General features: G+C 53.6%; 43 protein-coding genes and 3 pseudogenes (2 of these 46 cut by a window edge). 11 read left to right on the forward strand and 35 right to left on the reverse strand.

Translation table 11 applies throughout. The annotated features are described in order from the left end of the window. The 5 genes from CE168_RS06830 to CE168_RS06855 all read right to left on the reverse strand — a co-directional run. Positions 1 to 677 carry the 5' portion of an ABC transporter permease gene (locus CE168_RS06830; RefSeq protein ID WP_012578329.1) on the reverse strand. 295 nt of this gene lie to the left of the window's left edge, so the window shows 677 of its 972 coding nt (coding positions 1-677); the start codon lies at positions 675 to 677; its stop codon lies off the left edge, out of view. A 106-nt stretch (positions 678 to 783) separates the two neighbouring features. Further along, positions 784 to 2,391 (reverse strand): extracellular solute-binding protein, encoded by a 1,608-nt coding sequence (locus CE168_RS06835; protein ID WP_039199152.1) that lies wholly within the window; start codon positions 2,389 to 2,391, stop codon positions 784 to 786. Between the two features lie 616 nt (positions 2,392 to 3,007). After that, complete coding sequence (galK, locus tag CE168_RS06845) at positions 3,008 to 4,258, reverse strand: galactokinase (protein WP_099571707.1); 1,251 nt, start codon at positions 4,256 to 4,258, stop codon at positions 3,008 to 3,010. 31 nt (positions 4,259 to 4,289) lie between these two features. Then, the gene (galT, locus tag CE168_RS06850; RefSeq protein WP_033501640.1) at positions 4,290 to 5,540 is read right to left on the reverse strand and encodes a galactose-1-phosphate uridylyltransferase; all 1,251 of its coding nucleotides are present in this window, start codon (positions 5,538 to 5,540) and stop codon (positions 4,290 to 4,292) included. A gap of 5 nt (positions 5,541 to 5,545) precedes the next feature. Further along, positions 5,546 to 6,349 carry a DeoR/GlpR family DNA-binding transcription regulator gene (locus CE168_RS06855; RefSeq protein ID WP_039199155.1) on the reverse strand — a complete coding sequence of 268 codons (804 nt, stop codon included), beginning with the start codon at positions 6,347 to 6,349 and terminating at the stop codon, positions 5,546 to 5,548. 190 nt (positions 6,350 to 6,539) lie between these two features. Here CE168_RS06855 and CE168_RS06860 point away from each other — a divergent pair, with 190 nt between their 5' ends. After that, a complete protein-coding gene (locus CE168_RS06860) occupies positions 6,540 to 7,688 on the forward strand; it encodes a quinone-dependent dihydroorotate dehydrogenase (protein ID WP_099571708.1) in 1,149 nt (382 codons plus the stop codon). A gap of 150 nt (positions 7,689 to 7,838) precedes the next feature. Here the strand turns inward: CE168_RS06860 and CE168_RS06865 are convergent, their stop codons facing one another. The 12 genes from CE168_RS06865 to CE168_RS06920 all read right to left on the reverse strand — a co-directional run bounded on the left by CE168_RS06865 (position 7,839) and on the right by CE168_RS06920 (position 22,954). Continuing rightward, a complete protein-coding gene (locus CE168_RS06865; protein ID WP_427187693.1) occupies positions 7,839 to 9,014 on the reverse strand; it encodes an NADH:flavin oxidoreductase/NADH oxidase in 1,176 nt (391 codons plus the stop codon). Positions 9,015 to 9,169: 155 nt separating this feature from the next. After that, complete coding sequence (locus tag CE168_RS06870) at positions 9,170 to 11,494, reverse strand: transglycosylase domain-containing protein (protein WP_099571710.1); 2,325 nt, start codon at positions 11,492 to 11,494, stop codon at positions 9,170 to 9,172. Between the two features lie 100 nt (positions 11,495 to 11,594). After that, entirely contained in the window at positions 11,595 to 12,320 is a 726-nt protein-coding gene (locus CE168_RS06875; RefSeq protein ID WP_099571711.1) for a Crp/Fnr family transcriptional regulator, read from the reverse strand. 173 nt (positions 12,321 to 12,493) lie between these two features. Then, entirely contained in the window at positions 12,494 to 13,636 is a 1,143-nt protein-coding gene (locus CE168_RS06880) for a lipoate--protein ligase family protein (RefSeq protein ID WP_099571712.1), read from the reverse strand. After that, positions 13,636 to 14,370 carry a TM2 domain-containing protein gene (locus CE168_RS06885; protein WP_099571713.1) on the reverse strand — a complete coding sequence of 245 codons (735 nt, stop codon included), beginning with the start codon at positions 14,368 to 14,370 and terminating at the stop codon, positions 13,636 to 13,638. Before CE168_RS06885 ends, CE168_RS06880 begins: the two co-directional genes overlap by 1 nt. Before the next feature lie 173 nt (positions 14,371 to 14,543). Then, a complete protein-coding gene (locus tag CE168_RS06890) occupies positions 14,544 to 15,584 on the reverse strand; it encodes a 3-isopropylmalate dehydrogenase (protein ID WP_003835420.1) in 1,041 nt (346 codons plus the stop codon). A 206-nt stretch (positions 15,585 to 15,790) separates the two neighbouring features. Then, positions 15,791 to 18,241: a S9 family peptidase gene (locus CE168_RS06895; RefSeq protein ID WP_173405882.1), complete on the reverse strand. Its 2,451-nt coding sequence runs from the start codon at positions 18,239 to 18,241 to the stop codon at positions 15,791 to 15,793. Positions 18,242 to 18,403: 162 nt separating this feature from the next. Further along, the gene (locus CE168_RS06900; protein ID WP_099571714.1) at positions 18,404 to 19,639 is read right to left on the reverse strand and encodes an App1 family protein; all 1,236 of its coding nucleotides are present in this window, start codon (positions 19,637 to 19,639) and stop codon (positions 18,404 to 18,406) included. 135 nt (positions 19,640 to 19,774) lie between these two features. Next, on the reverse strand, positions 19,775 to 20,179 hold the full coding sequence (gcvH, locus tag CE168_RS06905; RefSeq protein ID WP_099571715.1) for a glycine cleavage system protein GcvH: 405 nt from the start codon (positions 20,177 to 20,179) through the stop codon (positions 19,775 to 19,777). 56 nt (positions 20,180 to 20,235) lie between these two features. Next, on the reverse strand, positions 20,236 to 21,324 hold the full coding sequence (gene nudC / locus CE168_RS06910; protein ID WP_099571716.1) for an NAD(+) diphosphatase: 1,089 nt from the start codon (positions 21,322 to 21,324) through the stop codon (positions 20,236 to 20,238). Between the two features lie 115 nt (positions 21,325 to 21,439). Next, positions 21,440 to 22,288, reverse strand: coding sequence for an alpha/beta fold hydrolase (locus tag CE168_RS06915; protein WP_099571717.1), 849 nt, complete (start codon positions 22,286 to 22,288; stop codon positions 21,440 to 21,442). A gap of 45 nt (positions 22,289 to 22,333) precedes the next feature. After that, positions 22,334 to 22,954, reverse strand: a complete 621-nt coding sequence (locus tag CE168_RS06920) for an NUDIX hydrolase family protein (protein WP_039199164.1) — start codon at positions 22,952 to 22,954, stop codon at positions 22,334 to 22,336. A gap of 190 nt (positions 22,955 to 23,144) precedes the next feature. Between CE168_RS06920 and trxA the strand changes: the two genes are divergently transcribed. Next, a complete protein-coding gene (gene trxA / locus CE168_RS06925) occupies positions 23,145 to 23,510 on the forward strand; it encodes a thioredoxin (protein ID WP_039199165.1) in 366 nt (121 codons plus the stop codon). Between the two features lie 246 nt (positions 23,511 to 23,756). Continuing rightward, on the forward strand, positions 23,757 to 24,755 hold the full coding sequence (locus tag CE168_RS06930; RefSeq protein ID WP_099571718.1) for a G5 domain-containing protein: 999 nt from the start codon (positions 23,757 to 23,759) through the stop codon (positions 24,753 to 24,755). 172 nt (positions 24,756 to 24,927) lie between these two features. Here the strand turns inward: CE168_RS06930 and CE168_RS06935 are convergent, their stop codons facing one another. The 3 genes and pseudogenes from CE168_RS06935 to CE168_RS06945 all read right to left on the reverse strand — a co-directional run. Further along, positions 24,928 to 25,428, reverse strand: a complete 501-nt coding sequence (locus tag CE168_RS06935; RefSeq protein WP_003835436.1) for a hypothetical protein — start codon at positions 25,426 to 25,428, stop codon at positions 24,928 to 24,930. A gap of 128 nt (positions 25,429 to 25,556) precedes the next feature. Further along, complete coding sequence (locus CE168_RS06940; RefSeq protein WP_180753742.1) at positions 25,557 to 27,212, reverse strand: sugar transferase; 1,656 nt, start codon at positions 27,210 to 27,212, stop codon at positions 25,557 to 25,559. A gap of 205 nt (positions 27,213 to 27,417) precedes the next feature. Then, positions 27,418 to 27,696, reverse strand: a pseudogene (locus CE168_RS06945) (alpha-glucosidase); the annotation flags it as partial. A 263-nt stretch (positions 27,697 to 27,959) separates the two neighbouring features. Between CE168_RS06945 and CE168_RS06950 the strand changes: the two are divergent. Then, positions 27,960 to 28,922 carry a nucleoside hydrolase gene (locus tag CE168_RS06950; protein WP_099571721.1) on the forward strand — a complete coding sequence of 321 codons (963 nt, stop codon included), beginning with the start codon at positions 27,960 to 27,962 and terminating at the stop codon, positions 28,920 to 28,922. Between the two features lie 77 nt (positions 28,923 to 28,999). Continuing rightward, the gene (locus tag CE168_RS06955; protein ID WP_099571722.1) at positions 29,000 to 30,406 is read left to right on the forward strand and encodes an MFS transporter; all 1,407 of its coding nucleotides are present in this window, start codon (positions 29,000 to 29,002) and stop codon (positions 30,404 to 30,406) included. Between the two features lie 419 nt (positions 30,407 to 30,825). Here CE168_RS06955 and CE168_RS06960 read toward each other — a convergent pair whose 3' ends face one another. From CE168_RS06960 to CE168_RS06975, 4 genes are all read right to left on the reverse strand, one after another. After that, positions 30,826 to 33,366: a glycoside hydrolase family 31 protein gene (locus CE168_RS06960; RefSeq protein WP_099571723.1), complete on the reverse strand. Its 2,541-nt coding sequence runs from the start codon at positions 33,364 to 33,366 to the stop codon at positions 30,826 to 30,828. Positions 33,367 to 33,378: 12 nt separating this feature from the next. Further along, complete coding sequence (locus tag CE168_RS06965; protein WP_099571724.1) at positions 33,379 to 34,200, reverse strand: carbohydrate ABC transporter permease; 822 nt, start codon at positions 34,198 to 34,200, stop codon at positions 33,379 to 33,381. After that, complete coding sequence (locus CE168_RS06970) at positions 34,197 to 35,084, reverse strand: carbohydrate ABC transporter permease (protein ID WP_033501658.1); 888 nt, start codon at positions 35,082 to 35,084, stop codon at positions 34,197 to 34,199. The genes CE168_RS06965 and CE168_RS06970 overlap by 4 nt, the downstream gene beginning before the upstream one ends. A 172-nt stretch (positions 35,085 to 35,256) precedes the next feature. Further along, a complete protein-coding gene (locus tag CE168_RS06975; protein ID WP_180753743.1) occupies positions 35,257 to 36,645 on the reverse strand; it encodes an extracellular solute-binding protein in 1,389 nt (462 codons plus the stop codon). Positions 36,646 to 36,916: 271 nt separating this feature from the next. On the opposite strand from CE168_RS06975, the gene CE168_RS06980 reads away from it, so the two are divergent. After that, positions 36,917 to 37,933, forward strand: a complete 1,017-nt coding sequence (locus CE168_RS06980; protein WP_099571726.1) for a LacI family DNA-binding transcriptional regulator — start codon at positions 36,917 to 36,919, stop codon at positions 37,931 to 37,933. 306 nt (positions 37,934 to 38,239) lie between these two features. Here the strand turns inward: CE168_RS06980 and CE168_RS06985 are convergent. Together CE168_RS06985 and CE168_RS06990 are read right to left on the reverse strand one after the other, a co-directional pair. Next, positions 38,240 to 39,157: pseudogene (locus CE168_RS06985) on the reverse strand (Abi family protein); the annotation flags it as partial. A gap of 451 nt (positions 39,158 to 39,608) precedes the next feature. Further along, positions 39,609 to 41,066, reverse strand: a complete 1,458-nt coding sequence (locus CE168_RS06990) for an ATP-binding protein (RefSeq protein WP_099571728.1) — start codon at positions 41,064 to 41,066, stop codon at positions 39,609 to 39,611. Between the two features lie 185 nt (positions 41,067 to 41,251). Between CE168_RS06990 and CE168_RS06995 the strand changes: the two are divergent. The 4 genes and pseudogenes from CE168_RS06995 to CE168_RS07015 all read left to right on the forward strand — a co-directional run bounded on the left by CE168_RS06995 (position 41,252) and on the right by CE168_RS07015 (position 47,372). After that, positions 41,252 to 42,098: pseudogene (locus CE168_RS06995) on the forward strand (DDE-type integrase/transposase/recombinase). A 630-nt stretch (positions 42,099 to 42,728) separates the two neighbouring features. Next, the gene (locus tag CE168_RS07005; RefSeq protein ID WP_099571730.1) at positions 42,729 to 45,125 is read left to right on the forward strand and encodes a hypothetical protein; all 2,397 of its coding nucleotides are present in this window, start codon (positions 42,729 to 42,731) and stop codon (positions 45,123 to 45,125) included. Between the two features lie 369 nt (positions 45,126 to 45,494). Further along, positions 45,495 to 45,983 carry a hypothetical protein gene (locus tag CE168_RS07010; protein ID WP_143433414.1) on the forward strand — a complete coding sequence of 163 codons (489 nt, stop codon included), beginning with the start codon at positions 45,495 to 45,497 and terminating at the stop codon, positions 45,981 to 45,983. Between the two features lie 273 nt (positions 45,984 to 46,256). After that, a complete protein-coding gene (locus CE168_RS07015; protein ID WP_099571732.1) occupies positions 46,257 to 47,372 on the forward strand; it encodes an acyltransferase family protein in 1,116 nt (371 codons plus the stop codon). A 139-nt stretch (positions 47,373 to 47,511) separates the two neighbouring features. Here the strand turns inward: CE168_RS07015 and rfbA are convergent, their stop codons facing one another. The 3 genes from rfbA to rfbB all read right to left on the reverse strand — a co-directional run bounded on the left by rfbA (position 47,512) and on the right by rfbB (position 50,983). Continuing rightward, the gene (gene rfbA / locus CE168_RS07020; RefSeq protein ID WP_099571733.1) at positions 47,512 to 48,417 is read right to left on the reverse strand and encodes a glucose-1-phosphate thymidylyltransferase RfbA; all 906 of its coding nucleotides are present in this window, start codon (positions 48,415 to 48,417) and stop codon (positions 47,512 to 47,514) included. Positions 48,418 to 48,507: 90 nt separating this feature from the next. After that, entirely contained in the window at positions 48,508 to 49,950 is a 1,443-nt protein-coding gene (locus tag CE168_RS07025) for a sugar nucleotide-binding protein (RefSeq protein ID WP_099571734.1), read from the reverse strand. Positions 49,951 to 49,963: 13 nt separating this feature from the next. Next, entirely contained in the window at positions 49,964 to 50,983 is a 1,020-nt protein-coding gene (gene rfbB, locus CE168_RS07030; RefSeq protein WP_099571735.1) for a dTDP-glucose 4,6-dehydratase, read from the reverse strand. 179 nt (positions 50,984 to 51,162) lie between these two features. On the opposite strand from rfbB, the gene CE168_RS07035 reads away from it, so the two are divergent. Next, the gene (locus CE168_RS07035; RefSeq protein WP_201797057.1) at positions 51,163 to 52,314 is read left to right on the forward strand and encodes an NAD-dependent epimerase/dehydratase family protein; all 1,152 of its coding nucleotides are present in this window, start codon (positions 51,163 to 51,165) and stop codon (positions 52,312 to 52,314) included. Positions 52,315 to 52,415: 101 nt separating this feature from the next. Here CE168_RS07035 and CE168_RS07040 read toward each other — a convergent pair whose 3' ends face one another. From CE168_RS07040 to CE168_RS07065, 6 genes are all read right to left on the reverse strand, one after another. After that, positions 52,416 to 52,667 (reverse strand): DapH/DapD/GlmU-related protein, encoded by a 252-nt coding sequence (locus CE168_RS07040; protein WP_081290046.1) that lies wholly within the window; start codon positions 52,665 to 52,667, stop codon positions 52,416 to 52,418. Positions 52,668 to 53,123: 456 nt separating this feature from the next. Further along, positions 53,124 to 54,458, reverse strand: a complete 1,335-nt coding sequence (locus CE168_RS07045; RefSeq protein ID WP_099571737.1) for a glycosyltransferase — start codon at positions 54,456 to 54,458, stop codon at positions 53,124 to 53,126. Positions 54,459 to 54,493: 35 nt separating this feature from the next. Next, the gene (locus tag CE168_RS07050; RefSeq protein ID WP_236824356.1) at positions 54,494 to 55,024 is read right to left on the reverse strand and encodes an acyltransferase; all 531 of its coding nucleotides are present in this window, start codon (positions 55,022 to 55,024) and stop codon (positions 54,494 to 54,496) included. Then, entirely contained in the window at positions 55,012 to 56,493 is a 1,482-nt protein-coding gene (locus CE168_RS07055) for a flippase (protein WP_099571738.1), read from the reverse strand. Before CE168_RS07055 ends, CE168_RS07050 begins: the two co-directional genes overlap by 13 nt. A 12-nt stretch (positions 56,494 to 56,505) precedes the next feature. Further along, positions 56,506 to 57,441: a hypothetical protein gene (locus tag CE168_RS07060; protein ID WP_099571739.1), complete on the reverse strand. Its 936-nt coding sequence runs from the start codon at positions 57,439 to 57,441 to the stop codon at positions 56,506 to 56,508. Next, positions 57,438 to 57,671, reverse strand: partial view of an O-antigen ligase family protein gene (locus CE168_RS07065; RefSeq protein ID WP_099571740.1) — the final stretch only. Its footprint extends 1,092 nt past the window's final position; 234 of the gene's 1,326 nt are visible here — the last part of the coding sequence; its start codon lies off the right edge, out of view — the gene reads right to left on this strand; the stop codon is at positions 57,438 to 57,440. Before CE168_RS07065 ends, CE168_RS07060 begins: the two co-directional genes overlap by 4 nt.

Genomic DNA, 57,671 nt, shown 5'->3' on the forward strand with positions numbered 1-57,671 from the left:
AGACGGCCTGCACCGTCGATCTTCGCCGCCTCGTACAGCGATGTGTTCACACCGGCGAGCGCAGCCAGGTAGATGATGGAGTTCCAACCAACATGCTGCCAGACTTCGGAGATCCAATAGACCGCGGTGATGGCGCTGGTGGAGCCCATCAGTGATTCATCACCGAAGAAGCGACCGAGAATGCCGGTACCAGGAGTCAGGAAGATGTTGAGCATGGAGACGATGACCACCACGGAGATGAAGTGGGGCATGTAGGTGATCGTTTGTACGAAACCCTTGATTTTCTTAGAACCGATCTGATTGATCAGCAGGGCCAGAATAATCGGAAAAATGAAGCCCATGACCAGTGTCCAAAGGGAAATGCGGATGGTGTTGGTCATGATCTCGCCAAACAGCGGGTTGTGGAAGAATTCCAGGAAGTATTTGAAACCGACGAATTTGCCGCCGGTCAGGCCTTTGGTCGGATCGAACTCGCGGAAGGCGAGCTGGATGCCCCACATCGGCACGTAGGAGAACAGTCCCACGAAGAACAATGCCGGAGCGGAAAGAATCCACAACTGCCAGTAGCGACGTAAATGGTCGGCGATGCGATCGAGCAGACCTGGTTTCTTGCGGTCGGGAGCCGCTTCCATCGCCACGGTCCGTGCAGCAACGCCTTGCGATGTTTGTGCACTCATGTTGGTCTCCAATTTAGGATGATTGCTAGGGAACAAAAATGCGGGGTCCGGCGGCAGTCACGGGAGAGAAACGAACCCGTGCGATGGACCCCGCGGTATTACTTGGCTACTTGGTGTACTTGTCGTACCACTTCTGCCAAATCTTGATGTTGGCGTCGAGGCCGAGGGTCGGTTCGGACACCTTTTTCACGTAGGCATCCCATTCCTTGTCGATGCCGCCCTTCTGGACCCACTTCGCGATCTGGTTGTTCGCGTAGTTGGAGATGGCGGTGTTGTTGTTTTGCAGGGTGTTGGAGTCCTCGGTATCCGGGCGCACGTAAATCGGTACGACATCCTTGACGCCGTCGACGCGGTTGCGCGCCTCACGAATGGCCAAATCGGACGCAGTGACCTGGTCGGCGTTGGTGTCGTTGACCATCTTCACGTCGTCGCGAATCCAGCCACCGAAGCGGTCCTGCAGGGCGACGGCGCGGGTATCAGGATATTCGGCGTAGGCTTTAGCCTTGTCGATGGTGTACTGGTGGTCGCCGTCATCGGAGACGATATCTGGAATAGAGCCGAAGAATCCAGCCACGGAAAGCTTCTCGCCATACATGGCGTCGATCACCTTGTAGATGGCGTCCTGGTTGGCTGCGTTCGGGTTGACGGTCAGGCCGGAACCGGAGTAGGCCCAGCGGCAGGCGTCCTGGGAATAATCCCACTTGACCTGGGAGTCGGGCGTGGAGGCGTCCTTCTTCAGCGGCGGCAGGGTGACGTACTGGTCGCCAAGCGCGTTGCCGTATTCGGCGTAGTTGGACCAACCGAAGGAGACGCCGGTCAGCGCGGTCTTGCCGTCACTGACGGTCTGCGAAGTGTATTGCGAGGCGTCGCGGGTGAGCACATCCTTCGGGATAAGGCCCTTGGCCATGAGTCCGTGCAGGTAGGAGACGACGTCCTTGAGCGCGTCGGAGGTGTAATAGCTCTTAACCTTGCCGTTGTCCACATAATAGCCCTGTTCGGAAGCGCCACCGCCCATGAATGAGGTGACCACGCCTTCGGAGTTCATCAGCGCCAGAGGGCTCCACAGGCCGAAGCCGAGGCTGCGGATATTCATCGGCACCTCATCAGCCTTGCCGTTGCCGTTCGGATCCTGGGTCTTGAATGCATCGAGCACGTTCTCGAGCTCGTCCCAAGTGGTCGGCATCTGGAGTCCCAGCTTGTCCAGCCAGGTCTTGTTGATGAACATGTGAGTGCCGGAAACCTCGTAACCCTTACCGCGGTCGGAGGGCAGCATGGCGATCTTGGTGCCATCGGTAACGTACTTCGCGGCGCCCGGCTGGGCCTTGAGGAACTTCTTGACGTTCGGCATCTTGTCCAGATGCGGCTTGAGATCCTCGAAATAGGTGCTGTACTTGGCCGCATCCACCATGCTGAACAAGCTCAAGCCAATGTCCGGGAATTCACCGGCGGCCATCTTGGCGCTCTTCTGCTGACCCCAAGCGTTGTCGGAGACTTCCTGCCACTTGATGGTGCAATCGCAGGCGGCTTCCAGATCCTTGGTGTACTGGGTGTCCTGCATCGGATGGTCGGTCACGTTGCGACGAACCAGAATATTGACGATTGGCTTGCCGTTCTCGTCTGTGGTGGCCTGCTTGTTGCCGCAGGCGGCAAACGTCGTGACCATAGTCGCGACTGCAGCTATTGATGCCAACAGGCGAACACTTCTTCGTGCCATGATTAGGCTCCTTCTTCCTTGATGTTTCCTCCCCGTACCGATGTAAGACGCACCGGTACGACCCCGTCAGCCACTTGCTTTGTGGTTGTTTCCTTGCGGTGGTTAACACTATAAATCGTTAATCGTTTAATGTCAAACGTTAATCGTTTATCTCAATAGTTAACACTCTCATCGACCAGTCCCCCCAGCGTCGCAAACGTAAACTTCGGCTCTATACTGCCGTTCTTGCAGAACACCGGAATCACCCACATCGCGACACGCCGTTAATCGTATAACGTATCGTTTTCATCAAATACACGTACCGCCCATCCACTGCACGCACAAAAACGTAGCCGAACAGGACGGCCACCAAGTCGACACGTCGCTACTTACGAAAGATGCTCCCCTCCTTCAGGAAGAAGGAGGGGAGCACGAATACGATCACAGACGGCACCAGGCCAAACACGTAGCCGCACCGGGAGCCAGGATGAAGCATTCGGCATCGTACCTGCTGGTCATCACCGTGGGATACGCTGTGCGCCATCTGGTCCACAAGTAGATCGTGCAAAAACGCGCGTTGGCGCACGTCCTTTTCATGGGCGTGCGCCAACGCGCGTTTTTGCATCGGCTTCTGCGATCAAGCCTCGCGGCTCGCGGAAGCCGCAGCGAACGCCGGCAAAGCGCGAGGTGCGTTGAAACCTTCCTTTTCGAAGCGGTCAGCAATCTTCTGTGCGATTTCGTGGCCCTGGCCCTTGTCCACCAGCGCGATGATGGAGCCACCAAAGCCGCCGCCGGTCATACGTGCGCCGTACGCGCCGTTGACACGAGCCACATCCACGGCAATATCCAACTCGGGCACAGTCACTTCATAATCCGCTGCGAGCGAATCATGAGACGCGTTGAACAGTCGTCCGGCTTCGTCGATCTTGCCGTTGGCGAAGGCACGTACGAAGGAGTTGACGCGCGCAATCTCAGTGATCACATGACGCACGCGCTTCTTCATCGTGTCGTCTTCCAGCTTGTCGAGCGTTTCCTTGAGCGCCTGGAACGGATCGTCGGACTTGGCGATGCTGTCGGCAACCACACGCAGGTTGGCCACGCCGAGGATTTCGGCGGCCTTCTCGCAGGTGGCGCGGCGCTGGGCATACTGGCCGTCGTTGAGCTGGTGCGGAGCCTGAGTGTCGAGCACCATCAGCTCCAGACCGTACTTGTCGAGATCGAACTCCTGCTGGGAGACATTCTCCAGCGGGCTCAGCTCCGGGCGGCAGTCCAGGCGCAGCGCATGGCCGAACGTGCAGCGCATGGAGGCGTTCTGGTCGAGGCCGCCGGTGGAGGCGCCGGCCATGTCGTTCTCGGACTTGATGGCGGCGTTGATCAGCGTCACACGACCGGCGTCGGAAGCGCCGTAGCCCAAGCCGTACACGTCATCCAGGGCCAGCGCGGTCGAGCAGGTCATGGCGGCGGACGAGCTCAGGCCCGATCCGAGCGGCACGCAGGAAGAGAATGCCGCATCGAAGCCTTGCACGGCGTTGAAGCCGGCTTCGCGCAATGCCCAGGCCACACCCACCGGGTAGGCGGCCCAACCTTCCACACCACCGGCCTGCAGACCGTCGAGGTCGGCTTCGGTAACGTTTTCGGAGTCGACGTCGGAAACCACGCGCACCTTGGTGTCTTCACGCGGCTTGAGCGCGATGAACGTGCGGTGCGGCAATGCGATCGGCAGGCACAGGCCCGCGTTGTAATCGGTGTGCTCGCCAATCAGGTTCACACGGCCCGGTGCGGCCCATACGCCAGCCGGTTCCTCACCGTAGGTGGCCTTGAACAGGTCGACGGCGATCTTCACGCCTTCGTCATGCGAAAGCGGCTCAATGAATTCAACAGCAGTCATTGGTGTTTTGTCCTTTGGGTTTTATTGGTTTTCAGCCTTCGATGTCGATTGGTCCGAGCTCGTGGAAGCGCTTGGCGATGAGTTCCGGCGTGGTGTCGGAAACCCATGCGGCCATGCCGGATTCGGATCCGGCCAGATACTTGATCTTGTTGGCTGCGCGGCGGAACGAGAAGAACTGCAGGTTCAGGCGGTAGTTTTCACGGCGTGCGTCGTGGATCGGAGCCTGGTGCCATGCTGCGATGTATGGCAGGTCCATGCCCTTGCCGTCGCCCTTGTCGAAGAACGCGTTGCCGCGCTTGAGCAGGGTGGAGTACATGACGGCCAGATCCCAACGTTCCTGGTCGTTGAGCTCGTCGAGGGTGAGCACGTCGCGCACCGGGGCCACATGTACCTCGAGGGGCCAGCGGGCTGCGGCTGGCACGTAGGCCACCCAGCTGTGGTTGCGCATGACGATGCGCTCCCCAGCTTCGATTTCGGAGTTCATGAGATCCTTGAGCAGGTTGCCGCCGGTCTTCTCATGGTAGGCTTCGGTCTGCTTGAGTTCAGCTTCCATCTTCGGCGCGATGAACGGGTAGCAGTAGACCTGTCCGTGAGGGTGCGCCAGGGAGACGCCGATTTCCTGTCCGTGGTTTTCGAACGGGAAGATCTGTTCGATGCCTTCCATCTTGGAGATTTCGGCGGTACGGAACGCCCATGCTTCCACAACGGTGCGCAGACGGGAGACCGGCAGATCCGCCGGCAGACCGTTTTCGTCCGGGTCGAAGCAGATCACTTCGCAGCGGCCTGCGGCGAGCTTCTTCTCCCACAGCGGGTTGCCGTTGACGTATTCCACGGCTTCGGAACGGCCCGGCACTCGAACCATCGACGGGAAGCGGTTTTCGAACACGACCACGTTGTAGTCGGTATCCGGCACTTCGCCGTCCTGGTACGGGTCGCCCGGCTTGCGTGCGGCCAGCGGGTTGCCTTTGGCGGTGGCACCCGGTCCTGCGGTGATCGGGCGGTTCATGCGTGCGGTCGCCATCGGAATCCAATCGCCGGTCAGTGGATCGCGACGCATTTCCGGAGCGGCGTACGGCACTTCCTCACCGGCTGCGTTGAGCTGGTTGGAGAAGCGGTATGCCAGCTGACGAGGATCGTTCAGTTCGCGCGTCTTCGCGCCGGAAACATATTCCGGATCATCGTCGAGGTAGAAGAACGCACGGCCATCGGCGAGCGTGGTCGGCGTGATGCGAATGTGTTCCTTCGCGTACTCTCCCGGAGTGTAGTTTGCGAATTCACTCATTATGGTTATTCACCTTCCTGAATAGGCTCGTTCTGGTGCGCCAGCACGAGCTCTTTAACCAAATCCCTTGTTTTCCCAACCGAATCGGGGTCTAGTCCATCATCGGTAATGACCGTGTCCACCTGGTCGAAGCGTGCGAAAAGCGACAATGATGTGCAGCTCCACTTGGTGTGATCGGTCAAAATTATGGTTCGATCGGCAATGTCCATCATTGCCATATCGGTTGCAGCCTCAAGCGAGTTCGGCATGAGGAAGCCGCGCGGAATGGACACGGAATGCGTGCCCAGGAAGACTGTGTTGACGCGCAGGGAGGACACCACCTTGTCGGCAATCGGCCCTACGAGCGAGTTGGATCGGGTGGTCACGCCGCCGGTCACGATGACTTCCACGTCTTTCGATTCCAGCGCCTGCACCAGTTCTGCCACCGGAATGGAGTTGGTGAGGATGGTTATGCCCGATGACTGCTGCGATTCAAGCAGATGTTGCGCGAACACGTATGCCGTGGTGCCGCCGCCGACGGCGATCACGTCGCCGGGCGCCACATATTTGATGGCTTCCTGTGCGATGGCGTCTTTGAGGCCGATGTCCATCTGCGACTTTACAGAGAACAGCGGCTCGCTCAGCAGCGTGCTGGTGGTGACGGCGCCGCCGTGCACGCGTTTCAGCAAACCCTTGTCGGCCAGATCGGCGATATCGCGACGGATAGTCATGGCGGAAACACCCAATTCTTTGGACAATGCGGTGATACGCACCGCACCGCGGGTACGCAACCTGCTCAAAATCAAATGTTGACGTTGTGACGATATCATTCGAACATTATCGCACATGTTCACTCAAAATAAAAACTGAGATGAGCGTTTCGCGTGTTTTACTTGCAGAAAAGTGTACCTGAATATCACACAATCCTCCGAATCGCACAAAAACGAACGTCGACATACCGTCAACGAAACCGATCACCATGTTGCCTTCTTTCAGCAAACGATGCGAGAATGGTGAACCATGACGTATGTTTCTGAGAATTTCTGGCACGACGCGGTGAACAAAGCCACCACCGATCTCTTCACCTTCGGCTACAAGCACATCATCAAACCGTTTTTCGTTTTCAATCAAACGCCCGACGTGGCGCATGACCAGATGATCCAGTTCTGCAAGATCACCAAGAACATTCCTCCGCTGATGTGGGCGTGCCGTGAAATGCTCAACTACTCCGACCCGGTGCTGGAAACCAATGTTATGGGCATCGACTTCGTCAATCCGTTCGGTCTTTCCGCCGGTCTTGACAAGAACTGCGAGATGCCGGTCTTGCTCGACAATGCCGGTTTCGGCTTCGAAACGGTCGGTTCCACCACGTCCCGCCCATGCCCCGGCAATCCGAGGCCGTGGTTCCATCGCCTGCCTGAATATGATTCGATGATGGTGCACGTCGGTCTTGCCAATGAGGGATCGGAAATCGTGATTCCGCGTGCTGAGCAGGCTTGGACGAAAGCTCGCGACATGCAGATTTCCGTATCAATCGCGCGCACGAACGACACCAAAACCGGCGATTTGGAGGAGGGCATCGAGGATTACTGCACTTCGATGCGTCGCGCCGTCGGCCGCACCGCCATGGTCGAAGTGAACATCTCCTGCCCGAACACCATGGCCGGCGAACCGTTCAACGAAAGTCCGGAAGCGCTCGACAGGCTATTCACCGAACTCGACAAAATCGAACGCCCGCAGCCCACACTGGTAAAACTGCCGTTGAACAAGAGCTGGGAAGAGTTCAAGGAACTGCTTGACGTGCTTGCCGAGCACAACGTGCAGGGACTATCGATCGCGAACCTGCAGAAGGATCGTACCGGCATGAACATCCCGCGTGATTGGGAGGGCGGATTGTCGGGCTCGCCTTGCTATGCGGCCAGCAACGAACGCATCAAGCAGGTGTACCGCGAATACGGCGACCGTTTCACAATCGCAGGCATCGGCGGCGTGTTCACACCGCAACAGGCCTATGAGAAGATCCGTTCCGGCTCGTCGTTGGTGATGTTCATCAGCTCGCTGATGTACCGCGGTCCGCAGCAGATCACCGTTTTGAAGCGCGGTCTCGCCGAACTGCTCAAGCGCGACGGTTTCGACCACGTCAGCCAGGCCGTCGGCATCGACGCCTGATTTCATCCGGCTTCCCGATAGATGAAAGCAGCAAAAATAATGCGTCCCGCAACCAATACCATGGTGCGGGACGCTATTTTATTGCGATTACCAATACTGCCTGTTTTTATCTGATATTTATCTGACGATAATCCAATCTATCGGTTCCATTTAATACGCGCCACGCACGTATTGCGGCTGATAGGGCGCATTTTCGGTCGGAATATCGAGCTTGGCTGCGGCACGCAATGGCCAGTTCGGATCACGCAATGCCACACGTCCGATTTCGATGGCGTCGGCAGCACCGGATTTGAGAATCTTCTTGGCCTGCTTCGGTTTGGTGATCAGACCGACCGCCGTGGTTGGGATTCCGGCACGCGAACGCACCTGCTCCGCGAACGGAACCTGATAGCCGGGCTTGACCGGAATGGTCACGCCCGGAATCATGCCTCCGGTGGAAACATCCACCAGATCGACGCCATGCTCCTTCAATACTTTGGCAAGGTCGACGGTCTGGTCGAGATCCCAACCGCCGGCAGCCCAGTCGGTTGCGGAAACGCGCACCAGCACCGGCATGGTGTCGGGCACGACGGAACGCACGGCGTCCACGACCTCGACCAGCATGCGGATGCGGTTTTCGAACGATCCGCCATACTCATCCTCACGCTCGTTAATCAGCGGGTCGAGGAACTGCGACAGCAGATAGCCGTGGGCCGCATGAATTTCCACCGCGTCAAAACCGATATCATAAGCACGCCAAGCGGCATCGCGGAACTGGTCGACAATGGCATGGATCTCGTCAACGGTCAACGCGCGAGGCTTGGTCAGCGAGCCGAACGCGTTGGCGCTTGGCCCCACGGTCTTCCAACCGCCCTGCTCCTCCGGCACGCTCTCATGCTCGAAACCGATGGAGAAGCAACCGGTGGAGGCTTTGCGTCCGGCATGGTTGAGCTGCACCGCCATGGTGGCGCCGGCGGCCTTCGTATCGGCAACGATCCAACGCCATGCATCCATCTGCTCGTCAGCCCACAATCCCAAGTCGCATGGCGAAATACGGCCCTCCGGCGCCACTGCGGTAGCTTCCACGATAATCATGCCGAAACCGCCCATGGCACGCGACACATAATGCTGGTAGTGGAATGGCGTGGGCAGACCATCCTGGGCCAACGCGGAATACGTGTCCATCGGCGGCAGCCAGATACGGTTACGCACGGTCACTCCACGCAAAGTCATAGGATCGAACAGGCCAACCGTGCCATTGGTTTTGACCTTCTTCGACTGCTTCGTCTTCTTTTCATCTTCGCTCATCGTAGTAGCTCCCCCTCCGGTCGCGTCTACCGGCTTCATGCCGATCAGCTGAACCTTCTTTTCGTATTCCCCTTGAGCTTCTCTGGAGATTTCGTGCCGTAGAACCGGCACTATCTGCATTCTACGCAGAACGCCCGCCGAGCATGGCGGGCGTTCATTGCTTGTTCACTTCCATTCACTGAATTGCGGAAGCGTCACTCATCTTCGGTCTGCTGCTGATCCTGATCAGCCTGCTGGTCGTTCTGCTGGCTTTGCTGCTGAAGCGACTGGCTTTGCTGCTGAAGTGACTGGTTCTGCTGCTGGATGATTGTGCTTTGCTGCTGTGTGGCATTCTGCTTTCCACCGCCGATCCTGGTGACCGCGCCGGATGTTGCGGAATACTTGGCCGCAGGCTGCCCATAATCGTTATCAATCGGCAGCTGTTTGCGTTCCGCATAAGCATTCATAAAGTCACGCCATGCCGGGGCCGCGATGGTGGAACCATCCCAATAGCCGTGGTATTGGCCGTTGATAGCGATATTCGCAATCGGGTGTCCAACCGGATTCTGCACGTCACCGACGAGCACGAATGTAGCGATCTGGTTCGGAATGAAACCACCTGTCGTAACTAGCTGATCCTCGTGGGTACCGGTCTTGGCGAAGGTCTTACGTCCATTGGCCAGCTGTGCCACACCGCCTGCGCCGTCAGGACGAACAACGCCTTGATTCATGGCCCAAGCAAGCGTTTGAATGATTTCCGGATCAACCGCCTGATGGCAGTTCGCGGAAGGCACCTTAATATCATTGCCATCCACATCAGTCACCTGCTTCAGCGCGATCGGATTGCATTGCACGCCATTGGACGCATATACAGCGAAGATGCTTGCCATCGTCAGCGGGGACACGTTGACGTTACCGACCATCATGGCAGGCACGAATGATGAGGTCTTGTCGAGCGTCTCACCGGTATTCGCATCATGATAGCCAAGTTCAGTTGCGGTATCGGCAATCTTGCACAAACCGATGATGGATCCCATGGAAGCCTGCGTGGTGTTATGAGACCTTGCCAAAGCCAATGCCGGCGTTTCCGGGTTCACCGTTCCATTGGTTATTGCGTTGGTGACGTTCCACGAATCGGTGCCGCCGGTATAACGATCGCATGCGAACAACGAGGTCGAATACCTCGTGGACGTCTGCAGGTTCTCGTTGACGGAATGCCCTGCTTCCATCCATGCCACCAGATTGATAGGCTTCCACGACGAGCCGATGGAGAAGCCCATGCCGCCGCCGTCTTCTCGGTCCACGGCATAGTTCATGGAATCCCTGGTCTGGTCGTTCTGCGCCGCTTCGGTGGCATCATACGTTCGGTTCAGACCGAAGCCCAGCACCTCTCCGGTACCCGGTTTGACGGACGCCATCACGATTTCCATGCCGGAGGAATCTTCCGGCGGAATGGTGTTGCGCGCGGTTTCGTTCAACAAGGTGTTGGCGTCGATATCCAACGTGGTGACAATCTTCAGACCGCCCTCTTTCAGCAGTCTTTCCCTGTCCTCGCTGGTCTTGCCGAATTCCTTGGAATTCAAAATCTTATGCACCACGTAATCGCAGAAATAGCCTGCATCATAATCCGCGGCCATGCAACCGGTGGAAATAGGCTGGACATTAAGCGTATCCACGAGCGGAGTATTGACCGCTTCCTGATATTCCGCATCCGAAATATAGCCCTGCTCGTGCATCAGCTGCAGCACGATGTTGCGTTGCTTCTCGGATTCCGGCTGGTTCGATTCGACGGAAGGATCGTACGCGTTCGGATTCTTGGTGATTGCCGCAATGGTGGCGGACTGCACGATGTTCAGCTGATCGGCGGTGGTATTGAAATACCGTTTCGCAGCCGCCTGCACACCATAGAGGCTATTGCCGCCGAACTGTGCGATATTGAGATATCCCTGCAAAATTTCAGGCTTGGAATACTGCTTTTCCATTTGCACGGAAATCAGCATTTCTCTCAATTTTCGTGCGATGGTATCTTCCGACGCATGGTATTGCGCAATCGGATCGTCATCCTGCTGCGCCTGCAGAATCAGCACGTTTTTGACATACTGCTGGGTAAGGGAGGAACCGCCCTGATGGTCGCCCTTCACGTATGTTTGGACGAATGCACGGAACACACCCTGCACATCAATGCCGCCGTGAGTGAAGAATCGCCTGTCTTCACGCGAGACCACGGCCTGCTGCATGTATTTGGAAATCTTCTTCAACGGCACGACTTCACGATTCTGATCCCAGAATTCGGTGATTTTCGTGGTGCCATCGGAAGCGTACATGGTCGACTTCTGCGGCAAGCTGGTCACATCAAAATCAATACCTTCGACCGACAGCGACGGAATAACCGCCTTGGCGACGCTGTTCGCGCCGAAAACCGCCGGTAGGAGGAACAAACTGGCGGCCACGCCGCCACCCACACTCAGCGTGATGTAGGCAATCACGAGCGCGAGCACACGTTGAACGGTCAAAGTCTTCTTTTCGGGCATGGTGCCCATTCTAAAGTGGTGGGTCTACTAATCAACCGCTCGCCCACAGGCGTCACGGATTTCTCACAAACAACCGTAAAACTTGAAAAACACTGGAAAATAGCCGAAATTATCGTCTCGCCCGCCGAATAAGCATACCCGGCTGATAGATGACGATGGAACGGCCCTCACGCGCAATCCATCCACGGTTGGCGAAATCCATCAGCGCCTTGTTCACCGTCTCACGCGACGAACCGACCAGCTGCGCCATTTCCTCCTGCGTCAGATCGTGTGGCACCTTCAACCCCGCCTCGACCGGCTCACCGAAACGTGACGCCAGATTCAGCAGCGTTTTTGCCAAACGTCCCGGCACGTCCATGAACACAAGTTCCGAAATGCGCTCGTTGTTGTCACGCATGCGATGCGCGAGCACCTGAAGCATGTCGACGGCCACGCGCGGATGCTCGTCAAGCCATGCGAACAGGGCGTCATGTTCAAGCCACACGACTTTCGTGTCATTGGTCATGGCCACGGCGGACGCGGTGCGCGGCCCACCGTGCGGATCGAACACCGGAATCTCACCCAGCACTTCGCCGTACGCATGAATGCTCAACAACTGCACACGTCTGTCGGACGATTGCCGGATTAGTTTGACGCGCCCGCGTTCCAGCAGATACATGCGATGATCGGTGTCGCCTTCACGGAAAATATAGTCGCCCTTGTTGTATTCGGCATGTTGCAGATGCGGCAGCAGTTCCTCCGCCTCTTCGGAAGAAACCTGCTTGAACAACGCGGTATGCAGCAACATTGCACTTTCGCCACTGGGTCCACTATTTGTCTCGTTTGGCGTAGCCATTTGTCACACCTCCGTGTTCATAGGCGCATCCTCTGGGCACGGCCACCAGACGTGTTGTCGGGCGCGCTGCTGCGGCTTCGAAAGCTTGCTGCGATTCCGCATGCCCTCGTGGAACACCAAGCCTTCGTAGCGTTCTCATCGCCCTTGACATTCGGGCGGCTTCTATCGTCGGGCTACATTGTAACTCGCTTGGCGGCATCGAGCAGCCGTTCAACCACGTCTTCGCGGCTCATGCCCGTCTGCGAGCGCATCGGATCGACTCGTTTTACCGCTGATCTCACTGCTTTGTCCGACATTTTTTCGCGTGAGGTGTTCAGCACCCGTCCCATTTTTTCCGCGTCGATATCGTAGGCGAGGGTCACATGGTGCAGTACGGCGCCAGGCCCTCCTCCTACTGGCGTGAAGCGGCGTTGCGCGGCTCCGCCGAGTTTGCCATATTGCGTGGCGATGTCGTTGAGACCGGCGAATCGTACGTCGAGACCGAGTTCCTTAAGCGCGCGCACCAGCCAGAAATCGCAGAGCCGGTATGATTCCTCGACGCCTATGCTTTGGGTGAAATCGAGCGGCGCGTATAGCGAGTAGGTGATGGTGTTGCCCGGTTCGATGAACATTGCCCCGCCGCCGGTGCAACGTCGGACCACGGTAAATCCTTCCCTCTGCGCGACCGCCGTGTTGACTTCGTCTTCGAGTGATTGGAATTTGCCGATGACCACCGCCGGCGCGGCCCATTCCCAGATACGCAGCGTGGGTTCGCGTTTTCCTGCCGCCACTTCGCGCGCCCATGCGATGTCGGTTTCCATTTGTTCGTTTGGATTTCGCGGTTTGTCATGGATGACGGTCGGTTTCAGGGCCCGCCAACGTTCCAGATATTCCTCTTGCGTCAGCGCATTATGCGTTTCCAGTTGTTCCCCGGAATATTGTTTCGCGGACCGCACGATATTCCCGTTGTTCGTTGCATCTTCCGCATTGCGCGATTCGCTTCCTGTGATTGCGCGGAGGAAAGCGATGGCGATGCCCTCTTCCGTCATACCCACCAATCGCACGTTCGGATAGTTCGCGGTAATCGCTTGCAATCGTCGCGTAATATCGCGTGCGGGCGCGCTTTGCTGGCTTTGCAGCAAGTTTTCCAAATCCTGCAATAGTCGGCGGGAATCCTTGTCATTGCCGTCAAGAAAGAAATCGCCGTCGATCCGGCATTGTTCTACGGATTGGGTGGAGCTTGCGCATTCGCGGGAATATGCTGGAACGGCATCAGAAAGCCGGACGGAAACCCCTACGAGTTTTCCACCCGGCTGCTTGTACAGGCCTCTGCGCATCAATCTTGGAGCTCTTGGCCACGCCCGTCGCGGTGCCAGCTGGATCCGTAGCTGGAGCACAGGATGAGGACGGCTTCGATCAGAGCCCAGATTCCGGAAATGATCGGTCCGACAAGGATGATCCATCCGATCAGGGTCAGCAACAGCTGGGCCACGGCCTTGCCGGTGTAGCCCAGATAGAAGTTGTGTATGCCTAGGGTGCCGAGGAACAGGCCAAGAAGGCCGGCGACGATCTTCGACTTCTGCGCGTAGCCGTAGCCTGGCTGCTGTTGGGCCGCCTGATAGTAGGCCTGCTGCGCGTAGATTGGCGGCTGATTGTATGCGGGCTGCGTGTATTGGGGCTGCGCCGGCTGCTGATCATAGGGGGTCTGCGCCGATTGTGCGTAATCCGCCGGTCCATACATCGGCTGGCCGTAGCTGGGCTGAGCTGGCTGCGTAGGCTGCGCGTAAGCGGGAGCGGCCAAGCCATCTGCGGGCACGGACGAACCGTAGGCAGCCGGCTGACCATATGGCTGGGCATTGCCATACGTACCGTCGGGAATGTTGTTGCCCTGCGCGTCCGGGGCATGTCCCTGCACAGGCTGCTGCGATGCATACTGGTTGGGATTGTACGGTTGCGCTGCAGGCTGATTGCAGCCATCCTGGAATTGTCCGAAATCAGCTTGGGTCGAATCATTCGACGCGTAATAGTTGTCTTGTCCGGAATTGTTGTAGCCGGCATTGTTGTCACTCATGTTTCCAACAATATCCCATAATTTGCCTTATCTCTTTCATCTACCCTGAAAGCAATCCCTGAAATCCCCCTGAATATACGTGAAGCCCGTCGAGCCAAGCATGAAGCTCGATTCGACGGGCGTTTCAACAGGCGAATGGATCCGGCAAAATCATATAATCCGGATCATGCCCGTCACATGCGGGCCAGAATGTCGCGTCCGACCTCGTCGGTGGAGCGGGTGGTGGATCCCAGTTCCTCAATGTCGGCTTCGACGGCCGCATCGATCTTGGCTGCGGCTTCGTCGAATCCAAGGTGGCGCAGCAGCATGGCTGCGGAAAGAATCGCGGCGGTCGGATTGGCCTTGTTCTGACCTGCGATATCTGGAGCGGAACCGTGGATCGGCTCGAACATGGACGGGTATTCGTCGGAAGCGTTGATGCATCCGGAAGCGGAATAGCCAACGCCACCGACCACGGCGCCGGCCTCGTCGGTGATGATGTCGCCGAACAGGTTGTCGGTGAGGATCACGTCGAAACGGGACGGATTGGACACCATGAAGATGGTGGTCGCGTCAATGTGCAGATAGTCATGGGAGACTTCCGGATATTCCTCGGCGACCTTGTCAACGATGCGCTGCCACATGTCGCCCGCGTTGACGAGCACGTTCTTCTTGTGCACGAGGGTCACATGCTTCCTGCGCTTCATGGCCAGCTGGAAGGCGTAACGTACCACGCGCTCCACACCGTAGGCGGTGTTGATGGAGACTTCGGTGGCCACCTCGTTCGGAGTGCCGCGACGCACCGCTCCGCCGGCGCCGCAGTACAGGCCTTCGGTGCCTTCACGCACTACAACGAAGTCGATGTCGCCCGGGTTGGCGAGCGGGGAGGTCACGCCCTTGTACAGCTTGGAAGGACGCAGGTTGACGTACTGGTCGAGATCGAAGCGGAGCTTGAGCAGCAGACCACGTTCCAGAATGCCGGCCTTGATGCGCGGATCGCCTACGGCGCCCAGCAGAATCGCATCGGTCTTCTTGATGCGCTCCTCTTCCTCTTCCGGAAGAATCGCACCGTCGCGCAGGTAACGCTCGGCACCAAGATCGAAATTCTCGTAATCGAATTCGGCGACGCCCTCGGCCGCCTTCTCCAGCGCCTTCTGGGCCCACGGAGTCACTTCCTTGCCAATGCCATCGCCCGGAATGACGGCGATGGTGTACTTCTTTGCAGAATCACTCATAGCACGCGACTCTAGTCAACGGATCAGCACGTGGACACGTAACGCTCAACTAGTGGACACTCCATATGGCGTCGTCGGCGGCCACGAACGTGTCACCTTCATTGATTTTGACGTCGTATGGCACTTTCCAATGCAGTTCGGTGTAGGACCCTCAAATCGGGGGCCCTACAAGAAACGCCGAACATACACGGTCGGACACAAACGAATTAATGCGTAATACCCATCATCGCAAGGCACCAAGCATTCTCATAGGAAATCTCCTCCCACTGCTTATACCTTCCGGACGTACCCCCATGACCGGCCTCAACCTCAATCTTCGCCACGGCATCCACACCAGCGCGCTGCAGGCGAGCCAACCATTTCATCGGCTCCACATACAGCACACGCGTGTCATTCATCGACGTGGTGATGAAAATCTTCGGGAAAACCACAACCCGATCATCATCGGCATCAGCCGGCGCATTCTCATACGGCGTATATTCCTTCATATACCGATACACGTCCGCATTATGCAACGGATCGCCCCACTCGTCCCACTCCGTAACCGTCAACGGCAACGACGGGTCAAGAATCGACGTCAACGCATCCACAAAAGGCACATCCGCCTCAATACCGGCAAAACATTCAGGAGCCAGATTCGCCACGGCACCCATCAACAGGCCACCGGCGGAACCACCATCGGCCACCGTGCGAACAGGAGACGCCAAACCGGCACGTTGCAACGCACGCACGGCATCAACGAAATCCTCAAACGAATGCTTCTTATTGAGCAGATGCCCCTGCTCATACCAGGCACGACCCATCTCACCGCCGCCGCGAATGTGCGGCACCGCATAAAGCACGCCACGATCAAGCATACTGATGCGAGACACCGAGAATCCCGGATCCGAACTGATCTCATACGCGCCATAACCAGTAACGAACATCGCCGAATCACAAGCAGGCACGTCCCGACGCCACACCAAGGAAACGGGAATACGCTCGCCATCGCGGGCGGTGACCCACACTCGGCGTTCCATATATTCGCGCGGCTCAAATCCACCAAGCACGGTGGCACGCTTCAACAGGCGATCCTCACCGGTTGCCGGATCGACATCATGCAGCTCGCCGGGGCGCGTATAGCTGGCGAACGAGTAGCGTATACGGGGCGCATCATATGAAGGATTATCTCCCGTACTAATCGAATACAGGCGCCGGGTCTCCCCCGGCATCGCATCGGCAGTCGCGCCATCCGACGAAGTCATCGCCTTACGGGAAATCCCATGCACGGCCGATCCTTCGCCTTGCGCAGCGGCCAACTGGTCGAGCGCACCCCACACTTCGGCACGCTCCACGTTGATCTCGTCCACCGACTCATCAACATCCCAATCGCCTTCCAACGCGTGCGGAACCAGCTCGGTGAACCGCCATGGGCGACCTGCAAGAAAATCCTCCGCGGCCGCATCCTTCGTCATCACCGCAATATGCGGCAGACTTTCCGCACGGTACTGCAACGCCACGTAATGCCGATGAATCGAAATTCCCTCGATGCCAAGACCATGCGCACCCTGCAAAATGGCGGGATTGCAAGGATTCGAATACGGCGTGCCGATCGGCATCGAAGAAGCGCCCGGTTCAACATCGTCGCCATGCTCGCATCCGTACGGCGAACCGACGGCCACACGCACACCCTCACCCAAACGATACGGGGGCTCATGCGAACGCATGTCAATCACATCGATTTCGAAATTCGGGTTCAACGCATTGTGGTAAACCACGGCGAGCGGAATGTCCTCGCCATGCTCGCCGGCACCTTCGAAACGGCTGAAGCTCACGTCATATTCCACATCCGGCTCGCGCGGAATGAACGCACGGAATTCACCTTCCGGATCGTCAGTGGAAAGCAGCAGCACTTCGGTGGTGGTTTTCGATCCGGTGCCGATCACCAGATTGCGTTCGTCGAACGACAGGCCGATGCCCACCCAGAATCGTTCGTCCTGTTCACGATACACTTCCACATCGTCGGTGACGGGGGTACCAACGCGGTGTCGCATCACCGCATATGGACGCCATGCGTCGTCGAGCAGCACGTAGAACACCCATTGCGCGTCCGGCGTGAAGCAGGCGCCGCCGATGCCTTCGAACACTTCCGGCAGTTCATCGCCGGTTTCGATATTGCGAATACGGAAATTGTAACGTTCGTCGCCGCTGGTATCAGTGCCGTACAGCATCCAACGTCCGTCTTTGGAAACATCCATGCCACCAATGCGGAAGAAATCGTAGCCTTGCGCTTCGGCATTCGTGTCGAACACCACTTGTTCGCCGTCGAGGGGAACGCCGATCTCAATGGTCGGCGGATCCCAATCGTCTGCGCTTCGAATCGGCACACGGCATTGCACCGCATACTGCTGGCCTTCCTTGGTGCGTGTGAAATACCAGTAGCCGTCCATGCGCGTTGGCACGGACATGTCGGTTTCCTGCACATGCGATTTGAACTCGTCGAACAATGTGGTGCGTAGGTTTTTCAACGCTTCCATGCGCTGTTCGCAATACTGGTTCTGTGCGGCGACGTAATCCTGCACGTCCTGCGATTCCTTGTCGCGCAGCCATTCGTACTCATCGATGAAGGTGTCGCCGTGGAACACGCGCTCCGTCGGCACGCGTTTCGCGATCGGCATTCCGCATTCGCCCAGACGGCTCTGACGGCTCTTGTCGTTTTCCTGCGCGCCCGTTGCGTCCTGTTCACCCCGAAAATCAGTCATGCAGGCGATTATACCGGTATCGCGCTCCCAATCCAGCGCAACGCGCATCCCCCTTACTGTAAGTGGAAAGAAAAAACGTCAGACACCCAGCTGTTGTTTCAGGAACGGCAGCATGGTTTTCATCAGATTCGAGCCAGTCGTTCCCGTAAATACAGGAACGTCGGTGACTGGAATCGGCTGCGTGGCCGCACGCCCCGCAACGGTGCCGAGATTACCGGAGGCCTCGCGTGGAGACAGTTGCCGTATGCCGATCGCAAGCACACGCCCCGGATACCGACGTGCGATCGTGGCGTACGTGGTCGGATCCTTCTGCCCATCATCGCCGATCAGAATGAACTTCATATCGGGAAAATCAGCCATTAATTGTTCGGCATACTCGAGTTTGTGCTGCACTCCGGAAGGAATGAACGTTTTCGGGCGGGGATCGAGGTCACGCAGCAGCAGCGGCCCTTCCGGGAACCCATGGTCGGCAATGAAATGCCTAATCGAGCTTTCCACGTTCCACGGCGACGTCGACAGATAGAAGAACGGGGCATCCGGGAACATGTCCGCAATGCGGTTGAACAGCAGATTCATGCCCGCCACCGGCATTTTCTTCTTCGGATCGAGCAGCAGCAGATTGTAGGCCGCTTTCATCAGGCTTGGCGCCTGCGTGACCATGACGGTGTCGTCCACGTCGGAGATTACACCGACTTTCGTGCCGCTGGGAATGGTGAACAGGTTGGCTTTGACCGGCTTGCGGCTACGCACCTTGTACGACACGTCATGCACGCCGGGTTCGAGCGAATGTTCGGCCACGAGATCGAGATAGCCTGCGGAATCGGATGCGGCGAATTCGCTGGAAACATTGCGCTGCGCATCCACTTCGTCATACACTTCCGACGCCCCCACCTGCACGGTTTCGAGGGGCACGCCGTCGATGGCGATGCGCACCTTCGTATGCGGCGAGGGGATAGTGAGCATAGCGCGGATACCTCGGGTCAGGCGTCCCGCCTGGCGTTTAAAGGGCCCGTACACGGTTCGGCAGATCAGGCGCGAGTAATGTTCGGTGCCATAGCCGACATACGGTTCCACGCGCGGATACCAATTGAGATTGCGTACCATATTTGTCGAGACCGTCACCCACCCGTTGAACGCTCTGGTGAGGGCACGGCGGAACAGCTGTGTCAGCGGAGGCTTGACTTCGATACGCTCATGTTTTGAAGCGGCATCAAAGGTGGTGACCACCTTGCGTGCGGGAATGGGCACGGTCGGCATGTCATCTTCGGATATGACATCCGGTTCACGCTGGGGCAACGGCTGTGGTTCGGTCATATCCCCACTATAAAGGCGATTGCCGAACTACTTAGTGCCCCAGCCATGAAAATCAGGGATTATTCAGGGAACGGTAACGATTTCATACCTGATTTCGCATGCGGTTCCCTGTTCCGAGACGTTTTGCCGAATCTTTTATTCCGCCACGATGTTGGCGTATTCCTCGGAGGAAAGCAGTCCCGGTTCGTCATCCTCAAGCTCGATTTTGAAAATCCAGCCTTCGCCATACGGATCGCCGGTAACGATGCCCGGATCGTCGGCCGCTTCGCTGTTCACATAGCGGATCACGCCAGCCACTGGAGTGACCAGCGGCGTGACGGCTTTGGAGGATTCCAATTCCGCCACTTCGTCGCCGGCCTGTACTTCGGTGCCGACTTCCGGCAGATCGATGTACACGAGTTCGCCAAGCTGGTCGGCCGCATATTCGGTGATGCCCACCATGGCCGGTTCGGTGGAGACGTCCACCCACACATGCTCGTCGGAGTATTCGAGATGCTCGGGAACGTCCAGATTCGGCCTGTTTTCGTTTTCTTCACTCATGAAAACTCATTCTATGTCAATTGCGCGCATTTCCCATAGCGCGGTACCGAAACTTGTTACGGCAGATCGTGGCCGAGCCATTCTTCGATCATGTAGCGGGCGATGGTGGCCTTTCCGGGGGCTTCCATACGCCCTGTTACCAGCTCGTTCATATATTCGTCACGGGTCATCCAACGCGCTTGCAGGGTCTCGTCACCGTCCACATGCACGTCGGTGGTATTGGCCACGCCCTTGAACGCCATCATGAGCGAGGCTGGGAATGGCCATGGCTGCGATCCCAAATATTTGAGTTCGCCGAGGTCGATGCCGACCTCCTCTTTGGCTTCGCGCCGGCATGCGTGCTCCAGATTCTCGCCCGCCTCCACGAAGCCTGCGGACACGGAATACAGGCCGGTGTTGCGCCATGCGCTGTTGTGCTGCAGCAGCAGACGGTCCTCATGGTCCACGATCGCCGTGATAACGGCCGGCTCCACTCTGGGGAACAGCAGCCGTCTGCCATCCGCTTCGCTGGTGCACCGCTGCGCCCATCCGCCCAACGCCGGTTCGGTCGGAGCGCCGCACGTGGGGCAATGGCGTTGGCGCGCATGCCACACACCTAGCGAAATCGCCGTTGTGGCCTGGCCAGCCTCACGCGCGCTGGCATGTGGGGCGAATCCGCGCAGGTCAACCCAGTCGAATCGTTCCGCTGCGTTTTCCAACAGCGATTTCGACGTCTTCGCTTCCGGTTCGCGCTGTTCGTCGAACGCGTCGTCCGCGCCCATATGCTCGCTGCTTGCGGCCACCGGCTCTGCAGCCTTCACACGAGACACGTCAACGGCCACCACATGCTCGTCACGCTTGCCGCCATATGAGCCGAGGAATATGGCGAGCGCCGTCGGATGCGTGTGCAATTCCGCCGCTACATAGGATCCGGGCAGCTGTGTCAAACGCATGTGCACGTTGGCGTAGTCCGCGATGGCGCCTTGTCCGCGTGGCACCGCCACCATGCCGTCTTTGACGAGAATGACTTTCGTAGCAGGTTCCAGCAGCACTGTGTCGAACAGGTCGGGTTCGTCGCGTCTTGAAACCTCATAGTCGATGTCGCCTTGCGCAAGTGGTAGGAACGGCAGTGCCTGAGTCAGCGCCAGTGGCGAGAACACGCTCATCGATTGCTTCTTTCTTTGAATACGATATATAGAAGATTTTTTCTATATAAATCGTATTTTCTTTATATTTTTGTATATCTGATTACGCTATTGACGGTAGTTGCGGGAATATCGGCTACTGCGCTCTGCGCACCAATGCAAGCAGTGCGTCGGCAACCGCCTGCGGATGCTCATAGGCGCTGAAATGACCGCAATCAAATACCACCGTCATATCCGTGCTCGTAGCCGTCATCGCATCGGCGATCGGCGCCATCACGCTCGGCGGACTCGACGGATCCTTGTCGCCGCAGATCACCGCGACCGGCGCTGTAATCGACGACAGCACATCGTTCAGGTCCGGACGGCCAGCAGCCATGCGTTCACGCCAGGCGATGCCTTCGGCCGGCTGCTCGTTGATCCATGCAGTGAACTGTTCACGGTAAGCGTCCGACTGTTTGATGGTTGAATCCTCAGGCGTGGCGGCGGCGAATCCCATAACCGGCTCATGCGTGCCCGTCGATTCGCATTCCTCGGCGATCGCGATGCGTTTCGCACGCATCTGATCGGAATCAGCGGCGGCCTTCGTGTCGCATAAGGCCAGTGCGGCGACGGCTTCGGGGTGCAAACGCTGAATGTCGAGAATCAGGTAGCCGCCCATCGAAAGACCCACCCAAATCGCCTTGTCGTATCCGGCAGCGTGCAACAGGTCGACGTAAGCGTCGGCCATGCGGTCCAAACCGTTGGGGAAAGCGCCGTCCGTGTCTTTGCCGCCGCTGTTCTCGTCGGAAGGAATCGGCCCTTCTCCCGCACCGGGCATGTCGGGAGCCCAAATCGGGAATTGTTTCACGCCATGTTCCGCAGCGGTCGTTTTCAACGCATCCGCGCATTCGTTCCACATACGGTGGTCCACAGGGAACCCGTGCACCAGCACCACGGGAAGCCCCGCCCCTTCGCAATACACATTGTTATGCAATTCGATCGTCATATGCGCTCCTCCATTACTCTCCCCTGTTGTTCATGCATTCGCAGCCTATTTGCCGGTCCAAGCAATCGCCTGACGCACAATCGTGCCATATCCGTTGCTCATCTGGTTGACGAAAGTGTCGAGAATCTCGCTGTTCGGATTGACCCATTCCACGTCGAGCGTCTCGTCCTGCGGCTTGCAATCGCCCGCGATCGGCACTACATAGCACAATGCGATCGCATGCTGGCGGGAATCGAAATAATCGGACAGTCCTGGCGTCGGGAAAAATTCAGCCACGGTGAATGGCTGCAGGCTCACTGGCAACTGCGGCAACGCGATATCTCCCAAATCCTTGGCGATATTGCGCGCCACGGCCTCACGCAACGATTCGTGGTAGAGCACGCGGCCGGCGATCAGCGTTCGTTCGATGCTGCCGTCGTCAGACACACGAAGCAGTGATCCGACCTGTGAGACACGTCCCAGATCATCGGTGCGCACCGGCACCACAAGCACGTACGGGATCGGCATTTCACCTCGCATACGGTTGATTTCGCCGGAAGCAAGCCATCCTGGAGGGTTTCCTATTCCGCGGATGAAATCCTCCGGCGTGATGTCGTCGAATTCTCCGCGACGGCGGCCTGCATCGAAATCGCCCTCGTCGGGCACTTCATCATTCATCACTGGCATAGTCCCATTATCACGCATCTTGTGTGAATTGGCTGGAAAAGCGTGCGATGGAAGACGATTCCTCTGATAGCGGATCTTACGCATGCCGGGAATGCGTCGGGTTGGGGCACGGTTATATACTCCAAAGCAATCGCATACGAGGGGTGCAGCCCGTCACGCGCGTCGATGGAACGAACAGCAAGGAGCAATCATGGCAACGCATGCAGTCACTTCCGAGGATTTCAATCAGATTGTGGAATCCAACGATCTGGTATTCGTGGATTTTTGGGCGACCTGGTGCGGTCCGTGCCGCGCATTCGGTCCGACGTTCGAAAAGGCGAGCGAAGCGAATCCCGACGTTTATTTCGCCAAGGTCGATATCGACCAGAATCCGGATCTCGCTTCCGCGGCCAAGGTGCAGGCCGTGCCGACGTTGATGGTGGTCAAGAACCAGCAGATCGTGTTCCAGCAGGCCGGTGCGTTGCGTGCGTCGGATCTGGACGATCTGATCGCGCAGGCCAAGGCGTTGGATGTCAACGCGGCCGCTGCCGAAGAGGCTGAGGCGCAGGCGGAGTAGGCTGAAAATTACAACGATTTCAAAGGTGTCGTTCGATGGTAAACATCAACGGCACTTTTTGTTTTGCCCGCCTATTGCGTACGCTTGCTTTGCCCACCTGTTACATATGCGCCCGCTCGGTTTCCATGGCGTGAGGTAAACTGGCTTGTTAGATGTGCGCTTTCCGGCGAAGCCTCGTGTGGCAGCGCACCGCATGCCGAGCATGCGTGAATTCGCCGAGGATCTGAACGCGCGTTTAGGAGCAGAATGGCTAACCACAGCAAGCACGCCCAATCGTCTACCTTCACCGTGCCGAGCAAGTCCTCGCTGGTGAAGATCGCCGCAACGGTTGCGGCGGTGGGCCTGTTGGCTACCGGCGGCATTGTGTCGCGCAATCTTTACACATCCGCGGAGCAGAATACGGCCAATCAGGTCACGGCTTTCTCCGTCACCGATTCCGCGGAGGCGTCCCGTGGCAATGCCCGCGAGCTGCTTAATGGAGACACCTCGTACGTCACCGTGAAAATCAACGGCAAGTCACGCGTGGTGCCCGGCACCAATTTCACCGACGTGAAGTCCGTGCTTGACGCGGGTGATATCACGCTCGAACCGGAAGACACGGTCTCCCCTTCGCTCACCACCAAGGTCGATGAGAAAACCGTGATCACCATTCAGCGTGCCGGCGCGAGCGTCGAGGTTTCCGACACCGCCATCGGCTTCAATGTCATCAAGAAGGAAACCTCAAGCCTGCCGGAAGGCCAGGAGAAGGTCGAGACGGAAGGCGAGGAAGGCGTGATGGAAACCACGAACCTCGTGACCAAGTCCGGTGACACCGTGGTTTCCTCCAACATGATCAGCTCGTACGTGAAGAAGGCTCCGGTCGACAAGGTCATTCTCGTTGGCACCGGCTCCACTTCGTCATCCTCCTCCAGCGCTTCCGCGTCGATCGGCACCACCGTGCCGGCGGGCGAAATGCAGCAGTGGGCGCACGATTATCTGCTGTCGAACGGCTACACCGAAGCCGATTTCACCGCCACCGTATACATCATTACCCATGAGTCCGGCTGGAGCGTCACTGCAACGAATCCAAGTTCGGGAGCCTATGGCCTGCCCCAAGCATTGCCTGGCAGCAAGATGGTGAGCGAGGGCGCCGATTGGGCTACCAATTACCAGACCCAGCTCAAGTGGTTCTGGGGCTATTGCGCACAGCGTTACGGTTCCATTCAGGGAGCCTATTCGTACTGGCTTGCCAACCACTGCTACTGATATGCGTCGCCATCTGATCTCAAGCAAGCTCGTATTGAAAGTTTATGCTGACTGGTGATTGATATTTAATTTTCGTAATTCAACGCATATAGTTTGAGCCTTGTAATATTTGAAGATATTACGAGGCTCAAACTATATTGTGATTCGATATATCACTAAGATACTATCGGTTTCACAGGGCGTTGTTGGCGCCGATCACCGTAGCTTCCTTGACGTCGTCGATCTTCCTGCGCTTGCGGCCACCATGGCCGGCCTTCGGACCGCGCTTGCCGACGGTGCCGCTACGAACCCCGTTCTTGGCGTCGAAGAGAATCACGCGCTCATCGCTGTGATATTCACCTTCCAAAGCAAAGTAGGCGATCTTGTCTGCAGGCACTTCCGGGAAAGTGAAGAACTTCTGCGTTGCAACAAGCAGGTCAAGATTGCGAGTGGTCACGGAAGCCGGACGATCAGCGTTCGGATTGTTGAACTGAACCGCGAAATCGTCGTTCTCGTCGCACACCTGGATTGCGAACTTGCCGCGCTCGTAATTCACCAGCAGCTTGACGAATTCCGGACGACCGAGCACTTCGGAAACACCCTTGGAAAAACGAACGGATTCAAGCATGACCGTCATGGTCAACTTGCCACCAGTTCTTTCGCCAACTTCTTTGAAACCATCAAGAACGGACATGTAAATCCTTCCTTTACTGTAAATAACTACGTGAAATACTGTACCTCATTGTCAGTAATAAAAAAATGCCTCCCTTTCTATTATTCAAGAAAGGGAGGCGATTTTCTTGCATCAACGCAATGCGCAGCCTAGTAGGAACCGGTACCGCGGAAGACTACGAGCACGGTCTTCGCAAGAATCGCGAGATCTCCAGCGATGGACCAATTCTCGATGTACGAAACGTCCAGATACTCGCTCTGTTCCTGCGAAAGATCCGAACGACCGGAAACCTGCCACGGACCAGTAATACCGGGCTTCACCAGCAAACGCGTGGAATACAGGGAGCCATAGCGGGCAACCTCGTCAGGCAACGCCGGACGCGGCCCAACCAAAGACATATCGCCCTTCAACACGTTAAAGAACTGAGGGAACTCATCCAACGAAGTCTTACGAATAAAATGGCCAATTTTCGTAATACGTGGATCATCCTTCATTTTGAAGATAAAACGATCGCTCTGGCCATTCTCTTCAGCAAGCTTCTTCTTCAACTCTTCTGCATTGGTAACCATGGAACGGAACTTGTACATGGTGAACGGCTTACCATGTAACCCGACACGCTGCTGAGAGAAAAACACCGGACCACCATCATCGAGTTTGATGGCAATAGCCACACCAAGCATAATCGGCGAAGAAATCAACAACGCGCAAGCCGAACCTATGATGTCGACGACACGCTTCACCACAGCAGTAGCAGTAGTGTATTGCGGCAGACTCGCCAACAACACCGGCTGCTCAGCAGTATTACGCAAATACAAGCGATGCCCGCTCACGTCAGCCAAAGACACAGCCAGGGCAAGCTCCATACCCAAAGATTCCACTGCAAGAGAGATACCATGCAGCATTTCGGAATCACGAGACAGCACGTCGGCAACATACACTTCTTGAGCGCCAAGGCTTTCGCACGTGCGGGGGAACGCGGAATTAAACGGGATCACCTTCAGCATATCGGCACCCTCAACGGTGGGATCCGGCTCGAACGAAGTGACCACATACGCGTCTTTCTTGCTGCCGTCAGCTTCAATCGGGCATACTGCGACCGGCGAATACCCCCAATTGGAATAATCCTGCATGGTACGCAACGCACGGTTAATGCCGTCGGAAGAACCAATCACCACGGTCTTATACTTGCAAGAACCTTTTTTGCGGCTGCGATGCAACCACTGACGCATCTGCCAACGGGCAATCACTTCCAGAAAGAACGCGATGATCGGGGCAACGATAAGTGCCGTTCGTGGAAGCGCAAGTTTGAAAATAAACGCAACCGAGCAATACGTGATAATAGTGAGCAGCGAAGCGTTGATGATCTTCGCGTACAGCTCATAGCCCTCCGCCATCACATGCCTATGGTATGCACCGACGATCGTAAGGCTCAATACCCAAATGGCACTGAAGCAAACAAGAAATAGCCAGAATGGCATGACGCTACCGATGGCTTCATATGCAGAATTGTTTGCCCACAGGCTGAACGCGAGAGAAACCAGCATGACGGCAAGGTCGACCATCACCAGACAGGCAACGAACGAATACCTCCACCCCGGAACGACCTGCTTCTTGGCCCGCTTGCGGCTACGCCCGTCCCCATCAACGGGAAACGGCGTGTTCGAGAATGTCATCGGTTCAAACTGCGAAACGTTTTGAGCTTGATCCTGAACATGCGCCCGCTGCTTATGCCATGCGTTGGAGGAAACAATATGTATTTCCTCCGTCTTTGGAGTTGAATCCGAATCGCAGGAGTTCCCTCGCATGTCCAATCCCTTCAGTCTAGCTCTTACACTCCATCCCTCTAAGGCAGACTACACCCACCCCCCCCCCGAGTAACATCCACCACCCTAGAATGGCATAGAAGGGTGATGGATGTCGGTACTCCCAGAATCAGCCGCGATCGACAAACTCAATGTTTGCTGATCATACGAAGTTTCTGCAGTATTGCAGGACTTTCTTCCGTCAATAGCGATGCGTCACCGTGAACTGCGGGTCGGCGCCAAAATCGCGGTTGACCACCATCTGCGTGAGATTGTCCTCAAATTCGCCGGAGTCAGACCATTCGAAGCGGATCAGCGATTCCGTTAGAATGCCGATTCTCCAATGCTCCCCCTGCAGGGTCGATGCTTCGCGCATATTCGGATGCGCCTTACGCACATACACCGCAAACGGCCCATCCGTTGCGTTCGCCGCACTGTTCACAGCGTCATTCACCGCGCTCTCTGCACCCGTTCCGATGTCTGACATAATAACCCCCTACGTTTCTGCCATGACAGAGCCCCACCCCCGCAAAAGGCCTACGAGCAACCCCCTATCTCGCGCAACATTCCATCCTCGCAACTTATGACGATTGACAAAGGTGCTAAAACCATTTATCATCGGTTAGTGAATTTGATTAAACGATTTACCATCGTGTAATGCCGCACGGTCTCGTTTGATCGGCAAGCTTCGGCGAGGCGGTCGCAAGCTTGGATTATTCGCAGTTGCAAGACTGTGGAAGGAGAAACACTATGAAGAAAATCATCCTTGATTTGGACACCGGCATTGATGATACCCTTGCCATGTCGTATGTCCTCGCTTCAGAAGACGCTGAACTGATTGGAATTACCGGAACCTACGGAAACGTGCTATTGGAAACGGGCGTCGCCAACGATCTTAACCTTCTGTCTATGTTCGGACGTGAGGATATTCCGGTATTCAAGGGCGTCTCTCATCCAAGCAACGCCACCGATTTCGCAGTCCCCGACAGCTCCGGCATCTTCCACGGAAAGAACGGCACCGGAAACGTCGACATTCCCACTCGCGCGACTCGCAAAGCCGAAGAAACGTCAGCCGTGGATTTCATCATCGACTGCGCACGCAAGTACGGCAAAGACGAACTCGTGTACGTTCCCACCGGCCCGTCCACCAATATCGACGCAGCCTTCGCCAAAGCTCCGGACATCATCGACAACATCACCATCGTGATGATGGGTGGCTCACTAACCCAGCCAGGCAATTGCAACCCCTTCATGGAAGCCAATGTTTCCATGGATCCGGAAGCTTCAAATCGTCTTTTTGCAACTTCCGCAGACATCACCATGATCGGTCTCGATGTGACCATGCAGGTCCTACTGACCAAAAAGGAAACACAACAGCTGCGCGACACGGGCACGAAGGCCGGCACATTCCTGGCAGATATGACGGACTATTACATTGACATCAGCGAGCAGGAGGATCCCGCATTCCAGGGAGGCTGCAATCTGCATGATCCCTTGGCCGCCGCAGTGGCGATCGATCCGACGCTGGTCACCACATACCCAATCAACCTCATGGTTGAGACCGAGGGACCAAGCATCGGACGAACCATTGGCGATCCGGCCCGCCTGCTGAGCCAGCCGAAGAACACGAAGGTCGCGCTTGGCGTCGACGCGGAACGTTTCGTCGGCCGACTCATGGAACGTCTGCTCAAGCTCGCTCGAGAATCCGAGTAGCCGCGAAGAAGCGGACTCATGCGAAAAGCAGACTTATACGAAAACACCCTTACACAAAGCTTTATACAAGGAGAAAAATGTCTGATTCCACCCAAGTCGTAAATACGACGGCTACAGACGATTTCGAAGACAACCGTGCGAAAACAAAGAAGGCCCTCCCCGCCTTGCTTATTGTGTTCACGCTTGGAACGTTGATGATCCAAGCATTCAATCTGGTGTTCCAAAATATTGGCGATTCGTTGGGCATGTCCGCCAGCGCGTCGCTGATCAGCACGCTTCCGGGCATTGTACTCGGCGTCGTCTGCATGCTGTACGGCACGCTGTGCGATTTCATCTCACCTAAGCGTATGACGTTGTTTGGCGTGAGCGCTTTGGTAATCGGCAGTCTGCTCGGTTTCTTCTGTTCGTTCAATTTCTGGGTTGTGCTTATCGCTCGCATGATTCAGGTTGCCGGCGCACAGGTCGCCGGTTCAGTGTTCCTTGTGATGACGGTGAAATACCTGAACGATAAGGAGAAGGCCATCTATATCGGCATTTACAATGCGGTCTACTATTTGGCTGCTGCGATCGGCGTGTTCGCAGGTGGTTTCATCACTTCTTTCGACTGGAAGTATTTGTTCCTCGTTCCGGCCATTTCCATGTTCTTCATTCCGCTGTTGATTAAGAACACGCCGGACATCAGCGCCAAGGGTGAGCGCATCGACGGTTTTGGCATTGCGCTGTTCGCGGTGTTCGCGGGACTCATCGCCATCTACTTCTCGTTCCCGAGCACGTGGCTGCTGGTAGCCATTGTACTGCTCGGCATCGCCTTTTTCGCTTGGATTCTCAAGGGCAGCAAGCCATTCCTGAGCAGGTCTTTCGTTACCAACAAGGCGTACATGTCAATCCTGCTGCTGCAGTTTGTGTTCTACTTCTTCAACTTCGCTTGCGTGCCGATTTACAACGTTATCGGCGAGCAGTTGTATAACATGCCGTTGACCACGATCTCGCTGTGCCTCACGCTGGTGTATGTGGTCGCCACGATTGTCGGCTGCGTTTCCGGTCCGGCCGTTAACAAGCTTGGCCGTATGAAGACGCTGCTCGTCGCATCGGTGCTTATGGTTGTCGGTTTTGCCGGATCCGCCATTTTCATCGAGAAGGGATTCTGGATTCTTACCGTGCTGGCCTGCGTGTTCATTGCCGGAGTCACAGTGGTGTACACCCCGATTTACGATGCCGCTTCCGACGCGTTGCCTGTTGAGGAGAATGGTCGTGGCGTCGGCATCCTGGATTTGATGATGAATACTTCCGCATCAATCGGCATGGCCGTGTATTCCAGTCTGATCGCCAATCCTTCGCTCGCCAAGAGCGGATTGTTCGGCATTGGCAGTGGAGCCGCCGCACAAACATCCAATGTGTTCTGGATTATGTGCGCAGCGTCCGTACTTGCCTTGATTCTCGTACTGACGTTCCGCAAGAGCTTCAGCACGAAACGTGCCGAATAGCGGAAGACACTGCTGAAACGTCGGTTTCCGGCAGATAGCAGATAGTTCGCGTGGATTGCACTTGCGATTGCTGGATTGAAGTAATTCAGATTCAACAATCGCAAGTGCGTTTTCATTATGCCCGCAAGCGCAAGCCCCCTCTGCACAACTTAAATCCAGAGATGATTCTCGACTTGTACAGACATGCGATCACATTCACGATCGTCAAATCTGAATTTCTTCAGTCCAGAAATCGAGATGCAATTCAGAAAATGACATATTTCGCTTACGTCTCACTTATATATGGCAGATTTCGCATCTTGACATGAGGCATCTCGCTTATATATGGCACATCCCCTGCGAAAACAGCCACTTCGGGGGTACGTTTCTGAGGGTTTCGCCACATGCGTCTGCCATATATAAGCGAGATGCTCCCAGAATCAGCTGCGAAGGAGGATTTCCTCTAGGGCGCTGATTACCGAATCGGGCATGCCGGAGGTGCCGAACAGCTCGTTGCTGAAACGGGGCGCGGTATCGAAGGTGCGCAGAGCCCCGAGCGCACGCACTCCTTGCTCACGAATCGTCTGCATCGCATGCTCTTTGGAAATGTACGGCATTTGCGCATGCAAGAGCACGTCAAGCACGTCCTGTTCGACTGAATTCTCGGCAATCTGCAGTCCGTCTGAAATCGTAACGTTCAAGCATGCAGTAGACGGCACGTCGCGCACAACGACCGACAGACTCAACGTCTGCTGATCGTATGTAATTTCTGCAGTATCGCAAGCTTTACCGTCAATTTCGATACGAACGTTCTGCATGTCTGGCTGCGCAACCCCACGGAACACAACCTCCCAGTTACGCTGTGCCGGAATGGCAACAGCACAGCCTTCCACCGGACTGACGGTGAACTGCGTGGTATTGTCTGCATTCTTCCAGTCGAAGCTCATGCGCGTATCGGCAACATGGGTTTGATCTTCGCCTGACTCCGCAGAGCCGTCGTCTTCCTTGAGTGTGAACGAACCGTTCGCACCGGGGAACACCAGCACCTGCAGGGACTCCGGATTGCCAAGATCATTCACTTTATTGCCCTCGCCAAGCTGCTGCAACGGCACGATACCGCCAGCCTTGGCAAACACCGGCATACGGTCGATCGCACGCCACACTTCCAAACGACGCCCGGACTTCCCTGCCGAAACGTAACGGCGCCCGTCGAAGAAGTCATACCATTCACCTTGCGGCAGCCATGCTTCCGTGCTACCCAGCTGCGCGGAATCGTCATTGTCGGAAACGATGGGTGCAACCAGCAGCTCAGTACCGAAACGGAATTCATCCGGCACCTCGTACGCCTGCGGATTGTTCGGATCCGCCCAATACATCGGCTCCACCAATGGCATGCCTTCGAACGCGGCGCGATAGTTCATGGTGTACAGGTACGGCAGCATCATATGGCGCAGTCGCAGCGAACCCACCATGGAATCGCGCACTTCCGCGGAGAAGTTCCACGGTTCCTTACCCATGAACTGCGAATTGCTGGAATGCAGTCGGTTGATCGGACTGAACGCGCCAAGCTGGTACCAGCGGGCTTCCAAATGTTCGTTGCGGTATCCACACATGTGACCGCCGATATCGTGACTCCACCATCCGTAGCCGATATTCGAAGCGGTAGCAGTGAAATACGGCTGGAATTGCAAGGATTCCCACGTAACAATGGTGTCTCCCGAGAAGCCGACCGGATAGCGGTGCGAGCCCGGTCCCGCATACCGCGAGAAGGTAAGCGCCCAATTCCCGTCACGCCCGGAATCCAGGTAGTGCAAGTGGTTGAGCACCCACAGCGGGTCGAGTCCCGGCTGACGGGTCACACCGCCCTGCTGCCAGTCGAGCCACCAGAAGTCAACGCCTTCGGCTTCCATACGATGATGCATGTCGAAGTAGGCGCTTACGAAATCCGGATTCGTCAGGTCGAATTCCACCGCCTCTTCGGTTGCGGGATCGATGCCGACGCGCTTGGCCACTGCCTCATAATCGTCTTCGAACGCGCGAACGCCATCTCGCGGATGCACGTTCAATGTGGCTTTCAGGCCGCGCTCATGCAGGTCGTGCAAAAACGCCTTATGGTCCGGGAACAGCTGCTTGTTCCACGAATAGCCGGTCCAACCGGAACCGTATTTCGGGTCGATATCGTCCACACGATGCCAGTCCATGTCGATCACGGATGTGGTGAATGGAATGCCTTCACGCTTGAACCGGTCCATGAGCTGCACGTACTCGTCTTGCGTGTAGCGGTAGTAGCGGCTCCACCAGTTGCCGAGTGTGAAGCGCGGCAGCAGCGGCGTTGGTCCGGCCAGCTTGTAGAAGTCTTGCACCGCTTCGGTGTAGCGGCGGCCGTAGCCGAAGAAGTAGAAGTCGGTTTCCTTGTGATCGCGCGGCATAACCCAAGCCCCCAGCGGATTCGGCTTGCCGTTCACTTCGTGGGCTTCCACGATCACGTTCGCGGCGGAATCGTCGAGCACCGCCCATCCGTCTCGCGAAATCACACCATCGTCCAGAGGAATTTCGCCGTTCGCCTCGTCGAGCGTGCGCGCGGTGCCTTTGAGATTATGCTTCGGCTCGTCGCCGTAATACCACGTATTGAACTGGGTGTCGGACATGCCCTTGACGACTACGCTCAAGCCTTCTTTGCTGAACGGCTTGCCATCATACGTAATATGCAATGCGGGAGTGTCAACAATGAGCAGTCCATCACGGTGCGTCACCGTGAACTGCGGGTCGGCGCCAAAATCGCGGTTGACCACCATCTGCGTGAGATTGTCTTCGAATTTGCCGGAGTCAGACCATTCGAAGCGGATCAGCGATTCCGTTAGAATGCCGATTCTCCAATGCTCCCCCTGCAGGGTCGATGCTTCGCGCATATTCGGCCGCGCCTTGCGCACATAGTCGGAGAACACCGTACTGGTTGCGTTATCTGATGCGTTGTTTGTCATACCGCTCCTACCTTACTTACCACTGCCAGTCGCAATGCCCGCAATGAACTGCTTCTGGAAAATCATATACACAATGATCACCGGAACAATTGCCAACGAAGTTGCTGCGAACAATCCGCCGTAATCGGTGCCGTATTGGCCGTTGAATGCCTTCAGACCGACAGCGAGCAGCTGCTTTTTTTCGTCGGTAATCATCAAGAATGGCCACAGGTAGTCTTCCCAATTCCACAGGAAGGTGAAGATGGCGAGCGCCGCGATAGTATTGTGGCTCATTGGCAGAATGATGCTATGGAAGATTCTAGTTTCGGATGCGCCATCGAGTTTTGCCGCTTCAATGAGTTCGTCGGAAATTCCCGAGATGGATTGACGGAACAGAAAGATGCCGAATGCGCTGATCATGCCAGGAAGCACGAGCGACGTGTAGGTGTCTTGCAGACCCCAGTTGGTGAACATTTCGTATTGCGGAATGATGGTCACTGCCCAAGGAATCATCATGGTGCTCATAACGATGCCGAAAAGCAGGTTGCGACCACGGAATCGCATTTTAGAGAACACGTAACCAAGCACCGCACTTGTGTAGATTGCAATACCGGTTTTCAGTACTGCTACGATTAGCGAGTTTGCGAACAATCGCAAGAAATTGAACTTTTCTTGGATGCTCACATAGTTGTCAATCGTGGATGGCTTAGGGAATAATCCTCCGGTCACTTTGACGATTTCGCTATTTGGCGCGAATGATGAAATGAACATCCAAACAAATGGAACAATGGTGATGATGGCGGCGATGAAGAGCAGAATCGTAAGAATGATGCCGCCAATTTTACGTGATTTCATGCCAGTTCCTCCGAATCTCCAGAAACCTTGAACATGATGAGGGTGAGCACACCAGTGAACAGGAAGAGCACAACTGCCTGAGCTGACGCGACGCCGAAGTTGTATTTCTGGAATGCCTGATCAAAGATGAGATAGCTGATGGTGTAGGTTGACGTGCCCGGACCGCCTTCGGTCATGACGAGAATCTGCACGTATGCCTGCAGATAGCTGATCAGTGACGTGATGACAATGAACAAGGTGGTTGATTTAAGCAGCGGCAGGGTGATTTTGAAGAAAATCTGCACTGAGTTGGCACCGTCGATGGCGGCCGCCTCGTACACGTCTCGAGGAAGATTCATGAGACCGGCCAAATATAGAACGGTCGCGTAGCCGAAATCCTTCCAAATGGTCATGATGATGACTGCCGGCATGGCCCATTTGGTGTCGTGCAGCCAGTTGATGTCGAGTCCTGTGATTTTGTCTACCATGCCGAACTGCGGGTCGAACATCCACATCCACACGAAAGAGACTGCCACGAGCGGAGTGATAGTCGGCATGTAGAACAGACCTCGGAGGGTGTCTTTGCATTTGACGAGTTTGGCGCTGAGCAGCAGGGCCAAGCCGAGACCAAGCACAATGCGGAAGAGTGTGGAAACACCTGCGAATACCGCCGTGTTCCCCATGGAAGTCCAGAAGAGTTTGTCAGTGAGGATCTGTTTGAAGTTGTCGAGTCCGACCCAATCATAAGTGCCAATCAGAGGATTCCAGTTATGCAAACTGCCCGCGAAGGCTTTAAAAATTGGGTAGGCCAGGAAAATGGCGAAATAGACCACCAAAAAGGCAACGGCCATGTTGCGTAGGGTGAAAATTCTCGATACCAGAGATTCACCATTTTTGTTTTTCATTGAATCTCGCCTCTCTGTGAGCCGATTCGACCGTTTTGTTACGCAATACAGAATGTCAGATCGAATCGAATAAGAAGATTGAACGTATCTCGTAGATAAAAGGCAGCCGCGGCGCGGAAGAAGAATCGTACCGCGACTGCCCGGATTGGAAAAGGGATTGGATATATCGGTATTACTTATGTTCGTCGAAGTAAGCGTACTTGCTTTCCATTGACGTGAAGTCAGAGCTCTTCATGTCGGTATCCATCTGACCCTGGGCCTCCTTGAGAGCCTTATCGATGGACATGCCGTTCTGGAAGACGTTCTGGAAAGCAGTGGTGCCGCTGGATTCAACGGTGGACGGTGCCGGTCCCGGCCAGATCAGTCGGTCTACGCGCGGCTGGATGGCGGCCATGACCGGCTTGGAGAGAATGTCCTTGTCGTTCTGCAGCGAGGTCTTGGCTGGGAAGGAATTCAGTTCGGATACCGCTTCACGAATATAATCATCGTTGGCGAGCAGGTACTTGATGAAGTCCTGAGCAACGGCCTGCTGCTCCTTGCTCTGGTTCTTGTTGACGCCCGGAGTGGATTCGCCGTTGTAACGGTCGTATGCAAACGGAGTGTCTTTGGAGAAGGTTGGGGTGGCAAACACGCCGTAGTCAATATCTGGATACTTTTCTTTCAGCGTGCCTTCCATGTGGCCCCAAGCGTAGATCATCGCAGACTGGCCGTTACCGAAGCTTTGGGTGTAATCGTTACCGAAGTCAACGGATCCGACCTTGTACTTGTCATACAAATCCTTGAGGAACTGCATGTTTTCTTTGGTCACGTCGTTGTTGTAGTTGGCTTTCTTGCCATCTTCGCTGAAGAGCAGTTCACCCTTCTGATAGTTCAGACCTTGGTAGATGGCGCTGTAGGCGTCGCCGTTGAAGTTGAAGCCGGCCTGCGTCATCTTGCTGCCGTCGGTCTTGGTGAGCTTTTGGGCGACCTGGATGAATTCGTCCCAGGTGGTCGGAATGTCGGCATCGGTGAGGCCCGCTTCGCTCCACAATGTCTTGTTGTAGTAGATGTTGCCGGTGTTAATCACGGAGTCGATATACTTGACTTTACCGTTTTCATCTTCATGTACGGATGCGGTGGAGTAGTCGGATTCCAGAGACTTGGTGTCGATATCGTAATCCGCTGCGTATGGACGAATCAACGCATCGTAAGAGTTGTGGATGTTGAAAACGGCAGGACCGTTTTTGCCTTTCAGAGCCAACGGCAGCTTGGTCCAATAATCATCCCATGAAACATTCACCGTTTTGATGGTGACGTTCGGATACGTCTTCGTGTAGGACTCAATCATCTTGTAGACCGGATCCGTGCCCTTGCTGCCCCAGCTCCAGTACTCGAGCTGGATTGGCTTGCCGTCGTTAACGAGATGGTTAGGGTCGTAGGTGATGTTATTGCCGATAACGTCAAGCCCTTTGTCGGCTTTCGTATCGGTTGTGCCGGAAGCGGTATTGCTGTTCCCGCACGCAGCCAAGCCGACGATGCTCAGGGCCGCCACTGCCGCTGCGATACCTTTGTTGATTTTCATATCTCTCCTTACGTCCTCGTAAGCCTTCATCCGCCCCTTGCGGACAAGCAATAGCATACGACAAGGGTTTCATATTGGCAATTCAAGGTTTTTTGGAATGTAACCGGTTTCATTTGAAACCCGTTTCATCTCACCGCTGTGAGCGTGCACACATTGTTTTTCATACGGCGTGTCGTATCGCAACCCTTTTCATTTATCTTTCAACTTTGTCACCACGAGGACGGCAATGATGGTAGGCTGAAACAAACAGTGAAAAACTTTCGGAGGCACCATGAAAGCGAGCATCGGCGATGTGGCACTCAAGGCAGGCGTATCGAACGCTACAGTCTCACGCACTTTCGCACACCCTGAACAGGTGTCGGAAGCAACACGGTTGAAAGTGCAGGCCGCAGCCGATGCGTTGAATTTCAGCGTTTCCAGATCGGCAGGAATTCTTAAATCCGGTAGAACCTATCGCATAGCATTATTGGTCGGCAGCGGCGTCATCGAATGGTTCACCGCCGAAATCATTGCCGGACTTAACGATGTTTTGCGTGACGCCGGGTACGATCTGGTCATCTACCCCATCGAGGGGTCGGAAGCGCGTGACGCATTCTTCGAGGAACTTCCCGTACGCAGCAATGCGGATGCCGTATTCGTTTCCTCATTCGGCATCAGCCCCGACGAGGTCAAACGTCTCGGAACCGCAAAAATTCCGATTATTGGCATCAATACCACCAGCGAAGGATTCGATGCAACTGTCGGTATCAACGACAAAGAAGGCATCAAACTCATCGTTCGACATCTCGCCAAGCTGGGACATCGTAACCTGCTGTATTTATATGAAAGCTTTTCCTCCACATTGGGATTCAGCTCATTTAACCGCATTTACGGATTCCAGGAAGCCTGCGATGCAATTGACGGACTGACCGCCCGCACACTGGCAGTGCAAAAAGGCGACAGCATTCTGGATGCGGCAATTTCCGAAATCATGGCGCAGGACAACCCACCCACCGCATTGTGTTTCCATCAGGACTCACAGGCAATTCCATTGTTCTTCCGCCTTCAACGCAGCGGCCTTTCCGTGCCTGGAGATATTTCCGTAACCGGATTTGACGACAGCACCTTCGCCAAGGAGGCTGAGCTAACCACCGTTCGACAGCGTCCATACGACATGGCCGTCGATGCGGCACACAAAGCCTTAGCTCTTATTGAGGGGCGGCCCATTAACGAACCATTCGAGACGTTTCCGGTCCAACTGCAGGTACGCGGCTCAACCGCCAAACCGCGCACCACCCCTCTGCTGTAGGCCGCAGCGTGCAATCGTGCGAGATCACTTCGCGTAATATCCCCATTTCAACCGGTCTATCTGCGCTATGTATGGCAGATTTTGCTTTTCGTACGGAGACATCTCGCTTACATATGGCACGTCGCCTGCGAAAACAGGCAGTTCGGGGGTACGTTTTTGAGGGTTTCGCCGCATGTGTCTGCCATATGTAAGCGAGATGTCTCCGGTCAGGCCTCCGAATCTGCCATATATAAGCGAGACATGAGCAAAATACAGGTAAGACGCAATCTGCACTTGTATTTTCAAGTGTCTTGATACAACCGCAGGCTACAATCCCATAGCACCGGCCATGCGGTTGATCTGTGCGATTCCCTTCGCGGGGCTGATTGGTTCCGGCTGCGTGTGGAGTATTTTATTCGTGTAAAAATCCTCAGGATGCTGGTCCAAATAGTCAATCGTCATCTTGCAGATTGATTGTAATGCATTTATCGTTTTGATAAGTTTTGGACAGTCTTGATAAGACATTGCCGAATAATCGTACCTTTTCGTTAAACGCTGCAGAAAATCCTGCATTTTCAGTTTGGCAGTATTCCGCACGCCGGGGCTGTCTACAAGGATAAGGAAAGCACAGATTGTCGCCGAGAAATCATGCGTCAGGGGATAGATACGGAATGCGTCGAATAGTTGCTTAGGGTTTTCCCCATGGTTGAGCTCTTTGACGCAGTTCTTTACATACAGGGTTGGATTGATTTGCTTTTCAATACCAATCATTAGACAGTTGTTATGCGAAGAAGCATTGCGCATAATCCGAACGGATTGGAACAGATTTGTCGTATTGTCTTTATATTGCCGCTGGTTTAAGTATGCCTTGTAGAATTTGCATAGCGTGCTGAAGTCAATCACTTCCCAAAGATTCCAAATCGAAGGATCCTCAAAGTACTTGTTCAGCAAGCCCTCAGTGTAGTTGGAGTGATGATAGCGTGAATGCGTGTAATCCCCATGGAATGAAAACTCGCCTGCTTCGCCGACATTATGCACGATGTTGTAGCCATCTTCATTGGCATCTTCCATGATGATTTGATTGAAACGCACTTTCAGCGCATGTTCGAGATTAAGGCAGAGATAGCTTAGCAACGTTCGCAGGTGGCAGTCGATGGTGGACAAATCCACAAGATATGCGAAGTCCAACCCATGGTACCGTCCGCCGTCTCGCTCAAAATTGTTCTCGAAGGCTTTAAGTTTGAAAAAATGCGTGCGGCTCGTTAGAAACTCTTGCGCGTCCGCTTCCGTGTATAAATCAAATGTGACGCATTACCGGCATACATCAGGCAGAACAATATCTCAGCAACACGTCAGCGAGGATTGGTAATTGTCCAGAAAACCAGTCCGCAGCCCCCCACCCATACCCCAGCTCTATACCAATCTCACGGAAGTGAACCGACCATCGTGTCGCGGACGGCCATGTTCCAAAGTATGCAGCAATCCGAACGCTACTCGTACCTACTCGTACCTACTCGTACCTACTCGTACCTACTCGTACCTACTCGTACACATCTATAGACTGAACTTTACTGTGCAGCAATCACCGCACGCAGCAAAGAATGACCGAATGGATAAGGCCGCGCCTTGGCAAATAACTAACCGAACTCATTATTCGATCCAGTCGAAAAGGAAATAACGCTTAACACACTAAGATTTAACGTAGCGTGTAGTATTGCGAAGGATCGCGCATACTGGATCCATGCCAGTCAAATATTCCTTTGTCCACCAAGGATTTCAGCACAGGACGAATAGTCTTCGGCGCCCTATGCGTATAAGACGCCAACTCTTTAACAGTTACTTTTTTCTGCAGACATGCAAGCCGAACGGCAGAAATTTCATAACCAGACAAGGATTCAAGCACCTGTTTGCTAATACGTTGCTCCATGGAATCTTCCGTACGAAGCATTCGAGATGTGATGCTGTTCTCCAAAACAAGTTGTACCTTAGACCCACCCGGTTCCGAATATATCGGTTCTTTCAGGAACATTTCCTGCATCTCGTTATAAATTCGCTGCACACCTTCATTGAGCTCACGAGCCCAACCAAATTCGACCAAAGCTCGCGCAATACGCGGATTGCGCGCATAACGAGTGGTGCGCATATTATCCAGAGTCACAATATTAGGCAATCGTCCCGGACTGATGATTTCAAGGCGATCGTCATACATAGATACACGGATATAATCTCCGGCAAATGCATAATTACGATGAATTACGGCATTTACTACGCCTTCAAACCATGCAAACTGCGGATATTCAGGTATCGTAGCAAACTGTCCGTCATCCCCAAGATACTGAAATTCCCGCAGGAGACTTGAAATAAGCGTTGATGCTCCACGAATAATTTTAGGAATAGGCAAGTCAAAAGACTGATCCTTCACAATATTAATATGTGCACCGGTTTCCATATTTTCACCTTGGAAACGAAGTACCCTGAGTCTTGCCTGAGGTAAAAATTGAGTCGGGTCTTTCGCAAATAGCAGCACACCTGCATTCGTTAAATGACCACCAACAAGGAATCTACGACTGCGCAACACACGCTCATCGTCAGCCGAAGTTCCTAATTTGGACTTATACTCATTCAGTACCTCATGATCCACATCGTCAAAGCTCGACCATTGCACAATTTCATCTTCAAATGTTCGCTGATTTTTGTCATATTCCAAGCGCAGCGTTTGCTCATGATTCAACTCACGGCTCTTATCACCAACACGAAGAAATACCGTATTATCGCCCTTACGATGAATAACAACATCCGGAGATGCCGCTACGTCAAGCAGCAAAACCGTATCAGTCTCGCCATGACTATTAGTTACAGATAATCGCGAAGCAATAACCGATGGGGCTGGCTCGCACTCAAAAATATGGCACCGCTCAATTTCATCGATATTTTGCGCCCCTTGCTGTTGGAAACCTGTTATGGTCCCATCATCCTCAATGCCAATCGCCAATCTTCCGCCAGAAGCATTAGCGAAAGCGATAACATGCCGCGCGATATCTCGAATCTTCAAGCGTGCGCTCTTACGATCAAAATACTGATTCTCAGGAGATTCAGTTAGCTGTTTTATTTCATCGAGCGACTTCGCTCCATGAACTTCACTATTGTTCCGCATCTTTCACCACCACCATCATCCGATAAAGGGTAGGGGGCTGCGGACGTTTTCTTGGAGATAATCACGCAGCCATTCCCTGGCTTTTGACGGTATTGTACCGGACTCATCCAACCGAGTGATTGGATTGGCTACAATGCATTAGACAGTCCGATGAGGGACGAATGACATGAGATTGGAGGCCGACGATGGCCGACCCGAAACATCCCCGCCACTACGACGAGGCGTTCAAACGGCAGATCGTGCAGTCGTGCGATCGACCCCGCGGCGCTGGGTCCAAGGCATCCGCGACAGCGGCTCCACCCGGGCCGCGGACAACCGCACGCCCGAGCAGAACGAGCCGGTCGGGCCGAGGAGACGCGACCGGCGGTTGGAGATGGAGGTGGACGTTTCAGAACAAGCGGCGCCGGTATTCGCACGAAGGCAGGCGTGACACGAGCCAACGAGGCGAAGCTCGCGAACCTGCTGGACCGCGAGTTCGACGGCTACGCCCCGCACACGCATCCGGCGAGCGACCTGACATACGTGAGGGTAGGGAGCGGATGGGCGTACGTGTGCCTGCTGGTCGGTCTGACGAACAGGGGCATCGCCGGCCATTCCGCCGGGCGGACCCGGGACGCGGGCCTGATGCCGGCCGCATTCGCCACCCTCGACTTCCCGCTGACGGACGTCCAGGTGTTCCACACCGACCGGGGCAGCGAGTTCGACAACACGAGGATTGACGAGCTGCTCGACGTGTTCGACATCAAAAGATCGTTGTCACGCAAGGGCAACCCCTACGACAACGCCGTGGTCGAATCGATGAACAGGCTGCTGAAGAAGGAGCTCGTGTACCGGAACCACTACACCACGATCGAGCAGCCGAGGCATGACCCCCGACGACTACGTGTGGTGGTTCAACAACCAGCGGCTCCACTCCACCCTCGGATACCGGAGTCCGAAGGAATTCACCGAACAAGGACTCGTCCTCTAAGAAACCGTCCAACACACCGTTGCCAATCCACAGGCGCGCCTCCTGCACGTAATGGCGGATGAACCGCCACGGTCTCGTGTCGTGCCCGCCGACCGGTTCGGCGATGTCCGCGACCGGCTGGCTTTTCGCCGGTTCCACGACCATCGCCCCGAACAGGAGCATGAACCCGCTGCCCGGACGCGCCCACGGCACCGTCGCAGTCCTCCGCCGTGCTCCGGGCACGCCACCCGTGGCACGGAGGCGTGGGTGAACGCCTCGTACCAGAAGAAATTCAGGTGACGCCACGTGCGTTCCATCGTGTCATGTCCCGAGGCAAGACGCCTCCCCGCATCCCGCCTCGGGACAGTGGAAACGGGAGCCGGGCCCGTATCCAATCGTGATGCGCGGCTTCCGCCCACCCGCGTCGGTATCGCGGAATTCCACATCGGTGACGTGCCAGGGGTCGACGAGTTGCAGGGCGGTGGTGAACAGCATCGTGGTATCCATACCATCAAAACTACCCGACCGTTGTCACCGCCTGACCCGCTTCACCCACACCAAACAACGAAAGGCCGCAAAATCTAACGTAACAGATAGCCGCACTCAGTTCACTTCCCACTCAACAACTATATGTGCATAACGAATCTGTCACTGGACAAATCAACAAGTAGAATAAAGGCACATCTTTTATCCGAAGGAAGGCATCCTCAAGAATGTACTATAACTTTTTCGCATTGCGAGATGACGAATTCGAGGAATTAGCTCGGGATATTCTTTCACAAGAAACTGATCAGGAACTGAGAATATTCGGGAAAGGCGCCGATCAGGGCATTGATATAGCAGACCGCACCGATGGCCGCACCGTAGTTGCCCAATGCAAAAACTATATAGATACGCCATATTCCAAGCTAATCCGCGTCTTGGGAAAAGAAAAGGAGAAAGTCCAGAAGCTCAACCCAAAGGAGTATTACCTTTTCATCAACAAGGATCTCTCCCCTAAAAACATAACTTCAATTTATGAGCTTTTCCATGATTGGATGGCCTCGGAAAAGAACATCTATACCAGAGGCGACTGTGATGCCTACATTTCAAAAAGCGAGAATCAGAATATCTCGAATAAGTATCCACATCTCCTAAATCCGAATTCGCTTCATGCCCTGATAAACAGCAGCACCATCATAGACAATCAGGATTTGCTCGCTTCATCAGAAGATCTTTCGGATTTATTCGTTCCGACCGAGCAATACCGACAAGCCATGGCATTGCTCGAGAATAATCAAATTGTCCTAATCTCAGGCGCTCCTGGCACAGGAAAGACGATTTCCTCGAAAATGCTGGCGACACAATTCATGCTCTATGGCCATTATTCACTTTGCTATTCTGATGGCGAAGACCTTCATCATATTAAGGACGTCCTTTCTCCTCTACCCGAGCAGAAGGAATTCATTTTCATTGATGATGTGTTCGGACAGCACTATCATGATATGAATAGCTCGAAAGAGAATCTGCTCAAACAAATCATTCGCCGTGTGAACAACTCACCGAATAAGAGAATGCTAATTAATACCAGAATGACGATTCTGCAAGAAGCCCGGCAACGTTGTAATTTCGCAGACGGCAGCAGCAACGGAAAAGAGCCATTCGTTATGGTGGACATGAGCCAAATTACTCCGTTGGAAAAGGCCGAGATTTTCATCAGACATTTGAAATGCCGAGATATAGACAAGAACTATATTGATGCGATTAAGAACAAGCGCGCATATCTCGACATAGTGAGACACCCGAATTACACGCCTCGCATTATCGATAGATGCACTCAAGAAAAGTACGTGCACGAGACCGAGGCGGACAAATATGTGCCTCATATTCTGTACACCATCAATCATGCAGATGCAATATGGGATGACGAATTTAAGCAACGGCTCAGTGAACCAGACAGAATTCTTCTATACACACTTTACTCTCTGACGAGCCATAGCGTATCCGAGAATGCGCTTCGTCAAGCAGCCAATACACGTCTTAACCCGTCAGGCACATCTTATGAGAGCGTCAGCATCAAGGATATTCTGCAAAGACTGAATGAGTCCATGATTGCCATAACCTATAAGAGTAACACTCGAACGGTCAGAGCAATCAACCCTTCTGTGAACGATTTTCTTCGCAGTTACTTGCAACAGACCCCAGAAGAGTGCGACAAGATTATTGCTCATGCGGCGTTCATGGATCAGATTGAACGATTCTCTGCATACACCGATGATAGAGCATACAGAGATGAAAAGATAATCCAGCTATTAGACAGTTTCATCTCCGGAAAAGATGCTCCAGGATATGCGGATAGCAGCGGATCCGCCGCTTATGTCAACGCTGCTTTGCTTGTTTTAGCGAAGGAAAAACGCAAGTGCATAATAAGCAAGATGGAAACACATCGCTTTTCCAAGATCGCCAAAGACTTCATGGATGCCGTTCTACGAGGAAACATAGGATTCTCTGACAACGGCGTCCGCTTCAAAAGTTCGACGGGGTATTCACAGAAAACGCCTTCTTTTCTCCCTAGTAGCTTGAAGGTGCTGCAGAATCTTAATGATGACTACGCTATCCTTAATCAATGGCACGGCGAAAAGGAGAACATAAAGAATATCCTCTATGCCAGTGAGGGGCTTGAAGTCAAGAGCCAACTATGTTCAATGCTCTACCCCAGGGCACTCACTCTGCTGGATCAACATCATATAAATGCGCTGAATGATGCAATTATCGAAAATCTTAATGCAGAAATTGCGTTCATTCAAGAGTCTGCCGAAATCAGTGACTATTACAGCAACAGCGATGTCGGCCAATATGATTCCCTATATTCAGACGATGATGATGTTTGGCGAATCACGAATAAAATAGCGGATGCAGTGCAGCAGGAAATTGATAATCAAGTATCTAGTTTGCCAGATGAACTATATTCGCTTTTAGACACAGTTGACGCTTCTTATTACGAAGAATCAGTAGCGGAGGAACTAGCACGATATGAAGATGCGGATGCTATGAATGCTTATTTCCCCGCTTACAGTTACACGAACTCAGTCATAAATTCTCAAATCGACGAACTATTCAAAAATCTATAAATTTTAGGGCAAAGAAAATGACACGTCCGAGTTACCACCTTTTCGAATTCCAGGTTTGGCGTAAAAGACCAAGAAAACCGCTTCCTTATGTCAATACCTCTGAAGCTGCTCGTGCACACTTCCCTATTCGTCTCCGTCAGAAGCAGCCTCGCGTATGCTCCGGCATCCAGTCTCATTTTCACATCCCGATGAACTTCAACGCTCAGGAGAAATCATCTCCCTAATCTTGATTTTCCTTGTCATGTCGGCGGCCCCTCACCGTATATTCCGCGCATGACGAAAAAAGACCAACAACTAGTATGACTTTGTATGCAATAAGCGGCATTAAAACAAATGCAAGGTTCCGCCCTCACGAGCTATCATGTAGATATGAGTGAAGATATTAAATTAAATGACCTGCTCCACCTCACTGACGAGGAGATCAGCAGGATGAAAATCCGTTTCATGACCAACTACAATGGCACCGAACCCATCGACGTGTTCAGGAGAAAACCCGATGAGCTCAACACCGATTGGCTTCTGTCCCGAAAAAGGAACGACAACGGGAAAGATGCGGAACACCTGCACAAGGGGAATAACGTGATCGGCCTGGTACGTCTTCCAGAAAACAACGACCTCTGGGGGCTCACATGTCTCAAGCGTATCGGGGACCCATTGGAATGCCCAAAGGAAAAGAGCGAAGACGACGACCCCCACTATGTCGGCTACGAGGGAGAGGAACTGACCGAATACCGCAAATTCTACGGCAGAGTCATCGTGCGCTATCACAAGGACACACAACAGCCCATACAGTATGCAGAAGGACTTTTAGACAATCTCATCGTCGAGAAAGTCCTATCCCCTGCAGAATCCCTATAGTGACGCCTTCGTAAGATACGGGAACAGCACCGCATTACGATTCAGGCATTAAAAAATCCGTGCGATCAGATGAATGGTCACACGGATTTCTAGTATGCAGAAACTCGCGCACAGCTATGGCATGATATGGCTACAACAAACGATGACAATCCGTCTTGCATCAGTTTTCTGGGTTATGCCCGATACAGAGGATTATGAGAGAAAAACAGGACGCGGAGAAAGACAACCGCGTAAGCGCTAAGCACAGCGCACCGGCACACTCCAGAAATTCAAATGGGGGGGGGCAGGAATTCCAACATTGAAACGTTGCGCATCATCGCGATGTTCATGATCCTCGCCCATCACTTCATCGTCCATAATGGCTATGACGTGCTGAAACTCCCCTTGGGGCCGGAGCGGATCTTCTTCCAGCTCGTCATGGCCGGCGGTGGCAAGGTGGGCGTGGTCATCTTCTTCTCCATCTCCACATGGTTCTTCCTCGACAAGGAACAGACCATCAAATCCAACCTCAGACGAGTGTGGATCATGGAACGCAAGCTGCTGTTCTGGAGCCTTATCCTCGTAACGTTCTACCTCGTATTCGACCGGGCCGATCTCAGTATGAAACTCATGGTGAAAAGCGTCATGCCATTGAGCATGGGCGTGTGGTGGTACGCCACCGCCTACGCCATATTCCTGGCGCTGCTTCCCTTCCTAGCCAAGGGATTGAAGGCGCTCGGCCGCGAATACCACCTCAAGCTGGCCGCGACCGTGCTGGTCATATGGGGATTGACCAGCTTCATTCCAGGAGCGCAGTCGCTGACAGACAATGTTTTCGGCTTCATCTACGTGTTCATCCTCATTTCCGCCTACAAGTGGCATATGATGCCGTTCACCACCAAGCAGGTCTGGCTGATGACCGGCATCGGGCTTGGTTTCTTCCTTCTCTATACCGCCGCGTCCGCAACGCTGTCCCTGCTGGGGCACGACATGGGAATCTTCATCACCGGCAGTTGGAAACTGCCCGTCATCATGGTGGGCTTCGGCGTGTTCCTATTGTTCGACCGCGTCACCTTCCATAGCCGCGTCATCAACCGGATCGCGCAATCCGCGTTCGCCGTATACCTCATCACCGACTACGCCGCATCCGAGAAACTGCTCTGGGCACGGCTATTCAATCTGCAGGACCTCTACCAGCAGCCGCTGGCGATTCTGCAGATCCTGGGCATCCTGCTGGCGATCTACGCCGTATGCACTCTGCTTGACTTCACCCGCCAGGCACTGTTCGCCGTCACCATCGACCGGCGTCGCGGGCGCTGGTTCGACCTGCTGTGGGACAAGGTGTCCAACCGGATTCACGATCACTCGCATACGCCGATAATCGACTCATCCAGTACTCAAGCCCGCTGAAAGCGATAGATAACCATTCATTAGCTGGTAATCCGCGCGACCGGCACCTAGACGGTAGCGCGGATTACCCGTATACAGGCCATTACAGGAACATTAAAGAACGAACGTAGCCGGACCACCCACTGAGAATCGACTCTTGTTAGTTCTTCTGATTCGGCACCAACATGATCTCGCCGTCAGCAATGCCCTTGAGATGCCGCCCGTACGGACTCTTGCCATAGCGTTCCGCGGACTCCATGAGCTGGTCGCGCGTAATCCAGCCGTTCTCGTAGGCGATCTCCTCCACGATCGCGATCGGCAGACCCTGCGCACGCTGCACGGTGCGCACGAACTCCCCCGCCTCGAACAGAGAGTCCATCGTGCCCGTGTCCAGCCACGCATAGCCTCGGCCCAGCGTACGCACGTTCAGCATGCCCGCGTCCAGGTACATGCGGTTCAGGTCTGTAATCTCCAGCTCACCTCGCGCCGAGGGTCTGACCCGCTTGGCGTACTCGACCACGTGCTCGTCGTAGAAGTACAGGCCGGTCACCGCGTAATGCGACTTCGGATGCGCCGGCTTCTCCTCGATGGACACGGCCTTCTTGTCCTCGTCGAACTCGACCACGCCATAACGCTCCGGATCGTCCACGTAATAGCCGAACACGCTCGCACCTTCACCGGACTCGGCCTTCGCCACGGCCTTGCGCAAGGTCGCGCCCAGGCCGTTGCCGTAGAAGATGTTGTCGCCCAGCACCAGTGCGCAAGGCTCGCCTGCAATAAACTCCTCGCCCAGGAGGAACGCCTGCGCGAGCCCGTCCGGGGACGGCTGAACCTTGTACGAGAAGCGCACGCCATAATGCGATCCGTCGCCTAGGAGCCGTTCGAAGTTCGGCAGGTCCTTCGGCGTGCTGATAATCAGGATGTCGCGGATCCCAGCCATCATCAGCACGCTGAGCGGATAGTAGATCATCGGTTTGTCGTACACCGGCAGCAGCTGCTTCGACGTGACCGTGGTCAGCGGGTACAGTCTCGTGCCCGAACCGCCAGCAAGAATAATGCCCTTCATTATGAAAGATTCCCTTCTCTGCGGTTTATAAAAACCTAATTACACAAGTCTCGGGCGGTTTCGCTGAGGAAACCGCCCGAGACAAATCTGTTACTTCTTGAGTTCCTTGGTGACGTATGCCTTCAGAGACCCCTCCCAGTCCGGCACGTCCAGGCCCGTGGCCTCGATCTTGGCCAGATCCAGCGCGGAATACGTCGGACGCGGGCTCACCGGCGCCTTCGCGTTCGCGAAATACTCCGCGGTCGAGATCGGCTTGATCTTCCCGCCGTTGCCGTTCGTCAGATCGAATACCGTGCGCGCGATGTCCGCCCAACTCTTCACAGCCCCGGAACCGGTCAGATTGTACGTGCCGTACGCCGCGCCGCCATCGAGCAGGTGGAAGATGGCATCGGCCATGTCCTTGGTGAACGTGAGGCGGCCGTGCTGGTCGTCCACCACCGTCACCTCCGGCAATTCGCCCTTCGCGACCCTGTCGGACAAGCCCATCATGGTCTTGACGAAGTTACGTCCCTCGCCGATCACCCAGCTCGAACGCAGGATATAATGACGCGGGCAATTCGCGACCGCGATGTCCCCGGCGGCCTTCGACTGGCCGTACACGCCCAACGGCGCGAGCGTCTCCTCCTCGTCATGCAATTCGGCGGTCCCGTCGAACACGTAATCGCTCGACACGTGCACCAGGGTGATGTTGTGCTCCGCGCACACGCGCGCCAGCAGGGCGGGTCCCTGCGCGTTCGCCTTCCACGCCAGCACGCGCCCCTCCGGGGTCTCGGCCCTGTCCACGGCCGTATAGGCGCCCGCATTGATAATCGTGCCGTACAGGCTCCAATCGTACTGCTCGTATGCGGCCGGATCGGAGAAATCGAATGTGTCGATATCCACATATTCGAACCCCTCCAGATGATGTGCCTCGGCATAGGCGCGAATGGCATGACCTAGCGGGCTGTCGCAGCCGGTCACCAACGTGCGACGAGGCGCCATCGGCTTCGCATCTTTGAGCATCGGATGATGCAGGTCCGCCTCCGAACGCTCGGATTCCTCCAACGGAATCGGCCACTGGATGTTAAGCTCAGGGTCCGCGAGGTTCACGAACGTGTAGGTTTTCTTCTGCTCCAAACTCCAATGCGCGTTCACCAGATACGTGTACGCGGTGCCGTCCTCCAACGCCTGAAACGAATTGCCCACACCACGCGGCACATAAATCGCCTTCGACGGGTCCAACCGGGTCGTATACACCTGACCGAAGCTCCCGCCCGGACGCAGATCCACCCACGCGCCGAAGATCTCACCGGTCGCGATGCTGATGTACTTGTCCCACGGCTCCGCATGGATGCCACGTGTGACGCCGCGCTTCTCGTTGAAGCTAATGTTGTTCTGCACCGGACCGAAATCCGGCAGTCCCAGCGCGGTCATCTTCGCCCGCTGCCAGTTCTCCTTGAACCAACCGCGACTGTCGCCATGCACCGGCAGATCGAACACCAGCAAACCCGGAATATTAGTCCGAGTAACCTTCAAATCCTTCTCGAAATCCATCGACGACGCCCCTTCACTGTCCCTGTCGCTTGTATTTGGCTTCAGTGGCGGCCTTCACGGACTCCCACCAGTCGCGGTTGTCCGTGTACCACTTGATCGTCTTCTCCAGACCGGATTGGAAATCCGTATGCGTCGGCTTCCAGCCGAGTTCGGTCCGCAGCTTGGTGGAGTCGATCGCGTAACGGCGGTCGTGGCCGGGACGGTCCCTCACACGGTCGAAATCGTCCGGATCCTTGCCCATCACGGTCAGGATGTCGCGCAGCACGGTGATGTTGTTGCGTTCCCCGTCCGCGCCGATCAGGTACGTCTCACCCAGACGGCCCTTCGTCAGGATCGTCCACACCGCACTGCTGTGGTCCTCCGTGTGGATCCAGTCGCGCACGTTCAACCCGTCGCCGTACAGCTTGGGACGGATGCCCTCCAGGATGTTCGTGATCTGACGTGGAATGAACTTCTCCACATGCTGGTACGGGCCGTAGTTGTTGGAGCAGTTCGAAATCGTCATGCGCACGCCGAACGTGCGATGCCAGGCACGCACCAGCAGGTCGGACGAGGCCTTCGTCGAAGAATACGGGCTCGACGGACGGTACGGCGTCTCCTCGGTGAACCTGTTCGGGTCGTCCAACGCCAGATCGCCATACACCTCGTCCGTGCTCACATGGTGGTAGCGTACATCGTACTTGCGGGCCGCCTCCAGCAGGCGATACGTGCCCTCCACGTTCGTCTTGAGGAACGGCTCCGGGTCGGCGATGGAGTTGTCGTTGTGCGACTCGGCGGCGTAATGCACGATCGCGTCATGGCCCGGCACGATCCTATCCAACAACTCAGCATCGCAGATATTGCCATGCACGAACTCCACACGATCACCGAGGATACCGCGGATGTTCTCCAGATTCCCGGCGTATGTCAGGGCATCCAGCACGGTGACGTGCACATCCGGATGATGGTCATACACATAACGCACGAAATTCGAACCGATGAAACCACAGCCACCGGTCACAATGATATTCCTAGGAGAAAAAACTTCAGCCATACCCCGTATTCTACAAGGAGGCACCCCTGAAACGCCTACTCATATCCGAAACTTCATTCCTCGGAGGGGGAATCTGTGAGTAATCCTCACCATTTCAAAGAATTCCAACCAATATAGCTGTCACAATTGGTCCCTATTATAAGTGCATGACGCATCCCCTGAGGGGAGGGAGGAGTACAGTGAAGACCGTTCTCGTGACAGGTGGTGCTGGTTTTATCGGCAGTGAGATTGTTCGTCAGCTTGATACCATAGGAAAATACAAGATAAAAGTTCTGGATTGCCTGACCGAGCAAATTCATGGCAAAGAACCGGACACCTCCTATCTTTATTCGTCCATAAAGGGAAAATGCGAATTCATTTGCGGCGACGTACGAAATTTCGATGTCGTCGATAACGCAATTGACGGAGTTGATTGCATCATACATTTGGCCGCCGAAACCGGCACAGGTCAGTCGATGTATATGATCAATCAGTACAATGAAGTCAACATCATGGGGCTTTCAAATATTTTTCAGGCGATATCCTTAAAAAGGAAAAAACATACCGTCCAAAAAATCATTCTTTCCTCATCCCGTTCCGTATATGGCGAAGGCAAATATGAATGCCCGAATTGTGGCATCATTTATCCACGTAGCCGGCGAGCTGAAAATATGGCGCACGGCGATTTCACCATATACTGTGAGCTTTGCAACGAGCCGTTGAAACTTCTCCCTACCACAGAAGACAGTCTTACCAGACCGAACTCCCTGTATGCTTTTACCAAATTGGCACAGGAGTCGATGATCCAGACCATGTGCCACGCCATGGACATTGATTACACGATTTTTCGATTTCAAAACGTCTATGGTGCTGGGCAATCACTGAAAAATCCTTATACCGGCATTCTTTCAATTTTCTCCACGCTACTACTGGACAATAAGGATATCAATATCTTTGAGGATGGTAAGGAAAGTCGTGACTTCGTCCACGTCACAGATGTCGCCACAGCCGTGATACGGTCGATCGAAGAGTCGAGAACCAATGGTGAAATCATCAATTTGGGAAGCGGAACCGGAACAAGTGTAATCGAAATCGCGAAAATGCTTAAAGAAATCTACAATAGCTCCAGTAAATTGCATATTACCGGTGACTTCCGTGTTGGCGACATAGCCCACAACGTCGCTGATATTACAAAAGCGCGTAAATTGTTGCAGTTTACGCCCTCCGTCTCCTTAAAGGATGGTCTCACAGACTTCTGCCGTTGGGTGCTGGGCCAAGACACCGACAACAGTCGCTACGAACAGTCATTGTCCGAGATGGAGAAATCTGGCATGTTCATAAGACACTCATGATTTGAAAATTAACAGATTCACTTGATTGGGAATGGTTGTTGATCCTTGCTCACAAAGCCTGCAACCATTCCCAATCAGAAAATATAGTTACAATCTAATGATCATACGCATGATACCCACTCGCCACGCTTATGATCATATTGTTTGATAACACGCGCAGGATTCCCGACAGCAATAGAATAAGCAGGAATAGATTTAGTTACTACAGCCCCAGCACCAATCACGGCCTTTTCTCCAATCGAGACTCCACCTAAAATAATAACATTGTTACCGATCCATGCACCAGAACCAATAATCACGCCGTCACTGATATCCAATGGATTATCTAAATATGAATTCGCAACCGGAGACATACCATGGTTATAATCCGTAATGAAAACATTCGAAGCAAGTAATACGTCGTTTTTTAAAGTAATACTGCGAGCGCATTGTATGGTGAGATTTTTAGTTGCACGAACACCCCCCCCCCATTAAAATTTGAGGCTTGTAATCGAATACATTACTTTGATAGGAATCCCAACAGTATAATTTGCAATTATCACCAAGCGTGACCACTCCGGAGCAATGCACATATTCCGGATGTCGAAGATCGGAGTTTTTTCCTATTTTTAATTTCGCATTATTCGCCAGTAGTTTTTGCTTTAGCTTATACTGATGAATAGATTCACGTAAATTGTCTAGCATTATACCATCCTGTTAATCAATTGTTTTGTTATATGATATGAATTGGTTTTGCTCCGTCCTCATTATATGACGGCTTGTATCGCTGTGGCCGATAATACTTTTTGTATACGTTGAATCTAATCGTTCTACTTTGATGAAATCGTAGAAACGGGATCCATCTGCGGAACATCGATCAATGACTCATAGAGTTCAACGAGTCGTTGCACATAATCATCCTGTTTGCAACGTCCATCAACATAGTTCGAACAGGCTCCCTGCATGGTTTCATACCGCTGCCGGTCAACCGCTGCTGCCCGAACCAGCATCTCGGCAAGTTCCTGCTGGTTACCTGCCTCATATTGGAATCCAGTCTCACCGTCAACCACCAACTCGGGGATGCCACCGATGCGGGCACCGATTATCGGAGTCTGGGCAGCCAAGGACTCCAACCCGGAATATGGCATGTTTTCACGCCATTCAGAGCAAAGAACGGAGAAACGAGCATTACCGACCTGTCGTTGCAGATCCTCACCGGTTTTGTAACCTAGCAGATGCACACGGTTTTCGGCATGATGCTCAGCGACCAATTGCTCGATGGACATGCGCTCAGGACCTTCTCCAACAATCCTGAGCTGCCAGGCATCACCAAGCCGATCCTTAACAGAGAGGAACGCCCTGACCAGCGTCAGGATGCCTTTTTCACGGGAAAGACGACCGAAGAACAGGAAATACGGTTTCCTGTTCACATCTTCGAAGGTGGCGTCCTCAAACTTGTGATTATTGGTTACAAGCCGAGCCATATCCATCTGACTTGCGGTCAGAAAATTCTGTAGCATCACTACACGGCCATCATCGTAGCCACCCTGTTCCAATTTACGTTTCATAAACCCGGAAGGAGCGATAATCTTGTTGATTTTACTGTAGCTGTGATGGTATCGATAGAATGACGCTTCCAAAAAAGCCAAGGCACTTTTGGATTTGGAATCCTTTACACATGTTTTTTCAATCACATGTTTGAAATGACCGTCCAAACATGCGTCACATACCGTGCCAAGGCCATTGACCATGGTATAGGCCGGACAAATCAAAATATAGTCATGAGCGGTATACACCACCGGTACGCGATGCGCTTTTAGATACGGAGCATCAAGAATCGACAGGGTAATTTGCCGATGGACGTTGTTCATATGGATGACATCCGGTTTGAAATCTTCCAGCAGCATCTCGAATTTACGTTTTGCTTCAAAGGAATACACTAAAGACGAAGCCGCCTTCACTTTTTCCAGAGCGGAAGTTTTTCCCACATACTCTCTCTGCGAAACAAAGTACTCCGATTGCTCGCATGGCAGATTATCTGGATGATGCATGGAGAAAAAAGACACCTCATGGCCAAGGGCTTTCAGTCCTTCTGCCAATGCAAAAAAGTATGTCTCAGCACCGCCTTTGCGATAAAAAAACTTGTTAACCAGCAAAATCCTCATTGCATCATCCCCAACTACTCGTTACATCCACGTATCTACCGGAATAAAGCTTTTTCAACGGTTTTCCTCTTCTCCCTAGGAGACATGAACTTAGTATTCATAAAATCATGTATATGCTGCTCAGCATATACATCGATTGTTTTGATCACGCGTCCGGGAACGCCAACCACAATCGAACCGGCGGGAACATCATGCGTTAATACACAACCACAGCCGATAATGCAATTGTCGCCAATTGTCACGCCAGGCATGATGACAGCATTAAAACCAATATGAACATTGTTACCGATTTTAATACGTCCAAATAAATCAATATCTGCTAGCTCTGGAAAGACTTCGGGCAGATTCCGCAGTACCCATACGCCGCCATCATGCGTAACGAACTTCACGCCACTGGTTATTCTAACATAATCCCCGATTTCAATAAGATAAGGTTCACTTCCAAAATCCCAACCATTAAGAATTTCACAGTGATCACCAATCCGCATTCCTCGACCACGAAAGTAATGCAGATTCTGATTATTGTTACGCAATCGAATCATCAACTTCGAAATCAGTCTAGACAATCCCCTACTCTCCTGTCCTTACCTAACTTGTCATATTTTTTCAACAAAATACAACCGCCTAGCAACAAGCCAATCACAGCTGCATAACGAAGTATCGTGAAATGGTACAAAACCATCGAGGTGAAAGACAAAATAATTGTCGCCCATTGAATGACAATGATTGCCGAATCATTATATACAGTTTCACAAGAATCCGTAATCTTAAAATGTAATTTTCGGGAAATGAACATTTGCAAATAGGAAAGCAGCATAAATGCAATCAACATCGAATATGCGGCGGCTTGATACCCGAATAATGGAATCAACAATGCGTTAAGCACGATATTCACAATTGCAGCTGTAACTGAAGAGATTAGGATATACGACGACTTTTTATGGTAAAGAAGTACATTGGCGTACATGTTCGAAATCGCATTTTGAAATATAGCAGCAGAAATCGCAGGCATGATGTATATTGCCGAGTAATATTCATCAGTAGCCATTATCTTCACGACTTCAGGTGCCAGAAAAGTTATCAGAACACACACCATGGCATATACAGCAAGCAAAAGCTGCGACAGATTTTTGATTTTTTTCTTGCCCTCATTATTATCAATGTTTCGATATAAAAAAGGAATAAAAGAAGAATTAATGGCACTCCAAACTATAGTAGAAACCGTACTTATCGAACTCAGCGTACCATATATACCTACAGCAGAATCATTAACGAACCAGCCAATCATCACACGACCCGAATTGTTCAGAATCTGCGTAGCAAATTGATTGGCTATAAGTGGCAAGCTTAACGCCAGCGAAAAGCTCCAATACTTGAAATTAAATACTTTATGCCCGCGTACCATTATATATATCCATAGCACCAAAGCAACTGCATACAGTACACCATAATTGGCAATTAAACGTCCCTCCGCAACAGCTTCGCTATGATTGTTCCGCAAAAAGATAACAACAATAACTGACAGTACAGAAGCAACAATCGCGGACAAAATGGTTACAGCAGTAGCCGCTTTATAACGGTATTCATACCGTTGGCGCGCAAGCCAGAATTCCGTTGCCGGGGATACCAGAAAACCGATGACCATCAAGACCAGTAGGCTTCGGTCCAATCCCAGTATTTTGCTCCAAAAATTCGGCGCGATGAAATACAGCGCTGCGACGATACAGGACGATATTGTCGTTAATGCGAGAACAGAAGATTCATACTGATCACGCTCATGCTCAAATTCTTTAAGAGCAACCATATACCCGCCATACGTCAGCGATAAGGTTGCAATAACGGTCAGCGTGGATTGCCATGAGTTATACAAATTTACTGTACCAATTTCATCAGTCGACATGATACGCGTAAAAATCGGTACAGTAATAAAGGCCAATCCCTTAGAGAACAGCGAAGCAAAAGTATATGCTACTGCTGACTTTGCTCCCTGAGAAACATTCGGTATTCTTCGCTGCTTAGCAGAATGTTTGCCCATGATACACGCTCTTCATTCATCAATATCAAAACGATTTACCCAAGCGGCAATGGAATAATATGACTTAACGGCTTTATCGTACGGATGAAAATCTGAATCCATAAACTCTCGTAACTTTCCTTCATCCACATGATCAAGATCAATAATAAAAATATTATTGGGATCATAAAAATCAGCATATCGTAGTGCAGAATTAGTACTAATCAATTTTTTATCGCCGAAAATTGCTTCCATAATTCTCATGGAAAAACCATTTTGACCACTCTGCGTAATGTCAATAATCGCTCTACTCCTGGATACCCACTGCGTGTATTCCCGGTAAGGAACATAACTGCGACGGACCTCAAATGGAACATCAGCATTCGACAAATCGTTATCAATAACGACAAAACGTGGCTGCAATCCATTTCTGCTTAATAACGAGTATAAAGACAGTAACTTCGTTTTTCGATCTTTAACGAATCCAAGAAATATCGTGTCACACTGGATATGGTTAGATCGATCAATCAAATATGAAGGATCATACATAATGGTATTGAATTTAAGCTGATATTTATTGCAATCGTTTTGATCGTATGAGTAATACTCAAAGCCATATCTCGCCGCAGCAGCCAAATCATTCAACAAAGCTTTTTCATTTCGTACAACATTCCATGAATATATAAACCGATGTGAACGCGGAGATTTTTTTGCAATATTATGCATTAACATATCATCCAATGACAGTGCGTTATCAAAAACGATAATCTTGTCAAATTGATCCAATGATTTCCACCAGTCGCCATAAAACCACGACGAACCATTACACCCTATTTTTCGAAACAGCTTGCACAATACTGATTTTATTCCATGCATAACAGGGAAAACTGCGTGAATTTCCATGTCGTCAGAACGTAGATGGTTAAAGAAATAAAAATCCATACCAGGAACAAGAATCAAAGTCTTCATTGTGTTACGCCTTCCATATTTCGGGATACCGAAAAAATTTTCAACTTGCCTGTCATAATTTGCTGAGGAAACGAAACGACTGTATTTCGCGTGGTTAGGTAAATAGGGAATAACATCAATCCCGGGTAAAACAGGTACGTCTCACTGACCGTCGAATTGACAAACATGAAAATGAAAATCAATATTAAAAGTGGCTTTTTCATTCGCATGAAAACAGGGAGAAAGATAGT

The sequence above is a fragment of the Bifidobacterium sp. N5G01 genome (genome assembly GCF_002742425.1).
Classification (GTDB): domain Bacteria; phylum Actinomycetota; class Actinomycetes; order Actinomycetales; family Bifidobacteriaceae; genus Bifidobacterium; species Bifidobacterium hominis.

Bases quoted from the DNA above. Each gene is read 5' to 3' on its own strand.
- CE168_RS06835 (WP_039199152.1), bottom strand. From the start codon at position 2,391: ATGGCACGAAGAAGTGTTCGCCTGTTGGCATCAATAGCTGCAGTCGCG.
- galK (WP_099571707.1), bottom strand. From the start codon at position 4,258: ATGACTGCTGTTGAATTCATTGAGCCGCTTTCGCATGACGAAGGCGTG.
- galT (WP_033501640.1), bottom strand. From the start codon at position 5,540: ATGAGTGAATTCGCAAACTACACTCCGGGAGAGTACGCGAAGGAACAC.
- CE168_RS06855 (WP_039199155.1), bottom strand. From the start codon at position 6,349: ATGATATCGTCACAACGTCAACATTTGATTTTGAGCAGGTTGCGTACC.
- CE168_RS06860 (WP_099571708.1), top strand. From the start codon at position 6,540: ATGACGTATGTTTCTGAGAATTTCTGGCACGACGCGGTGAACAAAGCC.
- CE168_RS06865 (WP_427187693.1), bottom strand. From the start codon at position 9,014: ATGAAGCCGGTAGACGCGACCGGAGGGGGAGCTACTACGATGAGCGAA.
- CE168_RS06870 (WP_099571710.1), bottom strand. From the start codon at position 11,494: ATGGGCACCATGCCCGAAAAGAAGACTTTGACCGTTCAACGTGTGCTC.
- CE168_RS06875 (WP_099571711.1), bottom strand. From the start codon at position 12,320: ATGGCTACGCCAAACGAGACAAATAGTGGACCCAGTGGCGAAAGTGCA.
- CE168_RS06880 (WP_099571712.1), bottom strand. From the start codon at position 13,636: ATGCGCAGAGGCCTGTACAAGCAGCCGGGTGGAAAACTCGTAGGGGTT.
- CE168_RS06885 (WP_099571713.1), bottom strand. From the start codon at position 14,370: ATGAGTGACAACAATGCCGGCTACAACAATTCCGGACAAGACAACTAT.
- CE168_RS06890 (WP_003835420.1), bottom strand. From the start codon at position 15,584: ATGAGTGATTCTGCAAAGAAGTACACCATCGCCGTCATTCCGGGCGAT.
- CE168_RS06895 (WP_173405882.1), bottom strand. From the start codon at position 18,241: ATGCCGATCGCGAAACGCGTGCCGACGGAGCGCGTGTTCCACGGCGAC.
- CE168_RS06900 (WP_099571714.1), bottom strand. From the start codon at position 19,639: ATGACCGAACCACAGCCGTTGCCCCAGCGTGAACCGGATGTCATATCC.
- gcvH (WP_099571715.1), bottom strand. From the start codon at position 20,179: ATGAGTGAAGAAAACGAAAACAGGCCGAATCTGGACGTTCCCGAGCAT.
- nudC (WP_099571716.1), bottom strand. From the start codon at position 21,324: ATGAGCGTGTTCTCGCCACTGGCGCTGACTCAGGCACTGCCGTTCCTA.
- CE168_RS06915 (WP_099571717.1), bottom strand. From the start codon at position 22,288: ATGACGATCGAATTGCATAACAATGTGTATTGCGAAGGGGCGGGGCTT.
- CE168_RS06920 (WP_039199164.1), bottom strand. From the start codon at position 22,954: ATGCCAGTGATGAATGATGAAGTGCCCGACGAGGGCGATTTCGATGCA.
- trxA (WP_039199165.1), top strand. From the start codon at position 23,145: ATGGCAACGCATGCAGTCACTTCCGAGGATTTCAATCAGATTGTGGAA.
- CE168_RS06930 (WP_099571718.1), top strand. From the start codon at position 23,757: ATGGCTAACCACAGCAAGCACGCCCAATCGTCTACCTTCACCGTGCCG.
- CE168_RS06935 (WP_003835436.1), bottom strand. From the start codon at position 25,428: ATGTCCGTTCTTGATGGTTTCAAAGAAGTTGGCGAAAGAACTGGTGGC.
- CE168_RS06940 (WP_180753742.1), bottom strand. From the start codon at position 27,212: ATGCGAGGGAACTCCTGCGATTCGGATTCAACTCCAAAGACGGAGGAA.
- CE168_RS06950 (WP_099571721.1), top strand. From the start codon at position 27,960: ATGAAGAAAATCATCCTTGATTTGGACACCGGCATTGATGATACCCTT.
- CE168_RS06955 (WP_099571722.1), top strand. From the start codon at position 29,000: ATGTCTGATTCCACCCAAGTCGTAAATACGACGGCTACAGACGATTTC.
- CE168_RS06960 (WP_099571723.1), bottom strand. From the start codon at position 33,366: ATGACAAACAACGCATCAGATAACGCAACCAGTACGGTGTTCTCCGAC.
- CE168_RS06965 (WP_099571724.1), bottom strand. From the start codon at position 34,200: ATGAAATCACGTAAAATTGGCGGCATCATTCTTACGATTCTGCTCTTC.
- CE168_RS06970 (WP_033501658.1), bottom strand. From the start codon at position 35,084: ATGAAAAACAAAAATGGTGAATCTCTGGTATCGAGAATTTTCACCCTA.
- CE168_RS06975 (WP_180753743.1), bottom strand. From the start codon at position 36,645: ATGAAAATCAACAAAGGTATCGCAGCGGCAGTGGCGGCCCTGAGCATC.
- CE168_RS06980 (WP_099571726.1), top strand. From the start codon at position 36,917: ATGAAAGCGAGCATCGGCGATGTGGCACTCAAGGCAGGCGTATCGAAC.
- CE168_RS06990 (WP_099571728.1), bottom strand. From the start codon at position 41,066: ATGCGGAACAATAGTGAAGTTCATGGAGCGAAGTCGCTCGATGAAATA.
- CE168_RS07005 (WP_099571730.1), top strand. From the start codon at position 42,729: ATGTACTATAACTTTTTCGCATTGCGAGATGACGAATTCGAGGAATTA.
- CE168_RS07010 (WP_143433414.1), top strand. From the start codon at position 45,495: ATGAGTGAAGATATTAAATTAAATGACCTGCTCCACCTCACTGACGAG.
- CE168_RS07015 (WP_099571732.1), top strand. From the start codon at position 46,257: ATGGGGGGGGGCAGGAATTCCAACATTGAAACGTTGCGCATCATCGCG.
- rfbA (WP_099571733.1), bottom strand. From the start codon at position 48,417: ATGAAGGGCATTATTCTTGCTGGCGGTTCGGGCACGAGACTGTACCCG.
- CE168_RS07025 (WP_099571734.1), bottom strand. From the start codon at position 49,950: ATGGATTTCGAGAAGGATTTGAAGGTTACTCGGACTAATATTCCGGGT.
- rfbB (WP_099571735.1), bottom strand. From the start codon at position 50,983: ATGGCTGAAGTTTTTTCTCCTAGGAATATCATTGTGACCGGTGGCTGT.
- CE168_RS07040 (WP_081290046.1), bottom strand. From the start codon at position 52,667: ATGTCTCCGGTTGCGAATTCATATTTAGATAATCCATTGGATATCAGT.
- CE168_RS07045 (WP_099571737.1), bottom strand. From the start codon at position 54,458: ATGAGGATTTTGCTGGTTAACAAGTTTTTTTATCGCAAAGGCGGTGCT.
- CE168_RS07055 (WP_099571738.1), bottom strand. From the start codon at position 56,493: ATGGGCAAACATTCTGCTAAGCAGCGAAGAATACCGAATGTTTCTCAG.
- CE168_RS07060 (WP_099571739.1), bottom strand. From the start codon at position 57,441: ATGAAGACTTTGATTCTTGTTCCTGGTATGGATTTTTATTTCTTTAAC.